We start from the raw sequence: 57,671 nt of genomic DNA, 5'->3' as shown, positions 1-57,671 counted from the left end.
TGCACTTCGTGGCTGTCGATTTCGAAGCGGGCGATTCGTGGCGCGCGCAGCTCGTGAAAGCGGGCTTCGATGCCGCGCGACCCACCGTGGTGGCATCGACGGGTTAAAACCTGCGAAAGGCGAATCGTTTCTGATCGCCACGGTTTAAACGCACTTTCATTCAAGTGTTTGCCCCCTCCCCCGCCCCTCTCCCAACGGGAGAGGGGGTGGCCAATCACTCCCTCTCCCTACGGGAGAGGGCTGGGGAGAGGGTCAACAAGAGGTCGAACCACCAAACACACTTCGAACAGCGCGATCCGCGCTATAGTCCGCGAGTTCTCATCCACGCTCATCCAAGCCGCCCCATCGCCTCACAACCGCGGCCTTCGCTTTGCCCATGCACACCGCCCTGCTCGCTCCGCGTCCGCTCGACGCCCTCGAATTGCCCGCCGATCTCGACGGCCGCGACGGCGTCAATCGCGCGCACGGCCGCATGCAGATCGCGGCGGCCAACGACCTCGAAGCGATCCGCGCGTGGCTGGCGCGTGTCGCCGATTCCAGGTCCACCTTCGAGACCTATCGCAAGGAAAGCGAGCGCCTGCTGCTCTGGGCCATCGTGCAACTGGGCAAGCCGCTATCGTCGCTCACGCACGAAGACCTGCTCGCCTATCAGCATTTCCTCGCCGATCCCCAGCCCGCCGCGCGCTGGGTCGCGGGCGGCGGGCGCAAGCACGCGCGCGACGACGCACGCTGGCGGCCGTTCCACGGGCCGCTGTCCGCCGCCAGTCAGCGCCAGGCGATGGTGATCCTCAATACGCTGTTTTCCTGGCTGGTGAGCGCCGGCTACCTGGCGGGCAATCCGCTTTCGCTCTCGCGCCAGCGCGCGCGCCGCGCCGCCCCGCGCATCACGCGCTATCTGGAGCGCGAACTGTGGGACGAGGTGAAAGCCTATGTCGACAGCCTGCCGCGCGAAACCGCACGCGAGCGCGAGCACCACGGCCGCACGCGCTGGCTGCTAACGCTGCTCTATCTGGGCGGCCTGCGCATCTCGGAAGTCGGCGGCAACACGATGGGCGATTTTTTCGCGCGGCGCGACGGCGCGGGTGTGGAGCGCTGGTGGCTCGACGTGCTGGGCAAGGGCGAGCGCCGCCGCCTCGTGCCCGCCACCGCCGAGATGATGGCGGAGCTGGCGCGCTATCGCAGCGCGCGCGGTCTTGCTGCCCTGCCCGCACCGCACGAAAGCACGCCGCTCGTGCTGCCGATCGGCAAATCGCTCAAGCCGCTCACGCGCGCGGCGTTGCATACGATCGTAAAGGGGATTTTTGCGGGCGCGGCGCAGCGCTTGCGCGAGATGGAGGGGGCTGCGGGTTGCGCACAAGCCCAGGCGTGCGCGGCACGGCTCGAAGAGGCATCAGCTCACTGGCTGCGCCACAGCGCGGGCTCGCATATGGCCGATGGCGATGTCGATCTGCGCCTCGTGCGCGACAACCTGGGCCACGCGTCGCTGAGCACCACCAGCCTCTATCTGCATAGCGACGACGACGTGCGCCATCGCGAAACCGACGAGAAACATCGGATCGGGTGGTGAGCGCATCATTCGGCGCGTTCACACCACCAGTTGACGGGCCAACACCTCTCGCGCCTGTGTCACCGTCTCGCTCTCACCCGCCAGCGGCGGCGTAAGCGAAAACACCGCCTCCGGCAGCGTGGGCAGCCGATGGCGCGCCGGCAGCCGCACCAGACCGTCCGGCACCGCCGAGGCGCACAGGCACCCCACGCCCAGCCCCGCCGCCAGCATCGACTGCAAACCCGCCACGCCCGACGCACTATGGCCCATCACGAAGGCGCGCCCCTGCTCCTCCAGCGAGTGCACCGCGATCTGATGCAGCATGCAGTCGTTGGGCAGCAGCACGAGCGGCAGCGGATCGGGCAGCGTCTGCGCCAGCGCGGGCGAGGCCACCCAATGCACCGGTTCGCGGCGCAGCACCCAGCGAGCGTCACCGCTCGCGGGCCGCACGGCCCCCACCGACATATTCATCACCACGCCTAGATCGATCTCGCGGCGCGCGTGCGCCTGCTCGATTTCGACGCTCTTCATCGTGCTCACATGCAGGCTCAGTTGCGGATAGCATTCGCGCAAACGCGCAAGCATGCTCGCCACTTCGTGGGTGCGGTAGTAATCGGTGATGGCGACGCGCAGTTCGCCCTTGATCGCCTGGCCGCGCACATCGTCGAAAGCGGCTTCGTTGAGCGCCACGATGCGCCGCGCGTGCGTGAGCAGCCGCGCGCCGGCGGGCGTGGTTTCGACGCCGCGCTTGCTGCGCACGAAGAGCGGCACGCCGGCGCGCGCCTCCAGCTTGCGCATCTGCTCGCTGACCGTGGACTGCGACAGATGCAGCGAGGGCGCGGCGGCCGAGAGGCTGCCTGCATCCACCACCACCGTGAAGGTGCGTAACTGGTCGAGTTCGAAACCACGCATGCGTTTTTCCGCCTTCTCCATCCATCGACTAAGTCGATGGATAGTACCACTTATTCCCGCTTTTCCGCCGGATGCGTGCTATAGCACAATGGCTCATCCAATGGTGCAGTGCGCCAACGCGTCAGGCGAGCGCGCTGCATCGACCACTTTTCCGACAGGCCCGCCATGTCCGACAACACCCTCACTGCCGCGCCGTGCGCGGCTGCGCCTCCTTCCGCCTCAGCCGCCGCGCACGCGCAGTCCGGCTGGGCGCTGGTGGTCCTGCTGATCGGCGCGATCCTGCCGCCGGTCGATTACTTCATCGTCAATCTGGCGATGCCCTCTATTCACGACGGTCTCGCGGCCACCGCGTCGCAGTTGCAGCTGGTGGTGTCCGCCTACGCCTGCGCCAACGCGGTCGCGCAGATCACGGGCGGGCGGCTGGGCGATCTCTATGGCCGCAAGCGCATGTTCATGATCGGCATGGCGGGCTTCGTGCTGGCTTCGACGCTCTGCGGCCTCGCCACTGACGGCACGGTGCTCGTGTTCGGGCGCATCCTCCAGGGTCTCTTCGCCGCCGTGCTCGCGCCCCAGGTGCTGGCGACCATCCGCAGCGTCTACGCCCCGCACGAACAGGTGCGCGTGATGGGCCTCTATGGCTTCGTGTTCGGCGTCGCGGCGGTGATCGGCCAACTGGGCGGCGGCGCGCTCATCAGCCTGCATCCGTTCGGGCTGGGCTGGCGCGCGATCTTTCTCGTCAATCTGCCGATTGGCGTCCTCGCGCTGCTCGGCAGCTGGCGCTTCATTCCAGAGAGCCGTCCTCCGCGCGGCGCGCGCATCGACATACCCGGCACGTTGCTGCTGTCGCTCTTTCTGCTGATGCTGGTTTATCCGCTCACGCGCGGTCGCGAACAAGGCTGGCCCGTCTGGATGCTGTTTTGCCTCGCCGCTTCGGCACCGGTGCTCGGTTTGCTGCTGCACGTGGAACTGCGCACGCTCGCGGCGGGCAAGGATCCGCTGCTCGACGTGCGTCTGCTGCGCAATCCGGTCGTGGCCCTGGGGCTTGCGCTGGCGTTTCTGTTCTATCTGATGAGCGCGTTTTTCCTGAGCTACGGCATCTATCTGCAAGGCGGGCTGCACTGGTCGCCGCTCGCATCGGGGTTTGCGATCCTGCCGTTCGGCGTGGGCTTCCTGTCGAGTCCGCTCGTGATGCCGCGTCTGGTCGCGCGCTTCGGCGGCTATCGCGTGCTCACGCTCGGTTATGTGCTGATCGCGCTCGGGCTTGCCACGGCGGCGACGCTCGCGGGTCCAGTCGCGCCGGGCGCGGGCTTCTATGCTGGACTCGCGGCGATGGGCATCGGCCAGGGTCTCGTGCTGCCGTCGGTGGTGCGCATCGTGCTCGCCGAAGTCGAACCGGCGCGCGCGGGCGTGGCGTCGGGCATGGTCACGGCAATGCTGCAGATCGGCGCGGCGGTGGGCGCGGCGACGCTCGGCGGCCTGTTCTTCGCCCGGCTGGGCGAGCATCCTGCGGCGCTCGATTACGCGGCGGGTTTCAAGGTGTCGATGTTCGCGCTGGTGACGATTTTGAGCGTGTGCGTGCTGCTGTCGATGGCGCTCGGGCCGCTGCATCGACGCTTGCATGCGCACGATTGAAAACGCACGAATGAAAGCGCGCGAACACCATCGAAGCGGCGCGCTGATTTCGTTATGCCAAAGGCTTCGTTCACGCGCGCAAGGCCGCTTGCTACGATGCGCGCAGTCTTCTCCGAGACTGCCTGGGCGGCTCGTCAAGCTCGATTCGTACGATGAGCCGGTCTGGACTGGGGTTGGCTCCGGCTTTTCGATGGCACTACATCGGCAAGCCGGAGCGCTTTTCACGCGCTCTGCTTTGCATGCTCCAGGCGTTGCGCCTCCAGCATTTCCACCAGCCGCCGCAGCGCTGCGGGCGCGCGCAGATCGCTGCGCCACACCAGATAAATCGTCACCGCGCGCACCGAAGCCGGCAGCTTGTGCGCCATCACCGCGCCCCGGCTGGGCATGCTCTCCAGCAGGCTCGCCGGCAGCAGCGCGAGACCCGCGCCCGCCGACACGCACGCCAGCATGCCGTGATACGACTCCAGCTCGAACACGCGCCCGGGCGCGGCGCAATCCTCCTCGAACCAACGCTCGAAAGTGCGCCGGTACGAGCAGTTCGAGCGGAACGCGTAGATGTTCGCGCCGTTTACGTCCTTGGCACGCTTGATCGGTTTGCGGTTGGCCGCCGAAATCAGCACCAGTTCTTCGCTGAAAACGGGCACGCCGGTCAGCGCTGGATGCGAAACCGGCCCATCGACGAAAGCCGCCGCCAGCTCCCCTGCCAGCACGCGATCGATCAGCTCGCCCGACGGCCCCGTTGACAGATCGAGCGCCACTTCCGGGTAGCGCCGATGAAACGCCGCCAGCACCGGCGGAATGCGCACGGCCGCCGTGCTTTCGAGCGAACCGAGCGGCAGCGCGCCGCGCGGCTCGTCGCCAGCCACGGACAGCTTCGCTTCGTCGGCAAGAGCGAGAATGCGGCGTGTGTAGTCGAGGAACGCCGCGCCTGTCGCGGACAGCCGCAGGCGCATCTTTTCGCGGATGAACAGCTCCGCGCCCAGTTCCTCCTCCAGTTGCCGCAGGCGCGTGGTCAGATTGGACGGAACGCGGTGCAGGCGCTGCGCGGCGGCCTGCACGCTGCCCGCATCGGCGATTTCGCGAAAGATCTGCAGTTGAGCCAGCTCCACTTCCTCACTCCAGGAGAACAATTTGTTCAATATTATTCACTTTCACTGAGGATTACCAGATCGTATGCTGGGGCACATTCATCATCGTGTTGCCTTTGAGGAGCCCAGCATGACCACAACCAACCACACCCACGACAACCACGACACCACCGGCGCGGTCTCGCGCAACCCCGCCAACGGCGCACTCCTCGCCACCTACGCGTTCGACAGCGAAGCCGCCGTGGAAGCGGCGCTGGTGCGCACGGCCGGCGCCGCGCGCGCCTGGCGCGACACGCCCGTCGCGCAACGCGCCGCCGTTCTGGTACAGCTCGCGCACGTGCTGCGCGAGCGCAAGCAGGCCATCGCGACGATGATCGCGGACGAAATGGGCAAGCCGATCGCGCAGGCGCGCGGCGAGGTCGAGAAGTGCGCGGCGCTTGCCGAGTGGTACGCCGAAAACGGCCCGGCCATGCTTGCGCCCCTGGAGGTGTCGGTGGCGGCGGGCGTCGCGCGCCAGGAATTCCGCCCGCTCGGCCCGATTCTCGCGGTCATGCCCTGGAACTTCCCGATCTGGCAAGTGCTGCGCGGCGCGGTGAGCATGCTGCTCGCGGGCAATACCTACGTGCTCAAGCACGCACCGAACGTGATGGGCAGCGCCTACCTGCTGCGCGATGCGCTCGCGGCCACCGACCTGCCCGCAGGTGCGTTCGAAGTGCTTAACCTGCCGCCCGAGCGCGTCGCGCCGGTGATCGCCGATGCGCGCATCGCCGCCGTCGCGGTGACGGGCAGCGTACGCGCCGGCTCGGCGATTGCCGCGCAGGCGGGCGCCGCGCTCAAGAAGTGCGTGCTGGAATTGGGCGGCTCGGACGCCTTCATCGTGCTCGCCGACGCCGATCTCGACGAAGCGGTGCGTTCCGCCGTGCTGGGCCGCTACGGCAATACGGGTCAGGTGTGCCTGGCGGCCAAGCGCCTGATCGTCGAAGAAAGCATCGCCGCCGAATTCGAAACGCGCTTTGTCGAAGCCGTGAAGGCGCTGCGCATCGGTTCGCCGCGCGAGGACAGCACCTTCATCGGCCCGATGGCGCGCTATGACCTGCGCGACGAGCTGCACAACCAGGTCGAGCGTTCGATCGCCGAAGGCGCACGCCTCGTGATCGGCGGCAACAAGATCGAAGGCGCGGGCAACTACTACGCGCCGACGATTCTCGCCGACGTGCGCCCCGGCATGACCGCGTTCAAGGAAGAACTGTTCGGGCCGGTCGCGGCGCTCATCGTGGCGCGCGACGCTCAGCACGCCGTCAATCTGGCCAACGACAGCGAGTTCGGCCTGGGCGGCACGATCTGGTCGGGCGACGTCGAACGTGCGAATGCGCTGGCCGCGCAGATGGACACGGGCGCGGTCTTCATCAACGGCGACGTGGCAACCGACCCGCGCGTGACGGTGGGCGGCGTGAAGAAGAGCGGTTTCGGGCGCGAACTGTCCAGCTTCGGCATGCACGAGTTCTGCAACATCCAGACGGTGTGGGTGGATCGCCGCTAAAGCAGCGTCGCGCATGGCGTTGAAGCGGACTTGAAACGGACTTGAAACGGCGTGGAAACGTTTTAAGCCTTGCCAGAAGGTCTTATTTACCGATTACGGCTCAACCAGGGTTGTCGAGCGAGCGGGTTTTTCCGCATTTAACCTTTTCTCATGTTGACCGTTAATCAACTTATGGAGCACGGCAGCGGATCGACTGACTTGCCGGTCCGTGCGCCGCGCACCATACCCTGTCCCCGTTCATTCTGGGACCATGCAGAGTCGAAGTATTGAACGCCGGCGGGCAACCGCCGGCGATTTTTTTTGGGCGCGCGAAATGGCAGGAATGCCGATGCGGAAAATGGGTGCGCGCGCATCGGTCTCGAACGGGCGCGCTCGCGCAGATGCTGCACCGACGTCCCGGAAATCGGCCATGTCACGCCTTTTCTACCCAGGCTCTGCGCAATGCTCTCAATCTCGGCACGCGTAAAGAACGCGACAGGCGGCCGATTGACGACGCCATGGGGCGGATCGCCCCTCGCCCTCAATGCGTATCGAAACTCATATCGTCGTGCGCGACGCGCACGGGCTCGACACGTCCGAGCGCTTCGAGCAGCGAGTGCCCCGCGGTCGTGAGCGACGGCAGGCGCAGGCCTTCGGCGCGCGTTTCGAGCGCGACGAGCTGGCGTTCAAGCAGGGTATCGAGTTCCTCGCGGTTCATATCGATCTGCTCCGGCGCGTGGCGGATCAACATCAGCGTGGCGAACTCGTGCGGGCTCAACAATTCATGTCTCCTAGTAATGCCGCAACCAGGGGCACAGGGCGCATATCATCAGGCCTGAATGTGACGCCGGCGTGACTGTCACATTCCCCGCGGCGGCCGACGCGCCACCGCTCTCACAGGTGCTGTCGGGCAGCAGCTTCCGGCTGACGCACCATCGCGGCGCCGCACTCCTCCACCAGGTCGCGCAGCGTGGCGGCAAGGTGGGTGGCGGTGTCGTTGCTGGGGGCGATGCCTATGCCTTCGTCGCGACGCTGCGCCCGCACGCCGACGATGATCGGCATGTCCGGCGCGCGTTCGCGCACACGCCGCACCAGGTTGCGAAGGTACGGCGGCGAATCCGCGGCATCGAGCGAGGCCACGCAAATCGCGTGGATGTCCAGCGCATCCACCATGCCCGCCTTGGTGTTGCGCACGTCGTCGTAAGTGGTGGCCGTGCAGGGAATGCGCGCGCGCAGCAGCAACTGGCAGACGATGGCCGCCACCACCTCGTCGAACGCGCCGCGCCCCGGCACACAAAGCACGAGCCGGCCGTCGTGCGGCACCTCGACGAGCACTTCCACTTCCTCGCCTTTGCGCCGCGCGGCATGACGCGAATCGTCCACCGATTCGAGGTCTTCGACGATGTCGAGCAGCGCCTGATTGATGCGCGCGAGCTGCTCGGCCGGCAGCACGCCGCGCAGCACGTCGTTGCGCGCGAAGCGCAGGCCCTCGAACACCACCTGCTCGTAATAGTCGATCAGCGGCATCTCGGCCAGCAGGCGGTCGGCCTGCAAGAGCGCTTCGTGCGGATCGTCGGCAAGCAGACGTTGGTAGCAGGTTTGCGCGGGCGTAAGCGCCGGCTGGTCGCCCAGCAGGATGGTCAAAAAGTTCAGGCGATCCACGTAACGGCCAAGCGTGACGATGCACAGCGTCAGCGGCGTGGAGAGCACGAGGCCGATCGGCCCCCACAGCCAGCTCCAGAAGATCGCCGCCACGACCACCGCGAGCGGCGAGAGGCCGGAGCGTCGGCCATAGAGCATCGGCTCGGCGAACTGGCCCGCCACCACATCGACGACGATAAAAAAGATCAGCGTCCACACCGCCATGGTCCATTGCGGCTGGATCGCGGCGGCCAGCAACGTGGCCAACACGGCGGCGATCCAGATGCCGATGTACGGCACGAAGCGCAGCAGCGCCGCCACCGCGCCGAACAGCAGCGCCCCCGGTACGCCGATGCCCGCCAGTCCCACCGCGAGAACCGCGCCCACCGACACGTTCACGCCCAGTTGGGCCACGAAGTAGCGCGACAGGCGCTCGGATGCGTCGTTGATGGCCGTGGTGGTGCGGTGCAGATCGTCGGAGCCGAACACGCTGATGAGCCGGTCGCGCAGGTCTTCGCGCTGCAACAGGATGAAGATCGTCACCACCAGCACGATGAAGCCGGTTTCCAGAGGCGCAATCACCGGCGCGAAGGCTCTCTGCGCGAGCTGCATCGGCGTGGGCGCGGGCGTGTGGACTTCCACCGGCATCGGCTGCTGGGGCTGGTTGCGTGCGGCGCGTCCGCGCGGCTGCGGCGGCGCGGGCGGCGGCGTGGGCGTCACGCGCTGCAGTGCGGCGGCGGCGCGCGTCATCAGCGAATCGGCGCGGCCCACGGTTTTTTCCTGCACCGTCTCGATCTTCTGCTCGATGGCCTCCTGGTACTGCGGCAGATCGGCGGCAAGCTGTACGACCTGCGCGGCGATCAGCGCGCTTACGCCGGCCAGCGCGAGCACGGTCGTCAGCACCGCGACCAGGATCGCCAGAAACGGCGGCAGGCGCAAGCGGCGCAGCGCGTTGACGAGCGGCGCGAGCAGAAAGCTCAGCAGCACCGACAGCGTGATGGGAATCAGCACCGCGCTGCCGAAGTACAGGCCGCACACCACCGCCACGCCCGTGATGACCGAAGCGAGCGTGTGGACTGTCGGCGTACTCGGCGGGAACACGCGATTGCGGCGGCTGTCGGCGGCGCCTTGCGCGGATCCGGCCTGGCCTGCGTTGGGCCGCTCGGGTGGAAGCGGGAAATTCATGGCGAAGCGGTCGCGGCCATCGCGACCTGAGCGGTCATCGGATTCGTGGGGAGGATAGGGCTCGCGCATCGGGGCGCACCTGCCTTTAGAGTAGTGCGCGCTGCGCGCGATGGGCGGCAACGGGCGAAATCGGTCGGGTATTGACAGCCTGGCGCTCTTCTACGGCTGCCGCTCGCCTCGCTAAGCCACGCAGTCCGCCGTCACAAAGCGAGGCGTCAGCCGTGCAGGGCAAGCGGCATGCCGGGCGCGAGCGTATCGCATGCGCGCCGTCAGAGAAAGGGGGCGTGCAAGCGCGCGTCAGGGCTTGCCTGCTTCGAGTTGCTGGTTGCGCGCGGTCAGGAACTGGATCAGGCCGTCCACCCCGCCCTCCTGGATCTTCTCGTTGAACTGCGCGCGGTAGGTCTGGATCAGCCACGCGCCCAGCACGTTCAGGTCATAGAGCCGCCAGCCCTGCGGCGTCTTGTAGAGACGGTAATCAATCTCGATGGGCTTGCCGCTCGTCTGCGCCAGGGTGCGCACGACCACGTCCGTGTCGGTCGGGGCATTGCGCATGGGCGAGTATTCGATCTGCTGATCGGGCTTGAGCTGGGCGAGCGCGCCCGAATAGAGGTGGATCAGCAGCAGCTGGAACTGCTCCATGACCTGTTGCTGCTGTGCGGGCGTAGCCGTGCGCCAGTGGCGGCCCATCGACAGCTGCGTGGTGCGGTGGAAATCGACATACGGCAGGATGTCGCGATCGACGATGCTGCGAATGCGCGGGATATCGTCGGGGGCGATCGACTGGGTGCGCACTTCGTCCAGCACCTGCTGGGTGGCGGTCTTGATCAGCGCCTGCGGGTCGGACTGGTCGACGGGCTGCGGCGCGGCGCTGGCGCTGTGGGCAAGCAAGCCCGTGGCGGCGGTAAGCAGCGTGGCGAAAAGCAGGGAATTCACGAAGTTCTTCATGCGCGGGCTCGGTCGGTGTTCAAGGCTGACGTTCGCCCCTTTTATAAAGCATTCGCGCGCCGCGCGCATTTCAACGCCTTCCAGATCTTTCCGTTCATGGGGGATGAAAAACAAAAAGGGAAACCGCGCACGGCGTTACGCCACGCGGCAGCCCCGCAGAGCTGTTACGTTACGTTACACATGCCGCGAATTTGTTACAGGCACCCGGCATAAACCGGGCAAGTGCAGTGGAGTCGGGCGCACCCGCAAGGCGGCCAATCCATCAGGTGACGGCCAGCAGGTGTAACAAAAATTACGCCCCGCCGGCCGTCCCGGCGCTTCAATCGCGCCTCCTCCCTTCAAAACCTTGAACTGCTTGCGCGCCGGCCGCCGCCTCAGGCTCCATAAAGAAAGCCTCCAGCCCAAACAGCCAGGCCACGCAGTACGACAACCTCGACAGTATCCGCAGGCCTGCCTCTTCCCCAGCGACCTCGTCCTCCAGCGCTTGCGGCGTTGCTAACGTGGCCCCCGCGGTAGTCCCAGCATTCGCCCCTGCGAAACTTGCCGGCGTCGATTCCTGTGCAACCGGATCGATCTTCATTTGGCACCCCTCTCCTCGTTTTTGTGTGTGGCGGTTTAGTTAGAGCAATCTCTGTACCAACGCAGCCAGCCACGAAAAAATCCGACAAGCGAGCGGCTCCAGCCTGACAGCGTGTGCTCCCGCACGTAAGTCCGAACAATCCGGCAGCGACGTTTCCACCATCAACCCTGTAAAAACTACAAGCACACCGTGAAAAAGCGTGAAACCCATTCCCAATATGGGCTTGCGCGAGAAGCGCCTCGACCCTGAGCGGCGCGAAATGCCCTCTCGCGTTCCTGATCTTTTTCGGCATGGGTAATAGCTTCAATCACGACAATGGTGTAAGGTGCAGCGGTTCCGTCTCGAAAATCGAGATCGCTCCAGAGCCCAATCCAGAACGTCACCGCGCAGAGGAGATCGCATGAACCCACCCGAACGGACTCGTCTCGCGGATGTCCTGAACCAGCATCGCGACGCCCTGCTGGCCGACTGGGTCCGCCTGCATCTGCCGATTGCGCTGCGCCGCGGCCTCGCCATGGAAGCCGAAATCCGCGAGCAGTTTTCGACTTTCCTGAAGGCGTTTCTCGACACGCTCGCGAAGTCCGATACGCTCGACGCGAGCCGCCCCGACTGGGAGCCGGTGCGTGTGTTTCTCGCCGATATGTCGGCCCATCGTGCGCGCCAGGGCTTCACACCCGCGGAAACGGCCACCTTTGTGTTCTCGCTCAAGCAGCCGCTCTACGCGCGCCTGCGCCAAAGCTTCACGAATCCCGCCGAACTCGCGGAGGTAAGCTGGGCCGTCAATATGCTGATCGACGAGTTGGGCCTGTACACCACCGAGGTGTTCCAGAAGAACCGCGAAGCGATCATCGCGCGCCAGCAGGAGGAACTGCTGGAGCTGTCCACGCCGGTCGTGCAATTGTGGGAAGGCATTCTGGCGCTGCCGCTGATCGGCACGCTCGATTCGTCGCGCACCCAGGTAGTGATGGAAAGCCTGTTGCAGAAGATCGTCGATACGGGCGCGGGCCTCGCGATCATCGACATCACCGGCGTGCCGACCGTCGATACGCTCGTTGCCCAGCATCTGCTCAAGACCGTGGCCGCCGCGCGCCTGATGGGCGCGGACTGCATCATCAGCGGCATCCGTCCGCAGATCGCCCAGACCATCGTGCATCTGGGCGTCGATCTCACCAACGTCATCACCAAGTCCACGCTCGCCGACGCCTTCGTGATCGCGCTGCAGCGCACGGGCTCGACGATCGTCAAGCCGAAAGCCACGGCCTGAGCCCTGGAGCCGCACGATGGAACGCATTCCGATTCTGCGTCTGGGCGACTGCCTGATCGTGTCGATTCAGGTCGACATGCACGACCGCCTCGCGATCGCGTTGCAGGACGATCTCACGACCCGCATCGTCAAGGAGTCGGCCAAGGGCGTGCTGATCGACATTTCGTCGCTTGACGTGGTCGACTCGTTCATCGGGCGCATGATTTCGAACACGGCGGCAATGGCGATGGTGCTCGATGCGCAGACCGTCGTGGTGGGCATGCAGCCTTCGGTGGCGATCACGCTGGTCGAACTGGGTCTCACGCTCGATGGCGTGCGCACCGCGCTCGACATCGAAAAAGGCATGGCGCTGCTCTCGCAGCGTCGGGCGTAGCGCTTGCTCACCTTCATGAGCGACGACGCCGCGCCCGCCCGGCTGCTCGCGCAAATGAGCCTGCGCTCGGATGAGGAAATCGTCCGGCTGCGGCAGACCGTGCGCGACCAGGCGATCGCGCTGGGTTTTTCGCTGATCGAGCAGACCAAGTTCGTCACGGCGGCCAGCGAGATCGCGCGCAACACGCTTCAGTATGGCGGCGGCGGCGAGGTGCGGCTCGAAGCGCTCAGCAGCGGCGTGCGCGTGGGACTGAAACTGACCTTTGTCGATCACGGGCCGGGCATTGCCGATGTCGAGCGCGCCTTGCAGGACGGCTTCACGAGCGGCAACGGCCTGGGGCTCGGGCTGGGCGGCTCGCGGCGCCTGTGCGACGCTTTTACGATCGACTCCACACCGGGCATGGGCACCACAGTCACTATCACAAAATGGAAAGTTCGCTAGACGGCGCCTCCGGCCTGGCCGGCGGCACGCATCGCTCCTTCGAGATCGGCGACGCGAGCAGCGTGGCGTTCGCGCGCCGCGGCGCGGCTCAAGCCGCCCATCTGGCCGGTCTGGACGCGACCGACGCCGGACGGCTGGCGATCGTGCTGACCGAAGCCGCTACCAATATCCTCAAGCATGCGGGCCACGGCGAACTGCTGGTGCGCGCGCTCGAACGCGGCGTGGAGCTGATCGCGCTCGACCGCGGCCCCGGCATCGCCGACGTGCGCGCCGCGCAGTCCGATGGACATTCGACGGCGGGCACGCCCGGCACCGGCCTTGGCGCGATCAACCGGCTTTCCGATCAGCTCGCGCTGTGGTCGCAGCCGGGCCACGGCACGGTGTTGCGCGTGCTGGTGCAGCAGGCCGGCGGGCCGCGCCCGGCGCGGCCCGCGCCCGAAATCGGCGGGGTGTGCGTGCCGTATCCGGGCGAAGACGTGTGCGGCGACGGCTGGCAGGCCCAGGCGGATCCGGGCGGCTTCACGATCGCGGTGGCCGACGGTCTCGGCCACGGTGCGCAAGCGCATGTCGCCGCCGCCGCCGCGCTTGAAGTGCTGAGAAAGCGCCCGGGCCTGACGCCGGGCGCGCTGATGGAACTTTCGCACGCGGCGTTGCGCCCCACGCGCGGCGCGGCGCTCGCACTCGCGCGTTTCGACCTCGTACGCTCGACGGTAAGCTTTTGCGGCACGGGCAATATTTCGGCGGTGGCCTATGGCACCGGCAAGCCGAATCACGGGGCACAGGGACATGGCGCGACGCCTCGAAGCAGCGGGGGCAGCGGTGGCAGCAGCGCAGCCGATACGCCCGGCGACATGCGTTCGAGCTATCAGATCGTCTCGCGCAACGGCATCGTCGGCCATACGATGCGCGGCACCCAGGAGTTCGAACTCGCCTGGCGCGACAGCGGCACGCTGATCCTGCACTCGGATGGCGTGGGCACGCGCTGGGATCTGGACGCCTGGCCAGGGCTTGCGCATCAGAGCGCCGTGGTGATCGCCGCCGTCCTTTACCGCGACTTCTCGCGCCGCCGCGACGACGCCACCGTCGTCGTCGTCAAGGCGCAGCCGGGAGTACAGTTGACCCATGAACACGCCTTTGCTGCGCATCCGCATTGAAACCGCCCAGGACGTCGTCGTGGCGCGGCGACGCGCACGCGATCTGGCAGCGGGCTTCGGCTTTTCGAGGCTCGATCAGACGCGCATCGCCAGCGCGGTGTCGGAAATCGCGCGCAATGCTTTCGAATATGCGGGCGGCGGCGAGGTGAGCTTCGGCTTCGATGCGGCCTGCGCGCCGCAGGCCTTCGAGATCGTCGTGCGCGACCGCGGCCAGGGCTTGCGCGAGCTCGACGCCGTGCTCGACGGCACGTGGCGCTCACCCGGCGGCATGGGCGTGGGCATCGTCGGCAGCCGCCGCCTGATGGACCGCTTCGAAATCGAATCGACGCCGCAAGGCACCACCGTGGCGATGGCGCGCTATCTGCCGCATGAGCGCGCCGCGCTGCGCGGCAGCGAACTGGAGCGCGTGGTCAACGGCGTGGCCGCGCTCGCGCCGCAGGCCGATTCGCTCGCCGAAGTACAGCAGCAAAACCGCGAACTGGTGGCCACCCTCGATGAACTGCGCGAACGCCAGGAAGAACTTGCGCGTCTGACCCAGGAACTGGAGGCGACCAATCGCGGCGTGGTCGCGCTTTACGCGGAACTCGACGAACGCGCCGAGGAACTGCGCCGCGCCGATCTGATGAAGTCGCGCTTTCTCTCCAATATGAGCCACGAGTTGCGCACGCCGCTTTCGTCGATCCGCGCGCTCGCCAATCTGCTGCTCAACCGCCTGGACGGCGATCTGGGCACCGAGCAGGAACGCCAGGTCAAGCTGATCCTCGCCTCGGCCGAAACGCTGGGCGAGACCGTGGACGATCTGCTCGATCTGGCCAAGATCGAGGCCGGCAAGACCGAGGTCTCGCCCGCGTGGTTCGATCCCGCCGACCTGTTCGCGGCGCTGCGCACCATGCTCATGCCGCTGCTCGCCACGCCGCACGTCTCGCTCGAATTCGCCTCGATGGCGGGCCTGCCGCGCCTCTATACCGATGAGCCGAAGCTCACGCAGATCCTGCGCAACTTTGTATCGAACGCCCTCAAGTACACCGAACGCGGCCAGATCCGCGTGGGGGCGCGGCTGGAGGCGCATGGCGAGCGCATAGTCTTTTTTGTCGCCGATTCGGGCATCGGCATTGCTCCCGAGCATCACACCATCATTTTCGAGGAGTTCGCTCAGGTGCAAAACCGTTTGCAACAGCGCGCGAAGGGCACCGGTCTTGGCCTGCCGCTGTGCCGCAAGCTGGCGGCGCTGCTCGACGGCCAGGTGGGCGTAGAAAGCGAACTGGGCGTGGGCTCGACCTTTTACGTCGAGCTGCCGGTGCGGCTCGCCGGGCACGCTCGCGGCACGCCTGCCGACGCCGCAGCTGCCGACACAGCCGCCGACGCAGGCGGCGACGCCAGCGGCGCACGGACCAGCCCGGGAGGCGCCGCATCATGAGCCTCGCCACCCTCATTCTCAACGTCGACGATAACGAAGGCGCGCGTTACGTGAAGTCACGCGTACTGCGCCACGCGGGCTTCGCGGTGATCGAAGCGGCCACGGGCCAGGGCGCGCTCGACGCGGTGCGCGACGAGGCGCCCGCGCTCGTGCTGCTCGACGTGAAGCTGCCCGACATCAGCGGCATCGAGGTGTGCCGCCTCATCAAGCAGAATCCGCAAACCAACTCCACGCTGGTGCTGCAGACCTCGGCTGCGGCCGTGCAGGCACGCGACAAGATCCGCGCGCTCGACGGCGGCGCGGACAGCTATCTGACCGAGCCGGTCGATCCCGCCGAACTGGTGGCCAATGTGCGCGCGCTGCTGCGCCTCTACGCCGCCGAAAAAGCCTTGCGCGACGCCGACCGCCGCAAGGACCACTTTCTCGCCACCCTCGCGCATGAGTTGCGCAACCCGCTCGCGCCGATCCGCAACGCCATCGAACTGCTCGACCCGCGCCACGGCGCAAGCGACGCCGGGCGCGCCGATGCGCGCCAGATCGCGAGCCGCCAGGTCGAACATATGGGCCGCCTCGTCGACGATCTGCTCGACGTTTCGCGCATCTCGCACGGCAAGATCGCCCTGCAGATGACAACGCTCGATCTGCGCCAGATCGTTGAAGTGGCCGTGGAGACGAGCCGCCCCATACTCGACGCCAAACAGCAGCAACTCGTCCTGACGATGGCGCCTGGGCCTTGCCATGTCAGGGGCGACGCCATGCGCGTCGCACAAATCATCAGCAATCTGCTGTCGAATTCGGCAAAATACACGGCTATCGGCGGCACGGTGACTCTGCGTCTCGAAACCGACGGCGAGGAAGTGGCGATCGGCGTGCGCGACAATGGCATCGGCATCGCCGCCGACGAGCTGCCCTATGTGTTCGACCTCTTCATGCAATCGCGCGACGCGGTCAAGCGCGCGGATGGGGGGCTCGGCATCGGTCTCGCGCTGGTGCAGGAACTTGCGGAGCTGCACGGCGGCTCGGTGAGCGCTTATTCGGAAGGACTCGGTAAAGGCTCGGAATTCGTCGTGCGACTGCCCATCGTGCGCGGGCCGGCAACCGACCACGCCTCAACAGACAACAACAATATGGATAACGAAACAACTTCGCACAAACGCCGCGTGCTGATCGCCGACGACAACGTGGATTCGGCCACTTCGCTGCTGATGCTGCTCGAACTCGAAGGTCACGACGTGCGCGTGGCCCACGACGGCCCCAGCGCGCTGGAGATCGCGCAAAGCTTCGTGCCGCATGTGGCGATTCTGGATATCGGTCTGCCCGGCATGGACGGTCATGCGCTTGCCAAGGCCATGCGCGCGCTGCCCGCCACGGCGCACACGCAATTGATCGCGCTCACCGGCTACGGCCAGGAACGCGACCGCCAGGCCACCACCGAAGCCGGCTTCGACCGGCATCTCGTCAAACCCGCGCCGTTCGACGAAATCCTGCGCGAAATCGAAGGCACGAGGGCGAGCTGAGGTGCGCGCCGCTTCATGTCGATCGTTTTCGATCGACCTCGATCGAACGGGGACTCCACATGAACGTAAAAGCACGCGCCCTTGACAGCGGCGATCTCGAACTCGTCTGCCGCCATCGCGAGGCGATGTTCCGCGAAGCGGGTCGCGATCCCGCCACGCTCGCCACCATGACCGAGCACTTCCGGCTCTGGCTCGCCCCGCGTCTTGCCGATGGGCGCTACTTCGGCTTCGTCTTGAGCGACGCCGATGCGCCCGTCGCCGGTATCGGCCTGATGGAGATCGACTGGCCGCCGCATCCCGCTCACCCCGGGCAGGACCGGCGCGGCTATGTGCTCAACGTCTATGTCGAGCCGCCTGCGCGGCGGCGCGGCCTGGCCCGCCAGATCATGCAACTCGCCGACGAGGCATTCGCGCGGCGCGGCATCCGCTACGCCATCCTGCATGCCACCGAGCAAGGTCGCGATCTCTATCTGCAACTCGGTTGGGGCGGCACCACCGAAATGGCCAAACCCCTCTAACGCCGCACTCTTTTCTCTCAAGCCTCCGTTCGTTGGTGCCGTTAACCGGTTGAGCAATCAACCTTCTCACGGAGCCACGCTTGAACGGGAACACGCGCGCCATTATTACCCGACCAGAATCCGGCGCTTTCGCCGCGCTCGCGGCCGTCGTCCCTCTTTCTATCGCGCTGCTGCTTTCGGGCTGCGTGACCCATACGCAGGTCGTGGCGGCGCCCGCGCGTCCGGTCGTCGTGGCCGCGCCGCCGCCGCCCGCCGTCGTGGCCGCACCGGCCTATATACCCGAGCCGCACGATGCCTACGTTAGCGTGGCGCTCGATCGCGATGTGGTCGTGATCGGCGGCATGACCTATATCTGGTTCGTGGGCCCGGACGGGCAGCGTCATCGCCACTACTACGGCCGCGGCGATCTGCGCGCCGAAGTGTTCCATCGCCGCGCCGAATTGCGCGACGTGATGGCGCATCACGAAGGCCACTTGCCGATGCAGCACGCCTACCTCGCGCCGCCGCCGATGCGCGCCGCGCCGCCTCACGCGCGCGTGCACGTGGAAATGGTCGCGCGCCCCGGTGGCATGCCGCATCCGATGCCGCGCCCCGGCGCGCACCCGCAGCCGCATCCCGAACCGCGCCAGGCGCAGCATCATGTGCCCGCACCCACGCGCAATGCCGCTGACCACGGCCGACGCCTGCCGAATGCTCATCCCGGCGATGCCCGTCCGATGGCCGGCGTACCGCGCCATACGGTTTAAACGCGCGCGGCAACGCCGACAAAAAACCGCCGGTACATGTCGCGCACCGGCGGTTTTTTGCGCCTTTTTATTTCGTTATCCCGATTACCTTAGATCCTTGCGTCGATCGGCCAAACATCCCGGATACCCGCAACAGTGCGCGGCACGCCATTTTTATATCACGTTACGATATAATTTGCCGGATTCGAGCCGAGCCTGGCTCGGCCTCTTTTGTCGCTATTTTTCACTGTGACCCGCCTTTCCCTCTACCACTGGCTCGCGCGCTTCGCGCCAGCGCCCGTCACCCTGCGCTGGCGCGAACGGCTGCGTTCGGGCGTTGGCGCCCTGCTGGGCATCGCGCTGACCGGCGCGCTTTCGCATTGGCTCCTCGGCAACGCCTCCACGATTGCCTGGCTGATCGCGCCGATGGGCGCATCGGCGGTGCTGCTGTTCGGCGTGCCCGCCAGCCCGCTGGCGCAGCCGTGGTCGATCATCGGCGGCAATCTGGTGTCGGCGGTGGTGGGCGTGACCTGCGCGCTGTTTATCCACGATCCGGTGATCGCTGCCGCCGTGGCCGTGGGTGTGGCGATCTGCGCGATGTTCACGCTGCGCTGCGTGCACCCGCCCTCGGGCGCGGTTGCGCTGACCGCCGTGCTGGGCGGCCCCGCCGTGCATGCGTTGGGCTACGAGTTCGTGCTTGAGCCGGTGCTGCTGCAATCCTGCGTGCTGCTGGGCGGCGCGCTGGTCTATCACAAAGCCACGGGCCATCGTTATCCGCATGCCGCCCACGCAGTACAGCCACCACACGCAACCCAGGCAACCCAGCCCAATCCCTCCGGGCCGCCCGCGCCCGCAGCGGGCAGCTTCACACGCGCCGACCTCGAAGCCGCATTGCGCGAGCGCAACGAGTTGATCGACGTCGCGACCGACGATCTCGAAGCACTGCTGCGCGAAGCCGAAATCCGCGCCTACGCGCGCAGCTTCGGCGTGCTCAATTGCGCCGATGTCATGTCGCGTGACGTGGTGAGCATCACGCCCGCCACCACCGTCAACGAAGCGCGCGCGCTGCTGCGCAGGCACGACGTAAAAGCGCTGCCGGTGGTGGACGCTCAAGGCCTCGTCAAGGGTATCGTCACCCGCGCCGATCTCGCCGATGCCAACGACGCCGCGCCCGTCGTCACGCTCATGACGACGCATGTGCGCACGCTCTCCGCCGCCACGCCCATCGTCGAATTGCTCGCGCTGTTTGCGGGGCGTGGCCATCATCACGTGCCCGTGGTAGATGGCGAGCGCCGTCTCGCGGGCATCATTACCCAAGCCGATCTGATTTCGGGGCTTTATCGGCAGACCCGGCCGCTGCAAAAACAGAGCGCATGACGCATCCGACACGCCCATCCCAACGCGCTATTACGTCGATAAATATCATGCTGTGATATATTCGTAGATCGAATCGTCTGACACGGATCCCCCATGAAGCAAACGCCACGCGGCCTGAAGAAGGCCGATTTCGAGCAACTGTCCGAATTCCGCTATCAGATGCGCCGCTTCGAACGTTTCTCTGAGCAGGCGGCCCAGAACGAAGGCATCACGCCGCTGCAGTATCTGTTGCTGCTGCATGTGAAGGGCTATCCCGGGCGCGAGTGGGCGACCATCGGCGAGCTCGCCGAGCGTTTGCAGGCGCAGCATCACGGCGTGGTCGCGCTGGTTTCGCGCTGCGAGGCGCTCGAACTGGTGGAGCGGCGCGTGAGCGAGCGCGACCGCCGCCAGGTGGAAGTCCATCTGCTCGCCGCCGGCGAAAAACTGCTCGCGCGCCTCGCTGAACTACACCGCGCGGAGCTGCGCTCGCTCGAAGGCGCATTCACCATTCCGCACATCGACCTCTGACGACCATGCATCCCGGCGATTCCCACAAGCGCGATTTTTCGGCCAACGCCCGCCTGCCCGGCATCAGCGCACTCGCCGCCGTGATCGGCGTACTGGCCACGCTGGCCGCGTTCGTGCTTCTGAACCTGATCCACTGGTTCACGAACCTGTTTTTCTACGGCCGTTTCTCGTTCGCCGATCATTCGCCTGCGCTCAATACGCTGGGCGCATGGGTGATCGGCGTGCCGGTGGCGGGTGGGTTGATCGTCGGCATGATGGCGCGCTTCGGCTCGGAAAAGATTCGCGGCCACGGCATTCCCGAAGCCATCGAGGCGATCCTGTTTGGCAAGAGCCGGATGTCCCCGAAGGTGGCGGTGCTCAAGCCGTTGTCGTCGGGCATCGTGATCGGCAGCGGCGGCCCCTTCGGCGCGGAAGGGCCGATCATCATGACGGGTGGCGCGCTGGGCTCGCTGCTCGCGCAATGCGTGCGCCTCAGCGCCGCCGAACGCAAGACCTTGCTCGTAGCAGGCGCTGCGGCGGGCATGACCGCCGTGTTTGGCACACCGGTCGCCGCCGTGCTGCTCGCGGTCGAATTGCTGCTGTTCGAATGGCGTCCGCGCAGCTTCCTGCCGGTGGCGCTGGCATGCGCGGTGGCGGGCTTCGCGCGCGCATTGGTGTTCGGCGCCGAACCGTTGTTCGCGATGCAGACGCCGCCGCCCCACGCGCTGGCGCTCGGCTCGTGCGTGATCGCGGGGCTGCTCTCGGGCATGCTGGCGGCGGGGCTGTCGGCCTCGCTTTACAAGGTCGAGGACCTGTTCAAGCGCCTGCCGTTGCACTGGTCGTGGTGGCCTGCCATCGGCGGTCTTGCGGTGGGTATCGGCGGCTTTATCGAGCCTCGCGCGCTGGGCGTGGGCTATGACGTGATCGGCGATCTGCTGCATCAAAACATCTCGCTGCAAGCCGCTATCGCGATTCTTGCGGTGAAGGCGGTGATCTGGGTGATCGCGCTGGGTTCGGGCACGTCGGGCGGCGTACTTGCGCCCTTGCTGATGCTGGGTGCGGGCCTGGGGAGCGTGCTGGGCCATCTGCTGCCTGGCGGCGATCCCGCGCTGTGGCCGCTGGTGTGCATGGCCGCCACGCTCGGCGCAACGCTGGGCGCGCCGCTCACGGCCATCGTGTTCGCCTTCGGACTCACGCACGACGCCAACGCGCTGCTGCCGCTGCTCGCGGCGACGCTGGTTGCGCACGGCTTCGCCACGGTGGTCATGAAGCGCTCGATCATGACCGAGAAGATCGCGCGGCGCGGCTATCACATCTATCGCGAATACGGCGTCGATCCGCTGGAGCGTCACTACGTCGATGAAGTGATGACGCGCCAGGTCGATACGATCGATGCCAGCATGAGCGTGCGCGAGGCGAAGTCGCGTTACTTCGGCGCGACGCAGCAGCGCCGCGCGTGGCCGGTGCTGCGCGACGCTCGCGTGCTTGGCGTGGCCGATCGCGCGATGCTCGAAGCGGTGCGCGGGGACGATGCGCTCGATCAGCCGATTGGCTCGCTGTTTGCCGGGCGCTGCGCCGATGTCGCCTTGCCCGAAGAGACTTGCCGGCAGATCGCCGCGCGTCTCGCCGTACATGGGCTCGAACGCCTGCCGGTAGTGAGTGCGCGCGAAACCATGCAACTCGTGGGCATCGTCTCGCGCAGCGATCTGGTGAAGCTGTCGCTCGCGCACTTCGAGGAAGAGACCAAACGCGAGCGCTTCCGGCGCATCGGCGTGAGCAAGGGCAAGCGACGTTATCCGCCCGTGCGTCGGGCAGGTTGAGTCCGGGCTAAGTCCAGGCTCGGTCCAGGCTGAGTCCAGTTTGAGCGCGGGTTGAGCGCGGGCGCAATCGGCAAGGCCGGGCTTGCGCGCCGTCATCTTGCCTGTCCTGACATCGCGCGCACTGCCCAACCCAAACCAGTCGCCTTACTCTGCCTGAGTGGGTAGCGCGGACTTGGCGGTTAGTTGCGATAAGAGAAGCGAGGGCCGCGCCAATCGAGTGCCAAGGGGTGCCGCTTGCACTGCTGCGGTGCATCACAGCGCCCTCGATCGCCTGCGCCGCGCCGCAGCCGCGCCTCCTCGGCCCTCATCTCGTGCACCGCACAAACTGGCACGCACTTTGCTGAAAAGAATGTGCGCTGCAAAGACGCGGCGCATCGAATCCGACGCTCCCCACGCGCCGAAATCCAGTTCAGTCGGGCAATGCAGTTCGACACGCGAGGCTCGCCCAACACGAGAAGCCTCAAATGCCATCGAGCCACGAAACACCATGCTGCGCGTCCTGCTCGTAACCGACACCGACAAGCCCATCGGCGATCTGCGTGACGCGCTCGCGCGGCTCGGCTACGACATGCTCGCCGAGCCCGCCACGCCGCAGGCGCTCCATCGCGTCGTGGAGCGCGAGCGGCCCGACGTCATCATCATCGACACCGAATCGCCTTCGCGCGACACGCTCGAGCAGCTCGCCGTGATGAACGCCACGGCGCCGCGCCCTGTGCTGATGTTCAGCAACGACGCCAACCAGCAGTTGATCCGCTCGGCCGTCAATGCGGGCGTCACGGCGTATCTCGTCGAGGGCCTTGCGGGCGAGCGCATCGCGCCCATTCTCGAAGTCGCGCTCGCACGCTTTGCGCAGGAAGCGCAGTTGCGCGAACGCCTCACGCACGCCGAGAACGAACTCGCCGAGCGCAAGCTGATCGACCGCGCCAAACGCCTCCTGATGGAACAGCAGAAGATGACCGAGCCCGCCGCCTACGCCATGCTGCGCAAGCGCGCGATGAACCAGAGCGTCAAGCTCGCCGAAGCCGCCCGCCAGATCGTCGCGGCCGCTGTGTCCGGCGATTGACGAGGAATGCCCAGAACTGAAGCGTTGACTGTCATGAACCCATCCACGCGCCCGGCGGCGCCGCTCGAAAAAACCCATCTGAAGATCGGCTTCGTGCCTCTCGCCGACGCCGCGCCAGTGGTCGCCGCGAAGCTGCTGGAGTTCGGCCACGCGCACGGGCTTACGCTCGAACTGTCGCGCCAGCCCTCCTGGGCCGCGCTGCGCGACAAGCTCCTCTCGGGCGAGCTGGACGCGGCGCATTCGCTTTACGGACTGGTGTACGGCGTGCAGCTTGGCATCGGCGGTCCGCAGACGGATATGGCAGTGCTGATGGTGCTCAACCGCAACGGCCAGGCTATCTCGTTGTCGAACCGGCTCGCTGACGCGCTAGCGCAGCACGGCACCCTGCCGCGCGCACTCGCGACGCTCGGGCGCAAGCCGGTATTCGCGCAGACCTTCCCGACGGGCACGCACGCGATGTGGCTGTATTACTGGCTCGCCGCGCAGGGCGTGCATCCCCTGCGCGATATCGAAAGCGTGGTGATTCCACCGCCGCAAATGGTGGCGGCGCTCGCCGAAGAGCGACTCGACGGCCTTTGCGTAGGCGAGCCCTGGCCCGCGCTCGCGCAGCGGCGCGGCATGGGGCGCACGGTGATTCGCAGCGGCGAGATCTGGCCGGATCATCCCGAGAAAGTGCTGGCCTGCCGGCGCGATTTCGTCGGGCGTTATCCGAATACCGCACGCGCGCTGGTGCAAGCCATGCTGGAAGCGTGTCGCTGGCTGGATGGCGCGGGCCATCGCAAGGAGATCGCACAGTGGCTTGCCCGGCCTGAAATGCTGGGCGCGGATGCGGACCTGATTGCATCCATGCTGGAAGCCGGAGAAGGCGCGGGCGCACCCGATATGAAGTTCTTTGAGAACGGCGCGGTGAATTATCCGCTGGAATCGGAGGGCGTCTGGTTTCTCACGCAGTTCGAGCGCTGGGGCATGATGGCGCGGCGAGACGACTATCGGGAGATTGCCGCGGCGCTGAATCAGACGGCGCTGTATCGGCAGGCGGCTGCGGCGATTGGGGTGGGCGTGCCAGTGCCGGCTGCCGCACGCTTGCCGCGCTTCATCGATGCAAGGGTATGGGATGGGGAGAATGCGGCGGCGTATGTGGAGGGGTTTGAGATCAAGGCGCCCGTCAGTCGTTGAGCCAGTTGGCCAGTTTCACGTTGGGATACTGTTCGAAGTCGCGTTCGTTGCTGGTCACCAGCACGGTGTCGAGCGCGACCGAATGCGCGGCAATCAGCTTGTCCAGATGATCCTTCTTGCGCTCGCGCGTGGCTTCCCGGATCGGCCCATAGGCCACGGCCGCAGCCGAGTCAAAAGATGCGACCGGGATTTCCTCGATCAAAGCCGCCAGGTTACGCCTCTCGCGGGCTCGGTTAGCAGACATCGCGACGCCATATTCCAGTTCCGCAAACGTAATTGCCGACATCACCACGTCGCCCACGTAGCATTGCGCGAAGCGCCTTGCGACCTGCTCGGGCTGGTTCTTCATCAGGTAGATACACATGTTGGTGTCGAGCATGAACCGCGGCATCACAGCACCTCGCGATCAGCCTGGTCCTGCTCTCCCCGCCCTTCGGCCATGAAATCCGGCCCGAATCTCGCGAATTTCTTGAGCACGCCGCCTAGCGACCGCCGCGCCGGACGAATGCGAATTTCATCTCCGACGCGTTCGATCTCGACTTCAATGTCGCTGCGCTCGTATGCCAGTTCGGCAGGGATTCTGACAGCCTGAGAATTGCCGTTCTTGAAGACGCGCGTGGTGTGCATAGTGAGGTCCATCACTGGAGGCATGTTGAAACCACTATAGGCGCTTGTTCGCATCATGTAAATCCACGTGTGTACATCGTTTTCTAAGGGGCATATCTGTAAATGCCCACCCCATATAAGAACACCAACGTCATCCGCATGTCTGCGACGCACATCAACAAACTTCAATCGGCTCAAGGAGCTTTGCACAAACGCGACTAACAAAAAAATTCCGCCCTGTTTTCGCCACTAACCGGCGCAAACAGGGCGGAATATTTCGAGCAAACTCCCGCTTACTTCACCACCACTTCCGTATGCCCCACCACTGGCGGCTTTTCGAAGTACGGGCCAACCAGACGGCGCCATTCCTGGAAGTCATCGGATTCGCGGAAGTGGACCATATGATCTTCGATGGTCTCCCACTGCACGACCAGCACGTACTGGTTCGGCTCTTCCACGCCGCGTTGCAGTTCGACGGCGCGGCAGCCGCGCGCGCGATGGAAAAGCGGCAGCGCCTGGGTGACGCCCGCTTCGAATTCGGCGTTCTTGCCAGCCAACACCGTGATGTGTGCCATTTCGTAGACCACGTTCTGCTCCTTGCTCTTCGTTGATTCGATGATGCGTCGGGGGAATGCGCCTTCGCCGTAGCGGGCGCGCACGCCACGTTATCACGCATCGCGGTTCGATCGCGCAATCGTCTGCACGCAGCACGAAACCCGCGCCCGAAAAGCAGAACGCGGCGCGGGCGACCATTCACCCGCACCGCGTCCAGAGCATGTCCTGATCGATCAGAACTTCGTATGCAGACCCGCGCGCGCGACGGCCTGGGTCTGGCCGCTCGATGCGCCGTCAGAGCTGTTCATGCCGTTGATCTGCGCATAGCCGCCCGAACTTGCGCGCTGATACACGCCAAGCACATACACGCTGGTGCGCTTCGACAAAGCGTAATCGACAATCGCCGCCACCTGATGCGCATGGTTGTTATCGACCACGTCATTACCCTTCATGTACATATACGAGGCACCCGCGCTCAGCGTCGGCGTGAAGTAGTAGTGCGCGCCGACCGACCCCTCGTACACCGAGCCGCCGTTATACGAGTTATGCACCGTGGTGAAGAGCGCGTTGGTGATCCAGCCGCCGAACTTGTAATGCGCGCCGATACCCCAGTTACGCACGCTCACGTCGCCTTCGCCGGTCACCACGTACTTGAGATTGGTGTACGCCGCATTCATGCCAAAGTTCTCATGCGCGTAGTTGAGCGCAAAACTCGAACCATTGCCGGTGCCGATCGAACCCGCCACATTGCCGAAGCTGTACATCGCGCCCGCGCTGAATCCGCCAAATGTCGGCGATACGTATTTCACCGAGTTATTGACCGTTTCGCCCGCCATGCGGTCCCAGTCGAATGCGCCAGTGGCGTTGCCGGGCAGCGCGAGCTTGTCGAACGGCCCCGCGCGGAAGTCGTAGAAGTGGCCCGAGAGTTCAGCCGGATCATCGCCCGCGAAGTAGAGCGAATCCGTCATGAAATCGTACTGGTTACCCAGCGACAGCTTGCCGTACAACGGGTTGCTCAGGCCGACGATCGAGGTGCGGCTGAACAGGCTCTTGTTCGGCATGAAGCTGCCGTTGTCGATCTGAAACTGGTTGACGAGCTGGAAGAACGCCTTGCTGCCGCCGCCCAGGTCTTCCGTGCCGGTGATGCCCCAGAGGTTCGGGCCGTTCACGCCATCGTCCATCTTCACATTGCTATGGCCGCCCTGATTGCTCACATAGGTGATGCCCGTATCCATGATCCCGTACAGCGTCACGCTGCTTTGTGCAAGCGCCGGGCCTGCACAGATCGCCCCCGCCAGCGCCGCTGCGATCTTTTTGTAGTGCTTATTTTTCGTCATTCTAAAAAGTCTCCTGTTTATCGATTTCGATTGTGTTATTGGTTTGAGTCGATTGTGTGGGGCGCGCGTCGCCGCGCCCCACTTATCAAGCGTCGGCGACCGGCGCGGTAATGAAGCGCAGTGCGAGGCGATTGAGCAGGATCGCGGCAGCGGCTACGAGCGCGGGCACGGCCAGCACCGAGAACACCGTCGAGAAGCTGAAGCCCAGCGACAGCAGCAGGCCGCCCACAAACGAGCCGAGGATGCCGCCCAGGCGTCCAAAGCCCAGCATCCAGCTCACGCCAGTAGCACGGGCTCGGGTCGGGTAGCAGGTCGGCGCGAGCGCGTTGAGGCCCGTTTGCGCGCCGCTCATGAAGAAGCCCGCGCAAGCCACCAGTACGCTCAGCATGCTGGATTTGAGCGTCCCCATGCCCAGCGCGAAGATGAACACGCCGCCCAGCAGATAGGCCGCGCCAATCACCGCGTTGCGGTCGAGACGATCCATCGCGAAGCCCACGGCGATTGCGCCCACCGTGCCGCCCAGCTGGAACATGCCGGTGATCGCCGCTGCGCGCTCGACCGGCAGACCGGCGTCCTTGATGAGCGTCGGCAGCCAGCCGGTCAGCAGATAGATGATCAGCAGTCCCATGAAGTACGTGACCCACAGCATCAGCGTGCTCATGGCATAGCCGTCGGCGAACAGCATGCGTACGGGAGCCTTGGCGGCCACGGCCGGTTCCGGCGAGGTAAAGCGCGCGGCGGCATCGAATCGATGTCCCGTCACACGCGAGAGCGTGGCCGCGATGCGTTCTACAGAGAAACGACGCACCAGCAGGAAGCGCGCGGATTCCGGCAGCAGGCCCAGCAGCACCGGCACGAACAGGATCGGCAGCACGCCGCCGCAGACAAACACGCCACGCCAGCCGAAGTGCGGAATCAGCGCCGCCGCGACGAAGCCGCCCGCGCCCGAGCCAAAGTTAAAGCCCGTGAACATGATGGTGAGCAGCAGCGAACGGCTTTTCGACGGCACGTATTCGGAGAGCAGCGTGGTTGAATTGGGCATTGCCGCGCCCAGGCCCAGCCCAGTGAGAAAGCGCAACGCCACCAGTTGACCCGGCGTATTGGCAAACGCGCACAACAGGCTGAAGAAGCCAAAGCACGCGACCGAGCCGATCAGCACCTTCTTGCGGCCAATACGGTCCGCCGACGGTCCCGCCACCAGCGCGCCAATCGCAAGACCCACCATCGCCGCGCTCATGACGGGGCCGAACGCGGCGCGCGCGATGCCCCATTCCTTCATGACGACCGGCGCGACGAAGCCCATCACGGCCGTGTCGAGACCGTCGAGCGTCACGATCAGAAAACAGAGGGCGAGGACGAGCCATTGATAGCCCGACATCCTGCGGGCGTCGATAAAGCCCTTGATATCCACTGCATCAGCAGAGTTCATGCGTGTCTCCGAAGTTAATATTTCCCCGCCCCTGTGCTTCGTCGGCTCAGGAGTGTTCTGTTGCAGATGCTTTTTTGAACGGCGGGCGCGGCGTTCCGGAGTGGCGCGAGCCCGCTGGTCAGGCGATCAAACTGCGGCCGCTTTGTACCGCGCGCTTGTAAACCGCCTGCTTTTAAACCGCATCCGGCACCCGGCGCGTTTTCAGAAAGGCTTCAAGCGTTTCGCCGCGCATGCAGGCGTACATGCCCAGATTGGTGATCTTCACGACGCGCGCGAACTTCTCCAGCACGAAGAAACACACGCCGTATTGCACGAGGCCAAGCCAGTCGGTGTTGTCCACCAGCGTGCGCTCCTCGGTCGTGAGCGCGGCGGCGTCGTAGGCGGCTTTGCGGTCGGCAAGCCACAGTTCGCGCGCGGCGGGCGTACGCATCATCCAGAAGAAGCGGTTCAGACGCATCGCCTTGATGCTCTGGCGGATGTCGAACGGATAGGTGCCCGTGAGCGCTTCGACGCCTTCGAGTTGCGGATTCATTACGCGCCCTCCTTGGAATCCGCGACGTTCTCATAGATCGTCACGGCCATCGCCGTGCTGGTCGCGAGGTAGTAGTTGCGATGCACTTCCTTGATCTTCGGTGCGAGCGCGCCGCGCATTGCCAGCCACATGATGGTTTCCACGCTCTCCGCTCCACCCAGGCGCACATAGTCGACATGCTTCATCTGCGCGAGCCGCTCGGGATCGTTGACGATGATGTCGAGAAATTCCATATCCCATTCGGTATTGTTGAAGCCGCTGCGTTCGCCGTGCACCTGATGCGAAAGACCGCCCGTGCCCACCACCACCACGTCCAGATCTTCTTCGAACGATTCGATCGCGCGACGCAGCGCCTGGCCCAGCCGGTAGCAGCGGTTGGCCGTCGGCAGCGGGTACTGCAGCACGTTGACTTCGAACGGCACCAGCGCCGTGGACCAGCCGCCGGCGTGCGGCAGCATCAGCGACAGCGGCGAATTGCAGCCGTGGTCGAGCGGCTTGTCCTGGAAGATCGTCAGATCGAACTCGTCGTTGACGAGTTGCTCGGCGATATGGATCGCCAGTTCCGGGTGGCCGGCGATATCGGGCAGTGGACGCTTGCCCGCGCCTTCATCGGCGAATTGATGCTGCGGCGACACGCCCAGCGCAAAGGTCGGATAGCAGTCGAAGAAGAAGCTGTTGGCGTGGTCGTTGTAGAACATCACCAGCACATCCGGCTTGTGCTCGGCCAGCCACTGCGCCACCGGTTCGTATCCCTGAAACAGCGGCGCCCAGGCGGGCTCGTTCTGCTTGCCCTTGTCGTACGCCATTCCGATCGTCGGCACGTGCGATGTACCGATGCCACCCACAATCCTTGCCATGCTTGTCGCCCTCTTCCGATTACCGTGGGGTCGCACCGCCTTATCGCGATAAGCGCCCGCTTGGGATACGAAATTACAGAAACGCGGTTTGCACTGTAAGCAAGGGTTAACCACTGTTTTTACGTTTTATGCCTTGATAAATGGGCCATCGGATGTCTTCGCGCCGTCCGCTCTGCCGCGAAACCCACGCGCCATAACGGTTTTTGGTATCCTGAAATCAGTCGCGCGCTGTCTATCCCGGATACGCGCCGCAACAACTTCATAAGCGAAACAGATAGCAAAAGAACCAACTCGCAAGGCCGCCCATGCGCCGCCCGGCGGGACATCGACATGAACGAGACCACCCAGCAAACCATCGTGCAGGCGCTGCGCACGCGCATTCTTTCGGGCGAGCTTGCGCCGGGCCAGCGGCTCGTCGAAGCGCAGCTTGCCGAACGCCTCGGCATCTCGCGCACGCCGCTGCGATATGCGCTCAGCGTGCTGGCGACCGAAGGGCTCGTCGAGCGCTCGGGCGCACGCGGCTATATCGTGCGCCGTTTCAGCGTGACCGATGTGCTCAATGGCATCGACGTGCGCGGCGTGCTCGAAGGCCTGGCCGCGCGCAGTGTGGCCGAACGCGGCGTGAACCCGACGCTCGCACGCGCCTTGCAGGAGTGTCTGCGCGAAGGCGATGCGATTTTCCAGCCGGGCGCATACGCACTGAACGAAGATGCCGAAACCCGTTACGCCGACATGAACGGCCGCTTTCACGCGCTGATCGTCGAAGCCGCGCAGAACCACGCCGTCAGCGCCGCGCTGGGCCTCAACGACAAGATTCCGTTCGTTTCCCCCGCCACGGTGGTGTTCGACGATGCCGCGCGCGAGCAGCAAGTCATGATGCTCGCCTACGCACATCGCCAGCACCACGCCATCGTCGGCGCGCTGCTCAAGGGCGAAGGCGCGCGCGTGGAAGCGCTCATGAAGGAGCACACGCATATCTCGAAGGAGAGCCTGAATCTCTCGGTCGACCATCTGCATCTGATCGTGGGGGCCGCATGAGCGCGAATCCCGCCGATCTGCTCAATCTCGCGCACCTGCGGGCGTTCCGTCTGGTCGCCGATACGGGCAGCGCAACGCGCGCCGCCGCCGCGCTGTTTCGCGCGCAATCAGCCGTCACGCGTTCGGTGCAGGAACTCGAAACAGCCCTTGGCGAGCCGCTATTCGAGCGCAAGCCCTCGGGCATGCTGCCGACGGCCGTGGGCCGCGTCGTGCTGGATCGTTGCGCGCGCATCTTTTCCGAACTCGAAGCGCTTGCGCAGTGGTGCGCGGCGCGGCAGACGCGTCGCCGCGCGCTTGCCGAAGGCGCGATGCCCGCGTGGCTGCTCAACACGCGGCGGCTGCAGTTGTTCGTGGCGCTGGCGCGTCATCGGCATATGCCCAGCACGGCGAGCGCGTTCGGCATCAGCCAGCCGGCCGTGAGCAGCGCGATGCGCGTGCTCGAAAGCGGCTCGGGCATCACGCTGTTCCACCGCAGCCCGCGCGGCGTGCAACTGAGCGAGGAAGGCGAAACTTTCCTGCTGCACGTGCGGCGCGCGCTCAACGAGCTGCGCCATGTGCCCGACGATATCGCTGCGCTGCACGGCAATATCCAGGGCGCGGTGACGGTGGGCGCGCTGCCGCTCGGCCGCACGCTGATCCTGCCCGCCGCCATCGCGCGACTGAGCGCGCAGCATCCCGGCGTGCGCGTGGTGACGGACGAAAGCGCGTATGAATTGCTGGTGGCAGGCTTGCGCGCGGGCGATGTCGACTTCGTGCTGGGCGCGCTGCGTGAAAACGATGCGGCCAGCGGCCTCGCCAACGAGCGCCTGATGGACGAAGACATGGTCGTGCTCGCGCGGCACGGTCACCCGCTCGCGCAGAAAACCGGCCTGAACATGGGCGATCTGCGCAACGCGCAATGGATCGTCTCGCGTTTGCATTCGCCGGCGCGCGGGCTGTTCGAGGCGCAGTTCAAGCGCCTCAAACTCAAACCGCCGACCCCCACCGTCGAGACCGCCGATCTGGCGGTGATACGCGGCCTGCTGATGGGCACGGATATGATCGCCGCGCTCTCGGCGCAGCAGTTGCACTATGAAATCGCGGCGGGGGAACTGGTGGTGCTGGATGTGCCGCTGCACAACACGCGGCGCGAGATCGGCCTGACGATGCGCGCCGACAGCGCGCCCTCGCCTGGCGCGCGTGCATTGATCGACGCGATCCGGCTGGCGGTGGCGGACGCCGCACCGGCGGTGCGGGTCGTGGAAGGCCGCCTGGGCGGCCAGGCGGCGCGCTGACGTTACGAAGCGGCCCAGACCGACGGCGGGATCGCCACCACGCCGTCGAACAGCCAGCGCGCGGTGCGCAGCAGCGCCGCGCCGATGATATCGACTTTGCCGCCATCACGCGCGAGCGTCAGTTCGACAGTGAATTCACCGGTTGGATGCTCGACGCCGATACGTTCGGTATCGCCGCCTTGCGAAGCCGAATCAAACGACGCAATGCCATCGCAAACCGTTCCCGGCAGCGCCGCCGCGCTTGCCACGCTCACCGCGCCCAGCACGCCAATCGACGCGTGGCAGCGGTGCGGAATGAAGCTGCGCGTGCTGATCGTGCCACCGTCGCGCGGCGCGGCAACCAGGCACATCTTCGGCACGGTGCGCTCGCGCACGTCGCCCAGATTCATGCGTGGGCCGATCTCCAGGCGAATCGCCTCGATACGCGCTTTCAGGTCTTCGTCGGCATCCAGTTGCTCGCGCGTCTCATAGCCCGTGCGGCCCAGATCAGCAGCGCGCATCAGCACGAGCGGCATGCCGTTGTCGATACAGGTGACATCGACGCCTTGAACCGTATCCTTCAGATTGCCGGTCGGCAGCAAGGCGCCGCAGGTCGAACCCGCGGTGTCGCGAAACACCAGCGCAATCGGCGCCGCCGTGCCCGGCACGCCGTCGATGCGCGTATCGCCTTCGTACTGCACGAGGCGCGCGGGCGTGGGCACATTCGCCACCGCGATCTGCCCGGTGTTGACCATATGGATCGCCACGGGCGTCACGCCGTCGCTCGCCTCCACCAGAGCGCGCTCGATGGCGAACGGCCCCACGCCCGCCAGCAGATTGCCGCAATTCTGGCCGTAATCCACGCGCGCCTCGTTCACCACGACCTGCGCGAACAGATAGTCGACTTCGGCATCGTCACGCGTCGAAGGCGAGACGATCGCCACCTTGCTGGTGAGCGGGTCCGCGCCGCCGATGCCGTCGATCTGGCGCGGATCGGGCGAGCCCATCACCGCGAGCAGCACACGGTCGCGCAGCGCCGGATCGGCAGGCAGATCGGCGGCGAGAAAATAGGCGCCTTTGGACGTGCCGCCGCGCATCAGCATGCAGCGCACACGGGTCTGTGTCTGCGCATGCACGGGCGCGTCATGGTTCGAAGTCGACACCGGCTGGCCTCCGCTCAGAGATCCGCAGCGGACTGCACGTAGCGCAGGCCCTTTTCCGCGAGGCGTTCGCGCATCGCGTAGTAATCGAGGCCGAGCGTGCCGCCCGCCAGCACGGCGCGCGTCTTCTCTTCCTTCGCAACGCGCGCCTGGGTGGCTTCAACCACCTTCGCCACGCTCGCGAGCGGCACGACCACCACGCCGTCATCGTCGGCGACGATCACATCGCCCGCGTGCACGATCTGCTGCGCGCATACTACCGGCACATTGACCGAGCCGAGCGTCTCCTTCACGGTGCCTTGCGCCGAAACGGCTTTCGACCACACCGGGAAGTTCATCTCCTTGAGCGTGCGCACATCGCGCACGCCCGCGTCGATGATCAGACCCAGCACGCCGCGCGCCTTCATCGACGTCGCCAGCAGATCGCCGAAATAACCGTCCTCGCAAGGCGAGGTGGGCGCAGCCACGACGATGTCGCCGGGGCGGCATTGCTCGACGGCCACGTGGAGCATCCAGTTGTCGGACGGCGGCATCAGCACCGTGACCGCCGAACCGGCAATCGCCGCGCCGGAATAGATCGGGCGCAGGTAGGTGGCGAGCAGGCCCAGACGCGCCTGCGCCTCGTGCACCGTTGCCGAGCCGGCGGTCTGGAGGATCGCCAGATCGCGCGCGTCGGCGCGGGGGATATCGGTTACGACCACGCCGCGCTTCATGCCAGGTCTCCCGTCACAGCCGGAGTCAGGCGCATATAGCCTTCGGCGTACTGGATATCGCGCGTGGCCGTGATGCCGATATTGCGCTTGGCCTGCACGCCGCGTTGCAGCGCGACGCGCGTGTAGTACTCCCAAAGGTGTTCCTGTCCGGCCATGCATTCGATCGCGCGGCGCTTGGTGTCCCACACTTCGGTGATGTCGAGGAAGGTGTTCGGCGTCCACTCGCACTGTTCGGTCTGGTGCGGTTCGAAGGCATAAACCGGCGGCGCGCCTACGATCTTCTGGCCGGGATTGTGACCTTCGGCCTGGGCGATGATGCGCGCTTCCTGCGCCACGTGCATCGCCAGCGGGTGGTCGAAGTTGTACGGGTCTTTCGGCGAATGGCTCAGCACGAACGCGGGCTGCACGTCGCGGTAGACGTCGACGAGGCGCAGCAGCGCTTCGTCGGACACGCGCAGCGGATAGTCGCCCAGATCGAAGAAGTCGACTTCCGCGCCAAGGATTTCGGCTGCGGCCAGCGCTTCTTCGCGGCGTGCGGCCTTGACCTTATCGAGCGTCATGTCGGCGCCTTTGCGCCACAGTTTCGCGGACTCGCCGCGCTCGCCGAACGAGAGACACACCACCTTCACGCGGTAGCCGTTCTTCTTGTGCAGCGCGATCGCGCCGCCTGCGCGCCAAACGAAATCCGCGCTATGTGCGCTCACCACGAGCATCGATTTTTTAGTCATTTACGGTTCACCCAGCTTCGTCATCACGATCCCCAATTGTAGGTTTCGGCCTCGCGGGCGGCGTACCGAAACTGCCGCGCAAAGCCATCGAAATTGTTTATGCCAAGGGTTTACCGCAGGTCTGTCGAGCGTGCTGCCGCGCGGTCGGAATGGGGTTCGCGTTGCCGGCAGCCGCTTGTGGAAACCTTGTTGCGCCTACTAAGCGCCCACGATCGTGATCGCGAAGCCGTCCCGGCCCTTGCTGCCCACCGTCTGCACAGCCGTGGTGTCGAGCCGCTCATCCGCACCGATCAGCCGTTGCGAAAACCATTCATCCACTGCCTGCCAGGTCCGCTCGTTCATTGCCCCGCTCCGCAAAAAAGGAAGCGGCACGCTTAACGCGCGGACATAGGCACGCGCAGTTCACGCGGCGAATCCCGCGTGGCTCCCAAGGATTACCCGGCGATTTCATTTTTGCGCAATTAATTCGGATATCGAATTATCAAAAAAGCCTTATGCGCTTTATCGTTCTCTGGCATCCCGGCTTATCGGCATCGCTTGCGCACTTCCATCCACTATGCATAGCCAATTCGTACAGGCGTTCGCAAACATCAGGTATGCAAGAGCAATAAAGCGCATTAGGGCGGAGCACCGCACACTCCGCGAGAGGCTTACCAGGCAAAGCGTTGCGCGGATACGACTAGCCAAGCGATTGACTAAGCGGATGATTACGCGGCTTTAACATTTTTTGACAATGCAACGTAAATAAACGGTGAGCAATCATCTGCCGGTTTTGATAAGAGTCATATAAACTCCGACGAACTCCGAATGTTGGCGCAATCCTGATCAGGGCAGGAGAGCGGAATCGCCAATATCACCCGACGACGGCTGGCTGTGCACGATGTGGGGGCAGCCGTCGCGATAAGACAAAGGGCCGTTTGCGATGCGAGTTTCCGTTCAAGTCCGCCTCGGCGCGCTGATCGCCGGGCTGCTGCTGGCGTCCAGCCTTCTCGCCGCCGACAAGCTGGCCGCCTCCGCGCCAGCCGGTAAAGCGCCATCTGGCGCAAGCCCAGGCACGACAACTGCTCAACCCGCGGCCACCGCAACGGCCACCGCACCCGCCGCGGCTTCCGGGCCGGATATCGGCATCGGCCTGACGGGCGGCGTCGCCGGCGCGGTGGCCAATACGCCGGGCGGCAGCGGTCCCGCGGTGATCCAGACTGCGCCCGGCAAGATCGCCATGCCGGTGGACGCCACGGCCACGCCGGTTCCTGCCGGTCCGCCGCGCACGCGCGTGTTTTCGCTGCGCCAGATGGGCAGCTATGGGCCGATGGAGCTGCGCGGGCTCGATCCCACCGGCTACCTGAACGTCGACGTGCGCACCGACGAAGTCGTCAACAGCGCGAAACTGCGCCTCGTCTACACGTATTCGCCCTCGCTGATCTACCCGCTTTCGCATCTGCGCGTGATGGTCAACGGCGAAGTCGTCGCCACGATTCCACTTGTCAAGGAGACCGCCGGTCAACTGGTGACGAGCGAGATCAATCTCGATCCGCGCTTGTTTACGGACTTCAATCGCATCAGCGTGCAGATGATCGCGCACTACACACTCGATCATTGCGAGGATCCATACCACTCGACGCTGTGGACCGACGTGGCGCCCGAGACCACGCTCACGCTCAACACCACCGGCATCACGCTGCCCAACAGCCTTGCGCTGCTGCCGGTGCCGTTCTTCGACCGTCACGACAACACGCTGCTGCGCGTGCCGTTCGTGCTGGCCGCCAACGCGGGGGTGCCGACGCTGCATGCGGCGGGTGTGGTGTCGTCGTGGCTCGGGGCGCTGGCGAGCTATCGCGGCGCGCGCTTCCCGGTGGTGCGCAGCGCGCCCACCGACGCAAACGCTGTTGTGCTCGCGCTGCCCGGCCAGGTGCCGGACGGCATCACGCTGCCGGAGATCAAGGGGCCGACGATTTCGGTGATGACCAACCCCGCCGCCGATCCGCAAGCGGGCCGCAAGCTGCTGGTGCTCGCCGGCCGCACGCCGCAAGAGCTGGAGAAAGCCGCCGATGCGCTGGTGCTCGGCCAGGCCGGCATGTCCGGCGACAGCGTGATCGTGCAATCGGTCGATATGGGTCCGGCGCGCAAACCCTACGACGCGCCCAACTGGGTGCCGACCGACCGCCCCGTGCTGCTGCGCGAACTCGTGAGCGATCCGCAACAGTTGCAGGTCTCGGGCTACAACCCGACCGCGATCCGCGTGAACATGCGCGTGCCCGCCGACCTCTATGCGTGGGCGCGCAGCAACGTGCCGCTCGATATCCGCTATCGCTACACCGCGCCGTCGACGTGGAACGATTCGGTTCTCAACGTGAGCATCAACGACCAGTTGGTGCGCTCGCAGCGCCTCAAGCCGGTCACACGTTCGGCTGACGAAGCGCGCATCAATGTGCCGCTGCTGTCGGGCGCGGATGCGCGCGCGTCGAGCAACATCGAAATTCCAGCGTTCCGGGTGGGCTCGAACAACCAGTTCCAGTTCCAGTTTCATATCGATTCGCAGAAGACGGGCCTGTGCACGTCGACCGCAACCGACGTGGCGCGCGCCGCCGTCGATCCCGATTCGGTGGTGGACTTCAGCGACTTCGCGCACTACACGGCGCTGCCCAATCTCGCCTTCTTCGCCAACAGCGGCTATCCGTTCACGCGCATGGCCGATCTCGCCGAAACCGCCGTGGTGATTCCCGATGCGCCCAACGCGCAGGATCAGGAAGCGGTGCTCACGATGCTCGGCCATATGGGCCAGTGGACTGGCCTGCCCGCGCTGCGCGTGAAGCTCGTGCCCGCCAGCCAGGTCGATAGCGTGAGCGGCAACGATCTGCTCGTGATCGGCTCGGGTTCGGCGGCCGGGCTGCTCGCCAAATGGGGCAAGGATCTGCCGCTGCTGATCGAGCGCGGCAAGACCGAAGTGACCACGCGCGACCAGAGGAGCGGCTGGCCGGGCTGGCTGGGCGGCACCGAGGATATGGACGATGCAACGCCTGCCGGACGCTCGATCGTGTCGCTGGGCGGGCCGATATCGGCGCTGATCGGCTTCGAATCGCCGCTTTCGTCGGGGCGCAGCGTGGTGGCGCTCACCACCACTTCGTCGGCGCGGCTGGGCGCTGTGCTCGATGCGATGGAAGACAGCGGCAAGATCGCCGCGATGCACGGCGATCTGAGTCTCGTGCGGCACGACGAAGTGGAAGGGCTGCGCGTGGGCGATCGCTATTTCGTCGGCGATCTGCCGTGGTACGCGCGCATCTGGGTGCACGTCTCGCGCTACCCGTCGCTGATGGCGCTAGCAGGGATTCTCGCGGGCCTGATCGTCGCGCTTACGGTGTTCTGGGCGCTGGGCCGCATGGCCGCTCGCCGTACCGGAGACTGACGATGCGGCCGGGACCCTCCCGCCTCGCGCGCTGGCTCGTGGCCGGCGCCTGCGCGCTCACACCGCTCGTGAGCGCGGACGTGGCGCAGGCTGCCGCGCCTGCACCGACGTCCGCGGGTGAAGGCGCGGGTTCGCGCGCAGCAGCCAACCCAGGCGCCTGCACGTGGGCCGACTGGAACGCGTTCAAGCACAACCTGCTGTCCGCCGACGGCCGCGTGATCGACGCCAGTACGCCGCGCCAGATCACCGTGTCCGAAGGCCAGTCGTATGCGCTCTTCTTCGCGCTGGTCGCGAACGATCGCGCGGCCTTCGACACGATCCTCCAGTGGACCGAGAACAATCTCGCCCAGGGTGATCTCACTGCCCATCTTCCCGCATGGATCTGGGGGCGCACCGACATCGACGAGAAAGGCGCGCCGGTTGCAGCATCGGGCGCTTCGGCGGCGAGCGCCGCGCCGGCTTCGAAGGGCACGTGGGGCGTAATCGACTCCAACTCCGCAAGCGACGCCGATCTCTGGATCGCCTACACGCTGCTCGAAGCGGGGCGCCTGTGGAACGAGCGCCGCTATACGGCGCTCGGCACGGTGATGGCGCGCAACATCGTGCGCAGCGAAACGGCCACGCTGCCGGGACTCGGCCGCACGGTGCTGCCGGGGCCGCAGGGCTTCAAGCTCGACAAGGATAGCTGGCGTCTGAACCCCAGCTACGTGCCGCTGCAGGTCATGCGCCGCTTCGCGCTGGCGCTGCCCGAAGCGAGCGAATGGAAGGCGCTGCTCGACAGCTCGACGAAGCTCGTCAACGACACCGCGCCGCATGGTTTCTCGCCGGACTGGGTGGTCTATAGCGTAAAAAGCGGCGGCAAGAACGGCTTCGGCCCCGACGCGCCGACGCACGCCGAAAGCGCCTACAACGCGATCCGCGTCTATCTGTGGGCGGGCATGCTCGCCTTCGACGATCCGTTGCGCGCGCAGACGCTCGCGACGTTTTCGCCGCTCTCGGCATTCGTGGCCGCGCACGGCTTTCCGCCCGAGCGCGTCGACACGCAGACCGGCACGCCGGGCCCAAGCGAAGGCAACGGCGGTTTCTCGGCGGCGGTCGCGCCGTATCTGTCGGCGCTGGGCCGTACCGATCTCGCAGACGCTCAGGTCGAACGCAGCCGCACGCTCGCGCAAAAATCGCCGCCCGGCTATTACAGCAGCGTGCTGATGCTGTTCGGCCTCGGCTATCTTCAAGGCCTCTATCACTTCGACGCGCAAGGCCGCGTCGCGCCCGCATGGACTGCCCGATGCCCGGCACCGCGCTGACCGCCCTCGCCTGCGCGCCTCGTGGCGCTGTAACCGGCGCTTCAGCTGGCCCCTCCCGCTGCGCCCGCCTGCGCGCGCGCTCGATGCCGCGCGTGTCGTCGCTGCTCGCGCTGCTGATCGCGGCGTCGCCGTTCGTTGCGCGCGCACAGAACGTTCAGAACGTCCAGAGCACGCATCAGGCGCCGCCGCCGACGTATGCGGGTGCGCCCTCGGTGCAGGCGGCGCAACTGCTCTCGGCCGCGCGCATGTGGATGGGGAAGAACCGTCCCGACGTCGCGCAAAGCCTCGTGGAAAAAGCGCTGCTGTTCGATCCGCAGCAACCCGATTCGCTCGCGCTCAAAGGCGAAATCGAATTGCGCATGAACCACACGGCCGAAGCCGCGAAGGTTCTGGTCCAGCTCAAGAGAATCGCCCCCAACGCGCCCGCGACCCAGGAGCTGTCGGACGCCTACCGCGTGGCGACCAGCGACAAGAACGAACTCGCGCAGATCCATCTACTGTCGAGCGCGGGCAAGTCCGACGAAGCCGCCGCGCGCATGAAGAAGCTGTTCCCGAACGGCGCGCCGCGCGGCGATCTGGCGCGCGACTATTACCGCATCATCGCGGGCACGGACGCGGGCCGCGTGCAGGTCCTTAGCGAACTGCGCGCGCGCCTGAAGCAGAACCCCGGCGACAGCGCCAGCGCACTGATGCTCGGCGATATGCTCACCGACCGCGCCAGCACGCGCATGGAAGGGCTGAACCTGATCTATGGCGTGTATCAGCGTCAGGACAGCAACCGCGCCCAGGCACTGGAACTGTGGCGGCGTGCGCTCGGCGGCGCGGGACGCGACGATCCGGCTTACTACGTCTGGTATCTGCGCTATCTGCAGGAAGTGCCCGACGATACCGACACCCAGCAGACCGTCGCCGATCTGGCGAAGAAGCTCGGCCCGAAAGCCGTGGCCCAGGCCAATGCTGCGGCGGCCAGCGGCAAACCGGTTATCGTCGCCTCGCGCGGCGGCAGCGGCGGTGGCGGCAGCGCCAGCCCGCGTCGCGCCGGTCCCGGCGCGGCGGCACGCAATCGCGGTCTCGCGCAACTCCAGCGCGGCGACCTCAAGGACGCCGAAGCGTCGTTCGAAACCGCGCAGCGCGCCGCCCCCAATGACGGTGAAACGATCGGCTCACTCGGTCTCGTGCGCATGCGCGAAGGCCGCCAGGACGAGGCGCGCGAACTGTTTGCACGCGCGCTCAAGCTCGATCCCGACAACGCCGGCAAGTGGCGCAGCCTCGAAAAGACAGCGGCCATCTGGGGCACGATTGGCCGCGCCCGCACGGCGAACGCGCAAGGCAAGCCGGAAGAAGGCGAGAAGCTCGCGCGTGAGGCGCTCAAGCTCGATCCGGGCAATAGCGACGCCACGCGCATCCTCGCCGATTCGCTGATCGCGCAAAAGAAGTGGAGCGAGGCCGAAGCGCTGCTGCGTCCGCTCGTCGAGTCGAAAAAGCCCGACATGGATGCGCTGCGCAGCCTGGTGACGGTGTTGCGCGAAACCCATCGCGACAGCGAGATCGATCCGCTCATCACCGCCACCGCGCCGCGTCTCACCGGTTCCGATACCGAACTCAAACGTCTGCGCGCCGATCTGCTGTCGATCCAGGCCGATCAGTTGCTGGCCGAAAATCACAGGAGCCCGGCCATCACCAGGCTCGAAGAGGCCGTGCGCCTCACGCCCGACGACGCCTGGACGCGCTTCACGCTCGCGCGCCAGTATCGCGATCTGGGCCTGCCCGCGCTCGGCCGTCAGGTAATGGAAGACGGCCTGAAGGTTTCGCAGGCGCCGGACATGCATTACGCCACCGCGCTCTATCTGAATTCGGTGGACGACGTGGACGGCGCGAGCGCACAGCTCGATGCGGTTGCGGATGGGCAGCGCAGCGACGGCATGCGCGAACTGATGGGCAACCTCAAGGCGCAGAAGCTGCTCGCGCAGGCCCGCCAGCTCATCGCACAGGGCAAGGACGAAGAAGCGCGCGCCGCGCTGGATGCAGCGGCGCACAGCGCCACGGCGGCCAACGATCCGCAGATGCTGGCCTCGGTGGGGCGCGAATGGATCGCCATCGGCGAAACCGACAAGGGGCTCAAGCTGGTGCAGGACTGGCTCGCGGCGCACCCGAACGACGAAGGCGCGAATGGCGCGCGCGTGCGCTACGGCGAGTTGCTCGGCGCGGCCAATCGCGATGACGACTGGGCCAAATGGATCGATGCAACGCGCGCGCAGCCAGGCATCACCGACGATCAGCGCGCGAGCCTCGACGATCAGGAATTGCGCCTGGCCGTGCGCGCGACCGACCGCCAGATCGCGGCAGGCGAGCTGCGCAGCGCGCAGCGCACGCTCGACGCCGTGCCGGACCGGCTCAAATCGAACCGCCGCTGGCTGCTCGAAGAAGCCGATCTGCTCGAAGCGCGCGGCGACTACAAGGGCGCGATGGCGTCCGCGCAGAAGGTGCTGGCGACCCAGCCCAACGATCCCGATGCGCGCCTGACGATTGCGCGCCAATACGAGCGCATGGGCCGCAACGCCCAGGCCGCGCAACTGGTGCGCGACGTGCTGGCCGATACCCCCGAAGACGATGTCGATACACGCCTTGCGGTGGCGCGGCGCTTCACGGCGCAGGGGCTCAATCAGGATGCGCAGGACGTGGTCGATCCGCTACGCGCACGCTATCCCGATCGCTCGGACATCACGACCCAGGCCGGGCGCGTGGCGCAGTCGCGCGGCGATTACAACGAAGCCGCCAGCCTCTATCGCACCTCGCAACAGCAGGAGCAGGCCGAAGGCGAGCAACCCGATCCGTCCGATGGGCTGACTTCGGCGGCGCGCGCGCTGCAAGGTCTGGAGGATCGCAAGCAAGGGCAGATCGCCACCGAGTGGTATCAGTCGAATCTCTCGGGCGACTCTGGCATTTCGGAGCTGCACGCCACCGAAGTGCCGCTCTACGTGCGCATTCCGGACGGCTACACCGGCCACTATTTCTTCCACGCCGATACCGTCTATCTGAACGCGGGCACGCTGCCCGCCGACGATCTGGAGCGCTCGTATCAATACGGCAAGATCGCGGCGCTCGGCAATACGGGCCTGAGCCCGGTCAACGAGACGGCCACCGGCGTCGCGCTGGCGGCGGGCTACGAGTACAACCGCGCGAACACCAACTGGCGCGCCGATATCGGCACCACGCCCATCGGCTTCCCGATCACGAGCGTGCTGGGCGGCCTGCTGTATCGCTACGATTTCCCGCATGCGTCGTTGTCGGTGGACCTGTCGCGGCGGGCGATGACGAGCAGCCTCGTTTCGTACGCGGGCGGGCGCGACCCCGTTACCGGAGAAACCTGGGGCGGTGTGGTGCGCAACAGCGTGAGCGTGCGCGGCGCGCAGGACTTCGGGCCGGGCACCGTGTTCGCGAGCGTGGGCTTTGGCCTGTTGACCGGCTCGAACCTGCAGACCAACCAGGAGTTGCGCATCCGCAGCGGCTACGGACTGACCGTGTGGCAGCGGCCCGACCAGAACGTATCGAGCGGGCTCACGATCAACTTCTGGAAGTACTCGAAGAACCAGCACTTCTACACCTTCGGCAATGGCGGTTACTACAGCCCGCAAAGTTACCTGTCGTTCGGCATTCCGCTCGACTGGACCGGACGCTACAACAAGCTCTCGTGGGAAATCGACGGCTCCGTGGGCGTGTCGTTCACCAACGAGGACCGCTCGGCCTACTTCCCCACCAACGCCGCGCTGCAATCGGAAGCGGCCGCCTACATGGCCGCCAATGGCCTCGGCTCGCCGTATTTCGGCGGCGGTTCGGGCGGCGGCTTCAGCTATGCGGTCGAAGCCGCGCTCGAATACCGCGTGACGCCGCACTTCACGGTGGGCGGACGCTTCCGGCTCGACCGCTCGCGCGACTACGCGCCGAATGTGGGCCTGCTGTATCTGCGCTATTTCTTCTCGCCGCAGCATGGCCCGGTGCCTTACCCGCCGACGCCGGTCAGGCCATACTCGGAATATTGAGGCATCGTATGAAGACTTCGATGGACAAGGCGCTGCCGGATTTCGCTCCCCCTCCCGTCTGCGGGCGGGCAATCACCGTGGCCGCGCCGGGAGTGACACGATGAACAAGCCCGCCCGCGATCCCGCCTCGAACAAGGCACAGGCAGGCGCCGAGCCGCGCGCCTCGCTGCTCGCGCGTCTCTCGCAACGCGAGCCGCTGGCAATCGACGGCCTGCCGCCCGAGCTATCCGCGCTGGGTGTGGGCCAGGTGCACATCGTCTACGCCAGCGCGTCGCCCGCGCGCGACGCGCTGTTCTGGGAAACCGCCGCCGCCGCGCTCGAAGGCCCGGCCACGGTGCTCTCCACGCGCGACAGCGCGAATATCGCCGCGACGCTGCGCGCGCACGGCATCGACGTCGACCGGCGCGACGCCACCCATCACTGGGCCAATGTCTGCTCGCTCACGCCGCTCCCAGGCCGCGACGGCGCGCAGGTGCTGATCGAGGCGCTCGAAGCGCTCGCCAACCAGTGCGCCGCGCCCGCCAGCCAGTTCTACATCGAAGGCGCGGATGCGTTTTTCGACTGGCACGACGCCGCCGCGCTCGTGCGCCAGGGCGCGCAACTGGCCAGCTGGTGCGCGCAGCACCGCCACGGCGTGCTGCTGGTCGCCGAGCTGCCGGGCGCGGGCGAAGATAACGTGCAGCCCGCGCTCGCCGCGTTCCAGGCGCGCTTCGCGGGCGCAGCGCAACTGCTGCAGACGCAGGGCCAGTTCCATTGGGAAGTGGCGTTCTGGCGTTCGGGTGAAAGTGTGCTGGGCAGCCAGTCCTTGCCGCTGCGCTTCTCGGCGGTCGACCATCGGCTGACGGTTTCGGGCGGCACCTTCCAGCATTCGATCGGCGAAGCGGGCCTGCTCGCGCCGGACGAAGGCCGCGTGATCGTCTCGCGCGACGCCGTGCTCAACGAACGCGTGCTGCCGCCCGCCTGGCAGGTCGTCGACGACAATGAGGCCGCGCTGACCGCCGCGCGCACCGCCGTGGCCGCCACCGTGATTCTCGATTTCGGCGCGAGCCGCGACCTCGAAGCGCTCGCGGAACACGTCCACACGCTGCGCCTGCAATGCGGCAACGCGCTCAAGATCATCGTGCGCGAGGACGGCGTGGCGATGCGCTACGAATCGCTCATGCTCAACCTCGGCGCGAACCGCGTGATCCCGCGCAACACCACGCTCTCGCAGTGCGAAGCCATCGTCGAAAGCCTGCAGGGCCAGGTGTTCTCGCGTCCCATGCCCGCCGACTACCGCCAGGCGCTGGCCGCCGTGATGCATGGCGAGGAAAGCGGCTACGTGAGCGCGACCCACTTCGTCGAGCTGGTGCGCGCCGCCGTCGAGCGCAGCCGCGTGATCCAGTTGCCCAACGTGATGATCCGCCTCGCGCTGATGCCGGAAGTGGCGCACGTGGACGCGCTCAAGGCCTGCCATCAGCGGCGCGCGGGCGACATCATGACGGCCGCCGGTGACAGCCTTTACGTGTTCTTCTTCGCGTGCCGTCTGGGCGACGCCGATGCGGTCTGCCAGCGCGTGTTCCTGCGACCGCTCGCCGAGCTGTTCCAGGGCGAGCAGCGCTGCGGCGACGCGAAGTCGATCGGCGCGCTGCTGGAAACGCTCACCGACGAAATCGATGCGCAAACGCCGCCCGATTACTCAGGCTGGCTCGCGCTCAATGCGCCGCAGGAGGGCGCGGCGCCCGCGCAGACGCCGCCTGTTGCGCCCGCCGTGGCGGAGCACACGGGCGCGCCCGAGATTCCCGTCTATATCTCGCCGCGCGAAGTCTCGCCCGTCGATACGGCCGCCGCCGCCGCGAGCAAGCCCTTGCCGGGGCTGACGCCGCTGCCCGGCCTGCCCGTGCTCTCCGACGCCGCGCATGCGCCGCTCGCCCGGCCTGCCGCGCCGCGCGACGAACCGCGCCGCGCGGTGCTGCCGCTCAAAGCTCAAGGGTCCCGCTGATATGGACATTTTCTTCGGTTACTTCATCTGGGGGCTCATCATCGCGGCGCCGCTCTGGTGGCTCGCGTGGCGCCTGCGTCTGGGCCGCTATCTGCCCGACTGGGCCAGGCCCGCGAGCCAGCGCCCGCTCGAGCTGCCGCAGCAGCTCGACGCGCTCGTGATCCGCGGCAAGCGCCGCAAGGATCTGGTGATCCGTCGCCCATCGGCCGCACGCGCTGCCGCACCCGCGCCCGCCCAAGCCGCCTCCCAGGCCACTCTTGCGGAGCCACGTTCATGAAAACCATCGCGATCGTCTCCGCCGTCGGCGGCGCGGGCCGCACGACGCTCGCCGCCTCGCTCGCAGGGCTGCTGGCCGCGCGCTCGCATACGGCGCTCGCCATCGAATGCGATCCGCGCAACGTGCTGGCGATGCACTTCGGTCTGCGCGAGAGCGCGCGCGAAGGACTCGTCACGCAGCTCTACGACCCGAACCCCGCCAGCGACGCCTGGGCCCGCGCCGCGCTGCAGAGCGACGACGGCGTGCTGGTGCTGCCGTGGGGCAGCGTCAGCGCCGCTGGCGAGCCCACCACCCACAGCAGCGACGACGGCGACGGCGGCGCGCGTCTGGACGCCAATCGCCGTTGGCTGCGCGAGCTGCTCACCCGTGTCGATCTGCCGTCGAATACGCTGGCGCTGATCGACACCGCGCCCTGGCCTTCGGCGCATGCGCGCCAGGCGATCGAAGCCGCCGATATCGTGCTGGGTGTGCTCACGCCCGACGCCGCAGCGTGCGCCACACTGCCGCGCTTCACCGAGGCGCTGGTGCGCGCAGGCAAGCGCACCGCTTTTGTCGCCAACCACGTGGTGCCCGCCCGCCAGTTGCACACCGACCTGATCGCGTTGCTGCGCGCACGCCTGGGCGCGGCGATGCTGCCGTATATCGTCCACGCCGATACGGGCGTGCCGAACGCCTTCGCCAGCGGCGCGAACTTCTGCCTCAGCGCGCCCGGCTCGCAGGCCGCGCACGACCTGAACGGCATCGCTTCGTGGATCTCGCACTGGGCAACGGGCGCGTTGTCCGAGCTGCGCAGCGATCTGCCCGAAGGCGCGAGCCCGCCGCCGCCGGACCGCTTCGCGGGAGGCAGAAGATGATCCGCGCCCGGGTGCAGACGTTCTGGACCGACTACGTGAGCGATCCGCTGGCCCGTTACTGGAGTGCGCTCTGGAGCGGCCTGCGCCGCGTGAGCGCGCCCGAGCTGAGCGTGGCCGCCGATGCCGGTTTAGGCCAGTGGCTGCTGCGCCTGTTCTTCCGCCCGCCGCGTCCCGGCAAGCGCGACTGGCCCGCCATCGCTTTCGCCGCACTCGGCGACGATATCGTCGCGCGCCTGAACATGGGCCGCGACCGCAGCAAGAGCGCGTGGCTCTTGCGCCTGTTCCTGCGCCCGCGCCGCGGCCGCCGGCGTTTTGCCGCCGATCTGCGCAAGCTCCACAAGCAGCCGCATCCGCACCGCATCGCGCTGCGCGTGTGGCTCGACCGCAAGCTCGAACCCGTCTACCGGCGCGGCAAACGCGCCAGCGCAGCCGTCGCCGCACGGCTGCCCTCGATCAACTGGGACGGCATCCGCGAGCGCCTGGAAAAGCTCTCCGAAGCGCTCGACCGCGTGCCCTTCCTGCGCCAGTGTCTGCTGTGGCTCGCTTTTATCGCGGCGATCACGATCTGCACGACGCCGCTGCCGCTAGGCGACCAGGTGCTGCTGTTCTTCCTCGTCTGGGTGGTCGTAATGCTGGCGCGCCGCGTGCCGGGACGGCTCTCCACCATGCTGATGGTGATGCTGTCGATCATCATGACGGGCCGCTACGTCTGGTGGCGCTCCACCCAGACGCTGCATCTGACGAGCGCCGCCGAAGCCATCGTCGGCTATATCCTGTTTGCCGCCGAACTCTATACGTGGGTCGTGCTGATGCTCGGCTACGTGCAGACGGCCTGGCCGCTGCGCCGCAAGCCCTCGCCGCTGCCCGACGATCCCGCCGACTGGCCGACCGTCGACATTTACATTCCTACGTATAACGAACCGCTTTCGGTGGTGCGCCCGACCGTGTTCGCGGCAAGTACGATCGACTGGCCGCGCGACAAGCTGCGCATCTATCTGCTCGACGACGGCGACCGCGACGAATTCCGCGACTTCGCCGCGCATGTGGGCGTGGGCTATATCCGCCGCGAGGAACACACGCATGCGAAGGCGGGCAACATCAATCACGCGCTCAAGCTCACCTCGGGCGAGCTGATCGCGATCTTCGACTGCGACCACATTCCCACGCGCTCGTTTCTGCAAACCACCGTGGGCACCTTCCTCGCCGATCCCAAATGCGCGATGGTGCAGACGCCGCACCACTTCTTCTCGCCCGATCCGTTCGAGCGCAACTTCGACACGTTCCACCGCGTGCCGAACGAAGGCAGCCTGTTCTATGGCCTGATCCAGGACGGCAACGACTTCTGGGACGCCACGTTCTTCTGCGGCTCCTGCGCGATCATCAAGCGCGGCCCGCTGGAGTCGATTGGCGGGATCGCGACCGAAACGGTGACCGAGGATGCGCACACCTCGCTGCGCCTGCATCGCAATGGTTTCACTTCGGCGTATCTGCGTACGGTGCAGGCCGCGGGCCTTGCCACCGAAAGCCTCGCGAGCCATATCGGCCAGCGCATCCGCTGGGCGCGCGGCATGGCGCAGATTTTCCGGCTCGACAATCCGTGGACGGGCAAGGGCCTCTCGTTCTTCCAGCGCATGTGCTACAGCAACGCCATGCTGCACTTCTTCTACGGGCTGCCGCGCCTGATCTTCCTCGTGATGCCGTGCGCGTTTCTGTATTTCGGACTGCACGTCATCAACACACCCGCGACCGTGATCCTCGCGTACGTGCTGCCCTATCTCGTGACCGCCGCAATCGCCAACTCGCGCATTCAGGGGCGCTACCGGCATTCGTTCTGGGCCGAAGCCTATGAAAGCGTGCTAGCCTGGTACATCGTGCTGCCCACCACGATCGCTGTGGTCAATCCGAAGCTGGGCAAGTTCAACGTGACGTCCAAGGGCGGTCATATCGAGGAGGATTACCTCGACTGGACCATCTCCACGCCGTATCTCGTGCTGCTGGGCATCAATGTGGTGGCGGTGCTGTGCGGCATCGCGCGGCTGACGATCTGGCAAACCGACGAACCCGCCACGGTCGGCATGAACCTGTTCTGGGCCTTCGTGAATCTCACGGTGCTTGGGCTGGCCGTGGGCGTGGCCAAGGAAGCGCGCCAGGTACGCGTGGCGCACCGCATTCCGCTGCGCGTGCCCGCCATGCTCACGCTGCCCGATGGCCGCACGCTCGCCTGCAAGACCGAGAACTATTCAATGGGCGGTCTCGGGCTCGTGCTGCCGGTCGAGGCGGCCAAGGAAAAACTCGCGGCCGGCGAGCGCGTGAGCGTGTGCCTTTCGCGTGGCGCGGTCGAACACGATTTCCCCGCCGTGGTCGCGCGGCTTGCGGACCGGCATCTGGGGATTCGCTTCGAGGACATGTCGATCGAGCGCGAGCGGCGGCTGGTCGAATGCACGTTCGGTCGCGCCGACGCCTGGCTCGAATGGGAAGACGTGCCGCGCGACGACGCGCCGCTCAACGGCCTGGTCGAACTGATCCTGCTGAGCTGGCAGGGTTACCTGCGTCTGGCCGACGCCTTCTTCGACGCACTGGAGAACATCTTCATGCGGCGGCGCGAGGAACGAGGCAAGCCGGCACGCCAGCCCTGATGCCACGGCAACGTCGAGTCGACGCAGTCCATCACGAAGCACATAACGCAGCACAAACGCCGCAATAACGCTGGAACGCGATACACCATGGGCCTCTGGAATCTCTACTTCGCCGCCAAGCTGTACCTCTTCTCGCTCGGGAAACTACAGGTCATCTGGCTGCTGAATATCCTGTTCGCGATCGCGCTGCTCGTGCCGCTGCATCTGCGCTGGTTGCGCATCACGCGCAATGTGCTCGCGGTGCTCGCGGGCATCGCGCTCTTCTATCACGAGTCGGGCTGGCCGCCGATCAGCCGGGCGATTTCGCAGATTCCGGTGCTGCTCACCTTCACGCCCTCCTACATGCTGGAGCTACTGGGGCGGCTCGTTTCGCTCAAGGCGATCGTCGCGGTCGTGCTGGCGGTGCTGCTCTACTTCCTGATCAACCGCTGGATCCGCGTCACGACGCTGGTGCTGATTGCGCTGGTGGGCGTGCCGCTGTATCAGGGCGCGGGCACGCTGGTCGCGAACGCCACTAGCGCGCTGGCCCAGAACGGCACAGACGGCAGCAATGGTAGCGATAGCGAAGGCCGCAACGCCAACGAACCGAAGAACGAGCAGGCAGGCGGCTACGACCAGCAGCTCGCGGCGTTCCGCGCCAACGAAGAAGGCCGGCGCGTGAATTTCACGCCGATTACGAGCGATGCGAGCGCGCAGTTCGACATCATCGTCGTGCATATCTGCTCCCTCTCGTGGGACGACATGGACGTGGTGAAGGCGCGCAACAACCCGCTGTTCTCGCGCTTCGACTACATCTTCCAGAACTTCAGCTCGGGCGCGAGCTATAGCGGCCCGGCCGCAATCCGCGTGCTGCGCGCCACCTGCGGGCAGGAGCCGCACAAAGGGCTGTACGATCCCGCGCCGCCCGAATGCCATCTGTTCGCGCAACTGGCCGCAGCCGGCTACACGCCGAACGCGCTGCTCAATCACAACGGCCGCTTCGACGACTTCCGCGGCACCGTGCTCAAGGAAATTGGCGTGCCGGGCGTGACGATCCCGTCCAACGACGGTCTGCCGGTGTTCATGAAGGAGTTCGACAACTCGAATCTGGTCGACGACTACGACGTGATCGCGCGCTGGTACAAGCAGCGCATCGCGGCGGGCGGCGGCCCGGCGGCGCTCTACTACAACACGGTGTCGATGCACGACGGCAACCGTCTGCCCAACACGAAGATGACGAGCCTGGAGTCGTATCCGATCCGCCTGCAGACGCTGCTCGGCGATGTCGACAAGTTGATCGATCTGGTCGCGCAGTCCGGGCGCAAGGCGGTGATCGTGTTCGTGCCCGAGCACGGCGCGGCGCTGCGCGGCGAAGAGAACCAGATCGCCGGCATGCGCGAGATCCCGACGCCGCATATCGTCCACGTGCCGGTGGGCGTGAAGGTCGTGGGTCTGCCTGCCGGCTCCGAGCACGCAGGCGGCCCGGTCACGATCGATCAGCCGACGAGCTATCTGGCGCTCGCGCAACTGCTGGCGAATTTGGTGGCGAAGAGCCCGTTCGCAGTGGGTGCGCAACCGCTCGCGCAGTACGCGCAGAACCTGCCGCAGACGCGCATGGTGGGCGAGAACGAGGGCACCGTGACGATGACCACGCCAACCGGCTATGTGATCCACACGCCGGACGGCGTCTGGGTGGAGGGCAAGTAAATGGCGCTGAAACTCTGGGGGAACGCGGGACGCACGCGGCGCAGCCCGCTGCTGCCGGGCGATATCGACGCGCTTGCACGTCTGGTCGATGGCGTCGACGCCGAGCGCTACTACGACGTCCAGGCTCAGGACGCCTGGCTGGAGGCCGCCGGGCGCTGGCCGCTGGTGGCGGCGGCGCTGGGGCTCAAGGTCGAGCCGCAGAAGTAGGCCGACGGGCGGCCTGGCTCACTTTCAGGAAAACGTCGGGCGAGCGCGTTTTTGAGGATGCGGCCAGAGATCGCCTTGAGCCAGTTCCATCGTCAGTTGCGTCCAGTCCGCTTCGCGTGACGCCGCGCGCGGGCGGCCGGCACGTAGAGGATCACCTTGCGGGTTGGCTGATTGTCGCGCGGACCTGACGGGGCGCTCGTCAGCCGCCATATCGAAGAGGTCGCGCGCAAACAGTTCGTGCGTCTCGCCGCAGCTCGGCATGATTTGCGGCTCGATACCACGGCGCAGCGGATCAGGGCCTTGCGCCTCGCTCTCCGCCTGAAACGCGGCGCTCAATTCGCGCGCCTTCGCCACCAGATCGAATAGATCGCTCGTCACGCCGCGCGTTTGCTGCGCCAGCGCCTCGCTGCGCAGACGCTTCGTGAGTTCGACATAGGCGTCGAAATCGGCGTTGCGCACCGCTTCGTGCAGTTTCGCCATATCGCGCGCCTTCACGCGCGTGGGCTGCACCAGTTTCACGAAGTACGGCGCTTCCAGTTCCACGCCGAACGCCACCGGATAGCCCTTCGCGCCAAACTCCACGCCCGCGCGCGGCGTGTGTCCCGGGCGATCCACACGATCCACCACCACCGTGCCTTGCGAGGCGCACGGCGCCTTCGCCGTGCTCACGCTGCGCAGACGCTCCGGCTGCACGCGCAGGCTGCTGCCGAGCGTGAGTTCCGTGGGCGACGCGCAGACCAGCGCGTAGTGATGGTCACGCAGTTTGCCGGACGGCAAGCGAGTGCGGCTGGTCACGAACGCATGCTGCGGCAACTGGCGCACCTGACCGCTCGCATCCATCCAGGCGTTCCACACGAACGCGTCTTCGCGCCGGACATCGGCCATCCGCGCACGGCTGGCCGCCGGCGAAAACAGCGCGAGCAGCGAACCCGTGCGCAGCGCGGCGATCTGCGCGCTGTTACCGAGCGACTGATTGATGCCCCACAGAAAACGTCCCGCGCCCAGACGACGCTCCCACTCCTTGCGCAGGACGATCGTCGGGAGATCCTCTCCCGTTTCGGATCCGATCCTCGACCAGCAGAACGTGGACGGTAGGTGCTTCAGTGCCATCGACTTCCTCGAAATGCGCCGTGCCTGCCTATGCGGCAAGCAATTCAATAAGTGCTACTGTATAGATATAATGCATGACATGGAAGTCCCAGACACTCATTTCCCCGTGCAGGAACTGTTGCGCCGGCTAGCGGCGGACACTCGCTCGTCCAGCGAAATCGCGCGGCTTTCCGGGGTCAGCCAACCGACCGTTTCACGGCTTCGGCTATCGAATGGGCGCAGGCTGCGGCGCAGCGCGTCATTCAACAAGCTATGCAGTTTCTACGGCATGAAGGCAGCGGCGCGGCCTGCCGCGGCCTACAACGAGCTGCTGCGCAATGCCATCGTCGATGCATGGGACGGCTCGGAAGAGCACGGCCGCGCGCTGCTCGTCGTGATCAGGGGGCTCAAGGAGCTTCGGGAGCGGGCCGGTTGAGCGGGGGAGTGTCTTGAGGTAACCGGATTTGGGATCGAGTTCGCATCGAAGGTCTCAAGAGACGCGAAAAAGGCAGGTTTAGTCGCTTTACGGGCTTGCCTGTGTGCCTTGTCGCACCGACATTGCATAGAAATCAGCCAGAGTCGGGCCGGAAGCTCCCATAAGCGGTGACCTTTCGCTTCCGGCGGGGACCTATGCGCATTGCCCTCGATTTTCTTGGATGCGTCTATATATAGAAGAGGAAGTCGCGGCACGCCGTACGTGACGTTTTGTTTGCTTTCTGAGCGCCCTCGTCGAACACCATGCACTCAACGCCCATCGAAGAGACCCGTCTGCTGTTGCGCGGCCAGTGCCTTTGCGGCGCGGTGCGCTACGAGGTCGAGGACGCGTTCGGTTACGCCTTCAACTGCCATTGCTCACAGTGCCGGCGCGCGACGGGCGCGGCCTTCAAGCCGTTCGCCGGAATCGAGCGCGCACGGCTGCGCCTCGAAAAGGGCGCGAGCGAAGTCTCGATCTACGGCAATGTCGCCGCCGCCCATGATGTCCATTGCCGGCGCTGCGGCTCGCTGCTTTATTCCGTGGTGCGCGAGGGCGCCTGGGTCCATGTGACGATGGGCACGCTTGTCGACGCCCCCGCGATCCGCCCGCAGGGCCATCTATTCGTCGGCTCGAAGGCGCCCTGGTTCGAAATCACCGATGCATTGCCGCAATATGAAGAATTTCCTTCGTAATATTCCGGCGCCTGTGTTGAAGTCAACGCAGAAGGAGCCAAATACGTTCATAATAGAAGGTTGTCGCGTTGCAGACGCCGTAGTGGGGAGCGATTGCAGCGCGTCACGTGCGCCCCTGCGCCATTTCGACGCAATTTTGCTGCGGCACCGCCTGGCCGTTTATCCACTGAAGGAAAACGTGCGAACCATTGGCCGGTTATTGCGTCGAATCTCGCGCTTGAGAGAAGGCGGAGCGCCTGAAGGCGCAATTCAGATCCCGTATCCAATTCGTTTCGACCCTGCGAAGGCCGATCCGTGCGTCCGCGCGACGATTCGGGTTGCCTCACGTGGCGTAACGCACTACCATACGCGATCTTTCTGCATTGCACGAAAATCCAGGACGCCACGCCCTTGTGCGTTTGGCGCTCGCTCGGCGGGCCGGCACGCGCCCCCGCCCATTCCCCTGCAATTTCGTCATCGCCAGGACGCCACGCCGCTGGCGCGTGACCCTTTTTGCCCTCGCCGGGCATTCCTTTCGAGGAGAATGTATTGACTAGCCATGACCGGGAAGACGCGCTGGCCTCGTCGTCTACCCGCACCGCACGCCGCGGATCCAAGGACAAGACCGGCGATACGACTCAAATGGACGGTTCGTCGCAACTTGAGAAGCGCCAGCACCAGATGCGCGCGCTGATCAAGCTCGGTCGCGAACGTGGTTATCTGACCCACGCCGACATCAACGACCACCTTCCCGACAACTTCGCGCAGACGGCCGCGCTGGAAACCATCGTCGCGACGTTCAACGACATGGGCGTGCAGGTCTACGAGCAGGCGCCGGACGCCGACACGCTGCTCCTGAACGACGAAGCACGCGCAGACCAGCAAGCCGACGACGAAGCCGACGAGGAAGTCGAAGTTGCCCTGTCGACCGTCGACTCCGAATTCGGCCGCACGACCGACCCGGTCCGCATGTACATGCGTGAAATGGGTTCGAGCGAGCTGCTCACGCGCGCAGGCGAAATCGAAGTCGCCAAGCGCATCGAAGACGGCCTCCAGGAAATGATCCAGGCGATCGCGGCTTGCCCGTCGATCGTCGCGACGATTCTCGCCGACGCCGACCGCGTCGCTGCGGAAGAAATGCGCATCGACGAACTCGTCGACGGCATCGGCAGCGGCGACGCAGAGCAGGAGCCGGCGCCAGCAGCAGCAGCGGTCGAAGCCGACGCGGACGAAACGATCGACGCCCAGGCTGCGGAAGAAGAGTCGGACGACAGCGACGAAGACAGCGACGACGCGGACAACGCCAAGGCCAACGAAGCCCAGCTCGCACAGCTCAAGGCCGACAGCCTGGCGATCTTCGCTCGCGTGCGTGCGCTGTTCGAGCAGATGACCTGCACCACGGAAACCGATGCTCGCGCAACGGCCGCCGAAATGCAGATCTGCGCGGACATCCAGCAGGAACTCGCACCGATCCGCTTCACGGCTCGCACCATCGACCGTCTGTGCACGCTGCTGCACGAGCAGGTCGCTGCGATCCGCGCGATCGAGCGCAATGTGCTGGCGATCGTTGTCGACCGCTGCGGTATGCCGCGCGAAGCGTTCATCGAGCAGTTCCCGGGCAAGGAAACCGATCTCGAATGGGGCGTTCGCGCTGCCGCTTCGTCCAGCAAGTACGGTCCCGCCATCGAGCGTAGCCTGCCGGCCATCCAGGCCGAACAGCGCAAGCTCGCTGAGATCGAAGCCGCCGCTTCGCTCTCGCTGCAGCAGATCAAGGCGATCAACCGCCGCATGACCGCTGCCGAAGCGAAGATGCGTCAGGCCAAGGGCGAGATGGTCAAGGCCAACCTGCGTCTGGTGATCTCGATCGCGAAGAAGTACGTGAACCGCGGCATGCAGTTCCTCGACCTGATCCAGGAAGGCAACATCGGCCTGATGAAGGCGGTGGACAAGTTCGAATACCGCCGTGGCTGGAAGTTCTCGACGTACGCGACGTGGTGGGTGCGTCAGGCCGTGACGCGTGCGCTCGCCGACCAGGCGCGTACGATCCGCGTGCCGGTGCACATGATCGAAACGATCAACAAGCTGAACCGCATCTCGCGCGAGATCCTGCAGCAGACCGGCATGGAAGCTCATCCTGCCGATCTGGCCGCTCGCATGGGCATGACGGAAGAAAAGGTGCGCGGCATCCTCAAGATCGCCAAGCAGCCGGTTTCGCTCGAAAGCCCGGTCGGTGACGACGGCGATGCAACGCTTGGCGACATGATCGAAGATGCGTCGTCGAGCTCGCCCGCCGACGCAGCGATCCATGCGAACATGCGTGCCGCGATCGACGAAGCGCTCAAGGCGCTGTCGCCGCGCGAAGCCAAGGTGCTGCGTATGCGTTACGGTATCGACACGACTTCGGATCACACGCTCGAAGAAGTGGGCAAGCAGTTCGACGTGACGCGCGAGCGTATCCGCCAGATCGAAAGCAAGGCGATGCGCAAGCTGATGCACCCGAGCCGCGCCGACAAGCTGCGTCCGTTCCTGGAGCGTTAAGCACCCTTGGAGCTGGAACGAAAAAGCCCGTCACGTAAGTGACGGGCTTTTTGTTTGGTAAAACGCGAACGGCGTTTAGTCGGAGCCGTATCTGGGTGAATGCGGACCATAGAGCAGGCCCGTCGGCGGGCCTGCGTGCAACAGGCGATAGCTAGTAATGCCAGCAATATCGTGACTCTTGTCCGTCAGCGAGTTCGCGACCTGCTTGATTGCCGCCACGACCAGCATGGCGATCAGGCCGCCGCCATTGTTGCTGCCTTCTTCGCTGTTGGCCGTCGCCGAGCCTTGCCAGAGTACGTCGCCGTTTTTCAGATCGGCGAGCTTCGCCGATGCCGTGACGACCGTCGCGCTCGCCAGCACGCGATATTGCGTACCGAATTGCGCGATCTTCGAATACACGACTGCGTCGGCGCCGAAAATTTCACGCAGCTTCGCCGGGGGCGTCTGCTGGATATCGCCCGCCGTGGTGAGTCCGTTCTGCTTGAACGTCTCCTCCATGACCGCCACCGGGAACACGTAGTAACCGGCTTCGGCCAGCGGCATCGTCATCTGCGAAAGCATGCTGTTCGATGCGTTCACATCGGTCGTCTCATTGTCGGGCGGCAGCACGAGAATCGAGCGGGGCCGTGCGTTCTTGAACGCCGTGTAGTCGAGGTTTTGGCCGGCTGCGCGCAGGCAGCCAGCATGGCGAGCGCGCACAGGGCCAGCCAGAGCTTGAAGGAAGAGAATCTGGACATTTCGGTACGCTCGCTTAAGGTTGTTTCGGCTTCTTCATGAGGAAGTCCATGTAAGTCGTCGATTCCGGGAAGAGATGTTTCTCGGCATCGAATTCCTGCATGGCCTGCGTGTCGTTGCCAACGTTCGCGTACAGCAAGCCCATTTGCGCGTGGAAGCCCGGCGGCGGCGTGTTGCCCTTCGCGCGGATCTGCTGCAGCGACTTTTCGAGCGCATCAAGCTGCTCTTGCGGCGCCATATCGCCCTTCAGGTAGTCGTAGACCTCCGGCCGATAACCAGTCCACTGGTAGAGCGGCGGCGTGGCGGGCGCGGAGCCCCGAGCAGTAGCGTCGTCGCCGTCGCAGCCGTAGTCGCCATCGACGTAAGCGATGAAGGCAGTCAGAGTCCCCGAAGCGTGCCGATGTATTTCATTGCAAAACTCCGTATGCGTGTTTGTTGTAGTCGCGCGTGAAGCTTGAGGCGCTAATCTCGTCCGCCCAACGAGCGGTGCGCAACGCGCCTGCGTCGACCTGCTCGGCGAGGTGGTTGCGCGCAGTGAGGGCGCACGAATTGAAGTGATTGGAGAACGGGGAAGCGGCGGCGCTAGAAAAGGCGAGGCGTGATGACGCGCACGCGAGATATGCAGGGCGCGGGCCTCCTGCGTACGAGTTGGCGGCACATGCAAACGGCGCGGTACGTCACTGCGCGCGACGCGTATTTTCCACGCGCGTAAACGCCAGAACCCCGGTTCTCTTTTGGAGACACCGGGGTTCTGGACGTACAGCATAAGGAGCCTGACGATTACCTACTTTCACACGGGCAATCCGCACTATCATCGGCGTGGAGCTGTTTCACGGTCCTGTTCGGGATGGGAAGGGGTGGGACCAGCTCGCTATGGTCATCAGGCATGAGGGGTTGCTGCGTCGCTACGGATCCTTGCGGGATCTGGCGCCACAGCCAATCGGGAAGAAGCGTAAAGAGTGTGTGTTGCTGAATTGGGGTTGTGTTGTTTCAGGCACAACACGTGATCTCAACCGCATGTGTCTACATAAGACCCTGCGCGCTGCGCAGGGTGGGGCATCCCTAAGTGCTAAAGCACTAACGGCTGCCGACACACACCTGTTATAGGATCAAGCCTTACGGGCAATTAGTATCAGTTAGCTTAACGCATTACTGCGCTTCCACACCTGACCTATCAACGTCCTGGTC

General features: G+C 65.7%; 48 protein-coding genes, 2 rRNA genes and 3 pseudogenes (1 of these 53 running past the window's edge). 31 read left to right on the top strand and 22 right to left on the bottom strand.

Annotation, left to right across the window (positions count from 1 at the left end; genetic code table 11):
* Positions 1–104 (top strand): annotated as a pseudogene (locus tag F4827_RS10065) (class I SAM-dependent methyltransferase); its annotated part reaches 415 nt to the left of the window's first position; the annotation flags it as partial.
* Between the two features lie 272 nt (positions 105–376).
* A complete protein-coding gene (locus F4827_RS10060) occupies positions 377–1,567 on the top strand; it encodes a tyrosine-type recombinase/integrase (RefSeq protein ID WP_183723988.1) in 1,191 nt (396 codons plus the stop codon).
* Between the two features lie 18 nt (positions 1,568–1,585).
* Here F4827_RS10060 and F4827_RS10055 read toward each other — a convergent pair whose 3' ends face one another.
* Entirely contained in the window at positions 1,586–2,458 is an 873-nt protein-coding gene (locus F4827_RS10055) for a LysR family transcriptional regulator (protein ID WP_183723989.1), read from the bottom strand.
* Between the two features lie 165 nt (positions 2,459–2,623).
* Between F4827_RS10055 and F4827_RS10050 the strand changes: the two genes are divergently transcribed.
* Positions 2,624–4,090, top strand: a complete 1,467-nt coding sequence (locus tag F4827_RS10050; protein ID WP_183723990.1) for an MFS transporter — start codon at positions 2,624–2,626, stop codon at positions 4,088–4,090.
* Positions 4,091–4,311: 221 nt separating this feature from the next.
* Here the strand turns inward: F4827_RS10050 and ptrR are convergent, their stop codons facing one another.
* A complete protein-coding gene (gene ptrR, locus F4827_RS10045; RefSeq protein WP_183723991.1) occupies positions 4,312–5,199 on the bottom strand; it encodes a putrescine utilization regulator PtrR in 888 nt (295 codons plus the stop codon).
* A gap of 109 nt (positions 5,200–5,308) precedes the next feature.
* On the opposite strand from ptrR, the gene F4827_RS10040 reads away from it, so the two are divergent.
* Positions 5,309–6,718, top strand: a complete 1,410-nt coding sequence (locus F4827_RS10040) for an NAD-dependent succinate-semialdehyde dehydrogenase (protein WP_183723992.1) — start codon at positions 5,309–5,311, stop codon at positions 6,716–6,718.
* 520 nt (positions 6,719–7,238) lie between these two features.
* Here the strand turns inward: F4827_RS10040 and F4827_RS10035 are convergent.
* The 4 genes from F4827_RS10035 to F4827_RS10020 all read right to left on the bottom strand — a co-directional run bounded on the left by F4827_RS10035 (position 7,239) and on the right by F4827_RS10020 (position 11,048).
* Positions 7,239–7,478 (bottom strand): hypothetical protein, encoded by a 240-nt coding sequence (locus F4827_RS10035; protein WP_183723993.1) that lies wholly within the window; start codon positions 7,476–7,478, stop codon positions 7,239–7,241.
* Positions 7,479–7,591: 113 nt separating this feature from the next.
* On the bottom strand, positions 7,592–9,523 hold the full coding sequence (locus tag F4827_RS10030; protein ID WP_183724049.1) for an AI-2E family transporter: 1,932 nt from the start codon (positions 9,521–9,523) through the stop codon (positions 7,592–7,594).
* A 297-nt stretch (positions 9,524–9,820) separates the two neighbouring features.
* Complete coding sequence (locus tag F4827_RS10025; protein ID WP_183723994.1) at positions 9,821–10,468, bottom strand: phospholipid-binding protein MlaC; 648 nt, start codon at positions 10,466–10,468, stop codon at positions 9,821–9,823.
* A 319-nt stretch (positions 10,469–10,787) separates the two neighbouring features.
* Positions 10,788–11,048, bottom strand: coding sequence for a hypothetical protein (locus F4827_RS10020; protein ID WP_183723995.1), 261 nt, complete (start codon positions 11,046–11,048; stop codon positions 10,788–10,790).
* Between the two features lie 400 nt (positions 11,049–11,448).
* Between F4827_RS10020 and F4827_RS10015 the strand changes: the two genes are divergently transcribed.
* The 13 genes from F4827_RS10015 to F4827_RS09955 all read left to right on the top strand — a co-directional run bounded on the left by F4827_RS10015 (position 11,449) and on the right by F4827_RS09955 (position 24,379).
* Positions 11,449–12,312 carry an STAS domain-containing protein gene (locus tag F4827_RS10015; RefSeq protein ID WP_183723996.1) on the top strand — a complete coding sequence of 288 codons (864 nt, stop codon included), beginning with the start codon at positions 11,449–11,451 and terminating at the stop codon, positions 12,310–12,312.
* A 16-nt stretch (positions 12,313–12,328) separates the two neighbouring features.
* Positions 12,329–12,685 carry an STAS domain-containing protein gene (locus F4827_RS10010; protein ID WP_183723997.1) on the top strand — a complete coding sequence of 119 codons (357 nt, stop codon included), beginning with the start codon at positions 12,329–12,331 and terminating at the stop codon, positions 12,683–12,685.
* Positions 12,686–12,700: 15 nt separating this feature from the next.
* Positions 12,701–13,126, top strand: a complete 426-nt coding sequence (locus F4827_RS10005; RefSeq protein ID WP_183723998.1) for an anti-sigma regulatory factor — start codon at positions 12,701–12,703, stop codon at positions 13,124–13,126.
* On the top strand, positions 13,111–14,280 hold the full coding sequence (locus tag F4827_RS10000; RefSeq protein ID WP_183723999.1) for an ATP-binding SpoIIE family protein phosphatase: 1,170 nt from the start codon (positions 13,111–13,113) through the stop codon (positions 14,278–14,280). The genes F4827_RS10005 and F4827_RS10000 overlap by 16 nt, the downstream gene beginning before the upstream one ends.
* Entirely contained in the window at positions 14,249–15,697 is a 1,449-nt protein-coding gene (locus tag F4827_RS09995) for an ATP-binding protein (protein ID WP_183724000.1), read from the top strand. The genes F4827_RS10000 and F4827_RS09995 overlap by 32 nt, the downstream gene beginning before the upstream one ends.
* A complete protein-coding gene (locus F4827_RS09990) occupies positions 15,694–17,214 on the top strand; it encodes a response regulator (protein ID WP_221303645.1) in 1,521 nt (506 codons plus the stop codon). The genes F4827_RS09995 and F4827_RS09990 overlap by 4 nt, the downstream gene beginning before the upstream one ends.
* A 59-nt stretch (positions 17,215–17,273) precedes the next feature.
* On the top strand, positions 17,274–17,732 hold the full coding sequence (locus F4827_RS09985; protein ID WP_183724001.1) for a GNAT family N-acetyltransferase: 459 nt from the start codon (positions 17,274–17,276) through the stop codon (positions 17,730–17,732).
* Between the two features lie 80 nt (positions 17,733–17,812).
* Positions 17,813–18,478: a hypothetical protein gene (locus F4827_RS09980; RefSeq protein WP_183724002.1), complete on the top strand. Its 666-nt coding sequence runs from the start codon at positions 17,813–17,815 to the stop codon at positions 18,476–18,478.
* A gap of 228 nt (positions 18,479–18,706) precedes the next feature.
* Entirely contained in the window at positions 18,707–19,834 is a 1,128-nt protein-coding gene (locus F4827_RS09975) for an HPP family protein (protein ID WP_183724003.1), read from the top strand.
* A 93-nt stretch (positions 19,835–19,927) separates the two neighbouring features.
* Positions 19,928–20,341, top strand: a complete 414-nt coding sequence (locus F4827_RS09970) for a MarR family winged helix-turn-helix transcriptional regulator (RefSeq protein WP_183724004.1) — start codon at positions 19,928–19,930, stop codon at positions 20,339–20,341.
* Between the two features lie 5 nt (positions 20,342–20,346).
* Positions 20,347–22,140, top strand: coding sequence for a chloride channel protein (locus tag F4827_RS09965; protein ID WP_183724005.1), 1,794 nt, complete (start codon positions 20,347–20,349; stop codon positions 22,138–22,140).
* Positions 22,141–22,627: 487 nt separating this feature from the next.
* On the top strand, positions 22,628–23,203 hold the full coding sequence (locus F4827_RS09960; protein ID WP_183724006.1) for an ANTAR domain-containing response regulator: 576 nt from the start codon (positions 22,628–22,630) through the stop codon (positions 23,201–23,203).
* 33 nt (positions 23,204–23,236) lie between these two features.
* Positions 23,237–24,379: a CmpA/NrtA family ABC transporter substrate-binding protein gene (locus tag F4827_RS09955; RefSeq protein WP_183724007.1), complete on the top strand. Its 1,143-nt coding sequence runs from the start codon at positions 23,237–23,239 to the stop codon at positions 24,377–24,379.
* On the opposite strand, the gene F4827_RS09950 is transcribed toward F4827_RS09955, so the two are convergent.
* The 7 genes from F4827_RS09950 to F4827_RS09920 all read right to left on the bottom strand — a co-directional run bounded on the left by F4827_RS09950 (position 24,369) and on the right by F4827_RS09920 (position 29,695).
* Positions 24,369–24,770 (bottom strand): type II toxin-antitoxin system VapC family toxin, encoded by a 402-nt coding sequence (locus F4827_RS09950; protein WP_183724008.1) that lies wholly within the window; start codon positions 24,768–24,770, stop codon positions 24,369–24,371. The two genes, F4827_RS09955 and F4827_RS09950, sit on opposite strands and share 11 nt — an antisense overlap.
* Positions 24,770–25,006: a type II toxin-antitoxin system VapB family antitoxin gene (gene vapB / locus F4827_RS09945; RefSeq protein ID WP_183724009.1), complete on the bottom strand. Its 237-nt coding sequence runs from the start codon at positions 25,004–25,006 to the stop codon at positions 24,770–24,772. The genes F4827_RS09950 and vapB overlap by 1 nt, the downstream gene beginning before the upstream one ends.
* A gap of 272 nt (positions 25,007–25,278) precedes the next feature.
* Positions 25,279–25,572: an antibiotic biosynthesis monooxygenase gene (locus F4827_RS09940; protein ID WP_199122805.1), complete on the bottom strand. Its 294-nt coding sequence runs from the start codon at positions 25,570–25,572 to the stop codon at positions 25,279–25,281.
* A 201-nt stretch (positions 25,573–25,773) separates the two neighbouring features.
* Complete coding sequence (locus tag F4827_RS09935) at positions 25,774–26,877, bottom strand: porin (protein ID WP_183724010.1); 1,104 nt, start codon at positions 26,875–26,877, stop codon at positions 25,774–25,776.
* Positions 26,878–26,962: 85 nt separating this feature from the next.
* Complete coding sequence (locus tag F4827_RS09930) at positions 26,963–28,306, bottom strand: MFS transporter (protein WP_183724011.1); 1,344 nt, start codon at positions 28,304–28,306, stop codon at positions 26,963–26,965.
* Between the two features lie 172 nt (positions 28,307–28,478).
* Complete coding sequence (locus F4827_RS09925; RefSeq protein ID WP_183724012.1) at positions 28,479–28,838, bottom strand: protocatechuate 3,4-dioxygenase; 360 nt, start codon at positions 28,836–28,838, stop codon at positions 28,479–28,481.
* A complete protein-coding gene (locus F4827_RS09920) occupies positions 28,838–29,695 on the bottom strand; it encodes a gallate dioxygenase (protein ID WP_183724013.1) in 858 nt (285 codons plus the stop codon). The genes F4827_RS09925 and F4827_RS09920 overlap by 1 nt, the downstream gene beginning before the upstream one ends.
* 330 nt (positions 29,696–30,025) lie before the next feature.
* Between F4827_RS09920 and F4827_RS09915 the strand changes: the two genes are divergently transcribed.
* The gene (locus F4827_RS09915) at positions 30,026–30,733 is read left to right on the top strand and encodes a GntR family transcriptional regulator (RefSeq protein WP_183724014.1); all 708 of its coding nucleotides are present in this window, start codon (positions 30,026–30,028) and stop codon (positions 30,731–30,733) included.
* A complete protein-coding gene (locus F4827_RS09910) occupies positions 30,730–32,007 on the top strand; it encodes a LysR family transcriptional regulator (protein ID WP_183724015.1) in 1,278 nt (425 codons plus the stop codon). Before F4827_RS09915 ends, F4827_RS09910 begins: the two co-directional genes overlap by 4 nt.
* Before the next feature lie 2 nt (positions 32,008–32,009).
* Here the strand turns inward: F4827_RS09910 and F4827_RS09905 are convergent, their stop codons facing one another.
* The 4 genes from F4827_RS09905 to F4827_RS09890 all read right to left on the bottom strand — a co-directional run bounded on the left by F4827_RS09905 (position 32,010) and on the right by F4827_RS09890 (position 34,929).
* The gene (locus tag F4827_RS09905; protein ID WP_183724052.1) at positions 32,010–33,122 is read right to left on the bottom strand and encodes a 4-oxalomesaconate tautomerase; all 1,113 of its coding nucleotides are present in this window, start codon (positions 33,120–33,122) and stop codon (positions 32,010–32,012) included.
* 41 nt (positions 33,123–33,163) lie between these two features.
* Positions 33,164–33,859: a 4-carboxy-4-hydroxy-2-oxoadipate aldolase/oxaloacetate decarboxylase gene (locus tag F4827_RS09900; RefSeq protein WP_183724016.1), complete on the bottom strand. Its 696-nt coding sequence runs from the start codon at positions 33,857–33,859 to the stop codon at positions 33,164–33,166.
* A complete protein-coding gene (locus tag F4827_RS09895) occupies positions 33,856–34,587 on the bottom strand; it encodes a PIG-L deacetylase family protein (RefSeq protein ID WP_183724017.1) in 732 nt (243 codons plus the stop codon). Before F4827_RS09895 ends, F4827_RS09900 begins: the two co-directional genes overlap by 4 nt.
* Positions 34,588–34,785: 198 nt before the next feature.
* On the bottom strand, positions 34,786–34,929 hold the full coding sequence (locus F4827_RS09890) for a hypothetical protein (protein WP_409258781.1): 144 nt from the start codon (positions 34,927–34,929) through the stop codon (positions 34,786–34,788).
* A 580-nt stretch (positions 34,930–35,509) separates the two neighbouring features.
* Here F4827_RS09890 and bcsB point away from each other — a divergent pair.
* The 9 genes from bcsB (at position 35,510) to bcsR (ending at position 50,975) form a co-directional block, all read left to right on the top strand.
* Positions 35,510–37,990 carry a cellulose biosynthesis cyclic di-GMP-binding regulatory protein BcsB gene (gene bcsB / locus F4827_RS09885; RefSeq protein WP_183724018.1) on the top strand — a complete coding sequence of 827 codons (2,481 nt, stop codon included), beginning with the start codon at positions 35,510–35,512 and terminating at the stop codon, positions 37,988–37,990.
* A gap of 2 nt (positions 37,991–37,992) precedes the next feature.
* Positions 37,993–39,294: a cellulose synthase complex periplasmic endoglucanase BcsZ gene (gene bcsZ, locus F4827_RS09880; protein WP_183724019.1), complete on the top strand. Its 1,302-nt coding sequence runs from the start codon at positions 37,993–37,995 to the stop codon at positions 39,292–39,294.
* A gap of 83 nt (positions 39,295–39,377) precedes the next feature.
* A complete protein-coding gene (locus F4827_RS09875; protein ID WP_183724053.1) occupies positions 39,378–43,334 on the top strand; it encodes a cellulose synthase subunit BcsC-related outer membrane protein in 3,957 nt (1,318 codons plus the stop codon).
* Between the two features lie 100 nt (positions 43,335–43,434).
* On the top strand, positions 43,435–45,315 hold the full coding sequence (bcsE, locus tag F4827_RS09870; RefSeq protein WP_183724020.1) for a cellulose biosynthesis protein BcsE: 1,881 nt from the start codon (positions 43,435–43,437) through the stop codon (positions 45,313–45,315).
* 1 nt (position 45,316) lies between these two features.
* Positions 45,317–45,592 (top strand): hypothetical protein, encoded by a 276-nt coding sequence (locus F4827_RS09865; RefSeq protein WP_183724055.1) that lies wholly within the window; start codon positions 45,317–45,319, stop codon positions 45,590–45,592.
* A complete protein-coding gene (bcsQ, locus tag F4827_RS09860) occupies positions 45,589–46,446 on the top strand; it encodes a cellulose biosynthesis protein BcsQ (RefSeq protein WP_183724021.1) in 858 nt (285 codons plus the stop codon). Before F4827_RS09865 ends, bcsQ begins: the two co-directional genes overlap by 4 nt.
* Complete coding sequence (gene bcsA, locus F4827_RS09855; protein WP_183724022.1) at positions 46,443–49,082, top strand: UDP-forming cellulose synthase catalytic subunit; 2,640 nt, start codon at positions 46,443–46,445, stop codon at positions 49,080–49,082. The genes bcsQ and bcsA overlap by 4 nt, the downstream gene beginning before the upstream one ends.
* A gap of 87 nt (positions 49,083–49,169) precedes the next feature.
* On the top strand, positions 49,170–50,768 hold the full coding sequence (bcsG, locus tag F4827_RS09850) for a cellulose biosynthesis protein BcsG (RefSeq protein WP_183724023.1): 1,599 nt from the start codon (positions 49,170–49,172) through the stop codon (positions 50,766–50,768).
* Positions 50,769–50,975 (top strand): BcsR/BcsP family cellulose biosynthesis protein, encoded by a 207-nt coding sequence (gene bcsR / locus F4827_RS09845; protein WP_183724024.1) that lies wholly within the window; start codon positions 50,769–50,771, stop codon positions 50,973–50,975.
* Between the two features lie 24 nt (positions 50,976–50,999).
* Here the strand turns inward: bcsR and F4827_RS09840 are convergent, their stop codons facing one another.
* A complete protein-coding gene (locus F4827_RS09840; protein WP_183724025.1) occupies positions 51,000–52,085 on the bottom strand; it encodes a hypothetical protein in 1,086 nt (361 codons plus the stop codon).
* A 79-nt stretch (positions 52,086–52,164) separates the two neighbouring features.
* Here F4827_RS09840 and F4827_RS09835 point away from each other — a divergent pair, with 79 nt between their 5' ends.
* From F4827_RS09835 to rpoD, 3 genes are all read left to right on the top strand, one after another.
* On the top strand, positions 52,165–52,500 hold the full coding sequence (locus tag F4827_RS09835) for an XRE family transcriptional regulator (RefSeq protein WP_183724026.1): 336 nt from the start codon (positions 52,165–52,167) through the stop codon (positions 52,498–52,500).
* Between the two features lie 302 nt (positions 52,501–52,802).
* Entirely contained in the window at positions 52,803–53,231 is a 429-nt protein-coding gene (locus F4827_RS09830) for a GFA family protein (RefSeq protein ID WP_183724027.1), read from the top strand.
* Between the two features lie 528 nt (positions 53,232–53,759).
* On the top strand, positions 53,760–55,748 hold the full coding sequence (gene rpoD, locus F4827_RS09825) for an RNA polymerase sigma factor RpoD (protein WP_183724028.1): 1,989 nt from the start codon (positions 53,760–53,762) through the stop codon (positions 55,746–55,748).
* A 75-nt stretch (positions 55,749–55,823) separates the two neighbouring features.
* Here the strand turns inward: rpoD and F4827_RS09820 are convergent.
* The 4 genes and pseudogenes from F4827_RS09820 to F4827_RS09805 all read right to left on the bottom strand — a co-directional run.
* Positions 55,824–56,485 (bottom strand): annotated as a pseudogene (locus F4827_RS09820) (DUF799 domain-containing protein).
* 14 nt (positions 56,486–56,499) lie between these two features.
* Positions 56,500–56,840, bottom strand: a pseudogene (locus F4827_RS35800) (DUF4810 domain-containing protein).
* 414 nt (positions 56,841–57,254) lie between these two features.
* Positions 57,255–57,368: ribosomal RNA gene (gene rrf, locus F4827_RS09810) — 5S ribosomal RNA — on the bottom strand.
* Positions 57,369–57,588: 220 nt separating this feature from the next.
* Positions 57,589–57,671 (bottom strand): 23S ribosomal RNA (locus F4827_RS09805); the annotation flags it as partial.

The organism is Paraburkholderia bannensis (genome assembly GCF_014200455.1).
GTDB classification, from domain to species: domain Bacteria; phylum Pseudomonadota; class Gammaproteobacteria; order Burkholderiales; family Burkholderiaceae; genus Paraburkholderia; species Paraburkholderia bannensis_A.
This window is presented reverse-complemented; position numbering and strand designations above follow the sequence as displayed.

Excerpts from the sequence above, each read along its gene's own strand:
- F4827_RS09955 (WP_183724007.1), top strand. The coding sequence starts at position 23,237 with ATGAACCCATCCACGCGCCCGGCGGCGCCGCTCGAAAAAACCCATCTG.
- F4827_RS09935 (WP_183724010.1), bottom strand. The coding sequence starts at position 26,877 with ATGACGAAAAATAAGCACTACAAAAAGATCGCAGCGGCGCTGGCGGGG.
- bcsZ (WP_183724019.1), top strand. The coding sequence starts at position 37,993 with ATGCGGCCGGGACCCTCCCGCCTCGCGCGCTGGCTCGTGGCCGGCGCC.
- bcsR (WP_183724024.1), top strand. The coding sequence starts at position 50,769 with ATGGCGCTGAAACTCTGGGGGAACGCGGGACGCACGCGGCGCAGCCCG.
- F4827_RS09875 (WP_183724053.1), top strand. The coding sequence starts at position 39,378 with ATGCCGCGCGTGTCGTCGCTGCTCGCGCTGCTGATCGCGGCGTCGCCG.
- F4827_RS10000 (WP_183723999.1), top strand. The coding sequence starts at position 13,111 with ATGGAAAGTTCGCTAGACGGCGCCTCCGGCCTGGCCGGCGGCACGCAT.
- F4827_RS09920 (WP_183724013.1), bottom strand. The coding sequence starts at position 29,695 with ATGGCAAGGATTGTGGGTGGCATCGGTACATCGCACGTGCCGACGATC.
- vapB (WP_183724009.1), bottom strand. The coding sequence starts at position 25,006 with ATGCACACCACGCGCGTCTTCAAGAACGGCAATTCTCAGGCTGTCAGA.
- F4827_RS10005 (WP_183723998.1), top strand. The coding sequence starts at position 12,701 with ATGAGCGACGACGCCGCGCCCGCCCGGCTGCTCGCGCAAATGAGCCTG.
- bcsB (WP_183724018.1), top strand. The coding sequence starts at position 35,510 with ATGCGAGTTTCCGTTCAAGTCCGCCTCGGCGCGCTGATCGCCGGGCTG.
- F4827_RS09965 (WP_183724005.1), top strand. The coding sequence starts at position 20,347 with ATGCATCCCGGCGATTCCCACAAGCGCGATTTTTCGGCCAACGCCCGC.
- F4827_RS09950 (WP_183724008.1), bottom strand. The coding sequence starts at position 24,770 with ATGCCGCGGTTCATGCTCGACACCAACATGTGTATCTACCTGATGAAG.
- F4827_RS09865 (WP_183724055.1), top strand. The coding sequence starts at position 45,317 with ATGGACATTTTCTTCGGTTACTTCATCTGGGGGCTCATCATCGCGGCG.
- F4827_RS10010 (WP_183723997.1), top strand. The coding sequence starts at position 12,329 with ATGGAACGCATTCCGATTCTGCGTCTGGGCGACTGCCTGATCGTGTCG.
- bcsG (WP_183724023.1), top strand. The coding sequence starts at position 49,170 with ATGGGCCTCTGGAATCTCTACTTCGCCGCCAAGCTGTACCTCTTCTCG.
- F4827_RS09925 (WP_183724012.1), bottom strand. The coding sequence starts at position 28,838 with ATGAATCCGCAACTCGAAGGCGTCGAAGCGCTCACGGGCACCTATCCG.
- bcsA (WP_183724022.1), top strand. The coding sequence starts at position 46,443 with ATGATCCGCGCCCGGGTGCAGACGTTCTGGACCGACTACGTGAGCGAT.
- F4827_RS09890 (WP_409258781.1), bottom strand. The coding sequence starts at position 34,929 with ATGAACGAGCGGACCTGGCAGGCAGTGGATGAATGGTTTTCGCAACGG.
- bcsQ (WP_183724021.1), top strand. The coding sequence starts at position 45,589 with ATGAAAACCATCGCGATCGTCTCCGCCGTCGGCGGCGCGGGCCGCACG.
- F4827_RS09835 (WP_183724026.1), top strand. The coding sequence starts at position 52,165 with ATGGAAGTCCCAGACACTCATTTCCCCGTGCAGGAACTGTTGCGCCGG.
- F4827_RS09995 (WP_183724000.1), top strand. The coding sequence starts at position 14,249 with ATGAACACGCCTTTGCTGCGCATCCGCATTGAAACCGCCCAGGACGTC.
- F4827_RS09900 (WP_183724016.1), bottom strand. The coding sequence starts at position 33,859 with ATGAAGCGCGGCGTGGTCGTAACCGATATCCCCCGCGCCGACGCGCGC.
- F4827_RS09910 (WP_183724015.1), top strand. The coding sequence starts at position 30,730 with ATGAGCGCGAATCCCGCCGATCTGCTCAATCTCGCGCACCTGCGGGCG.
- F4827_RS10055 (WP_183723989.1), bottom strand. The coding sequence starts at position 2,458 with ATGCGTGGTTTCGAACTCGACCAGTTACGCACCTTCACGGTGGTGGTG.
- F4827_RS10030 (WP_183724049.1), bottom strand. The coding sequence starts at position 9,523 with ATGAATTTCCCGCTTCCACCCGAGCGGCCCAACGCAGGCCAGGCCGGA.
- F4827_RS09960 (WP_183724006.1), top strand. The coding sequence starts at position 22,628 with ATGCTGCGCGTCCTGCTCGTAACCGACACCGACAAGCCCATCGGCGAT.
- F4827_RS09915 (WP_183724014.1), top strand. The coding sequence starts at position 30,026 with ATGAACGAGACCACCCAGCAAACCATCGTGCAGGCGCTGCGCACGCGC.
- F4827_RS09840 (WP_183724025.1), bottom strand. The coding sequence starts at position 52,085 with ATGGCACTGAAGCACCTACCGTCCACGTTCTGCTGGTCGAGGATCGGA.
- F4827_RS09830 (WP_183724027.1), top strand. The coding sequence starts at position 52,803 with ATGCACTCAACGCCCATCGAAGAGACCCGTCTGCTGTTGCGCGGCCAG.
- F4827_RS10040 (WP_183723992.1), top strand. The coding sequence starts at position 5,309 with ATGACCACAACCAACCACACCCACGACAACCACGACACCACCGGCGCG.
- F4827_RS10025 (WP_183723994.1), bottom strand. The coding sequence starts at position 10,468 with ATGAAGAACTTCGTGAATTCCCTGCTTTTCGCCACGCTGCTTACCGCC.
- F4827_RS09990 (WP_221303645.1), top strand. The coding sequence starts at position 15,694 with ATGAGCCTCGCCACCCTCATTCTCAACGTCGACGATAACGAAGGCGCG.
- F4827_RS09970 (WP_183724004.1), top strand. The coding sequence starts at position 19,928 with ATGAAGCAAACGCCACGCGGCCTGAAGAAGGCCGATTTCGAGCAACTG.
- F4827_RS09930 (WP_183724011.1), bottom strand. The coding sequence starts at position 28,306 with ATGAACTCTGCTGATGCAGTGGATATCAAGGGCTTTATCGACGCCCGC.
- bcsE (WP_183724020.1), top strand. The coding sequence starts at position 43,435 with ATGAACAAGCCCGCCCGCGATCCCGCCTCGAACAAGGCACAGGCAGGC.
- F4827_RS09985 (WP_183724001.1), top strand. The coding sequence starts at position 17,274 with ATGAACGTAAAAGCACGCGCCCTTGACAGCGGCGATCTCGAACTCGTC.
- F4827_RS10015 (WP_183723996.1), top strand. The coding sequence starts at position 11,449 with ATGAACCCACCCGAACGGACTCGTCTCGCGGATGTCCTGAACCAGCAT.
- F4827_RS09895 (WP_183724017.1), bottom strand. The coding sequence starts at position 34,587 with ATGACTAAAAAATCGATGCTCGTGGTGAGCGCACATAGCGCGGATTTC.
- F4827_RS10020 (WP_183723995.1), bottom strand. The coding sequence starts at position 11,048 with ATGAAGATCGATCCGGTTGCACAGGAATCGACGCCGGCAAGTTTCGCA.
- F4827_RS10060 (WP_183723988.1), top strand. The coding sequence starts at position 377 with ATGCACACCGCCCTGCTCGCTCCGCGTCCGCTCGACGCCCTCGAATTG.
- F4827_RS10050 (WP_183723990.1), top strand. The coding sequence starts at position 2,624 with ATGTCCGACAACACCCTCACTGCCGCGCCGTGCGCGGCTGCGCCTCCT.